This is a genomic window from Devriesea agamarum, assembly GCF_900070355.1.
GTDB lineage: Bacteria > Actinomycetota > Actinomycetes > Actinomycetales > Dermabacteraceae > Devriesea > Devriesea agamarum.
Map to the genome: position 1 here is coordinate 519,044 of NZ_LN849456.1, position 57,671 is coordinate 576,714.

General features: G+C 59.7%; 51 protein-coding genes, 1 tRNA gene, 1 other RNA gene and 1 pseudogene (1 of these 54 cut by a window edge). 21 read left to right on the forward strand and 33 right to left on the reverse strand.

Features of this window, described 5'->3' with window-relative positions; all coding sequences use genetic code 11:
- On the reverse strand, positions 1-247 hold the 5' portion of the coding sequence (locus BN1724_RS02230; protein WP_058234048.1) for a tRNA (cytidine(34)-2'-O)-methyltransferase. The gene continues 218 nt to the left of window position 1, outside the view; only the first 247 of its 465 coding nucleotides appear in the window; it begins with the start codon at positions 245-247; its stop codon lies beyond the left edge, outside the window.
- Between BN1724_RS02230 and BN1724_RS13410 the strand changes: the two genes are divergently transcribed.
- The 3 genes from BN1724_RS13410 to BN1724_RS02240 all read left to right on the forward strand — a co-directional run bounded on the left by BN1724_RS13410 (position 246) and on the right by BN1724_RS02240 (position 1,032).
- A complete protein-coding gene (locus tag BN1724_RS13410; RefSeq protein WP_269447048.1) occupies positions 246-371 on the forward strand; it encodes a hypothetical protein in 126 nt (41 codons plus the stop codon). The genes BN1724_RS02230 and BN1724_RS13410 overlap by 2 nt on opposite strands.
- 92 nt (positions 372-463) lie before the next feature.
- Complete coding sequence (locus tag BN1724_RS02235) at positions 464-892, forward strand: hypothetical protein (protein WP_058234049.1); 429 nt, start codon at positions 464-466, stop codon at positions 890-892.
- 51 nt (positions 893-943) lie between these two features.
- Positions 944-1,032: transfer RNA gene (locus BN1724_RS02240), tRNA-Leu, on the forward strand.
- Between the two features lie 197 nt (positions 1,033-1,229).
- Here the strand turns inward: BN1724_RS02240 and BN1724_RS12805 are convergent.
- The 11 genes from BN1724_RS12805 to BN1724_RS02300 all read right to left on the reverse strand — a co-directional run bounded on the left by BN1724_RS12805 (position 1,230) and on the right by BN1724_RS02300 (position 16,287).
- Positions 1,230-2,066: a hypothetical protein gene (locus tag BN1724_RS12805; protein WP_157085715.1), complete on the reverse strand. Its 837-nt coding sequence runs from the start codon at positions 2,064-2,066 to the stop codon at positions 1,230-1,232.
- A gap of 673 nt (positions 2,067-2,739) precedes the next feature.
- Positions 2,740-5,442 carry a S8 family serine peptidase gene (locus tag BN1724_RS02255; RefSeq protein WP_084252681.1) on the reverse strand — a complete coding sequence of 901 codons (2,703 nt, stop codon included), beginning with the start codon at positions 5,440-5,442 and terminating at the stop codon, positions 2,740-2,742.
- A gap of 152 nt (positions 5,443-5,594) precedes the next feature.
- The gene (locus BN1724_RS02260; protein WP_084253079.1) at positions 5,595-6,548 is read right to left on the reverse strand and encodes a shikimate dehydrogenase family protein; all 954 of its coding nucleotides are present in this window, start codon (positions 6,546-6,548) and stop codon (positions 5,595-5,597) included.
- Positions 6,549-6,665: 117 nt separating this feature from the next.
- Positions 6,666-8,567 (reverse strand): endolytic transglycosylase MltG, encoded by a 1,902-nt coding sequence (gene mltG / locus BN1724_RS02265; RefSeq protein ID WP_058234054.1) that lies wholly within the window; start codon positions 8,565-8,567, stop codon positions 6,666-6,668.
- A complete protein-coding gene (gene ruvX, locus BN1724_RS02270; RefSeq protein ID WP_084252682.1) occupies positions 8,564-9,109 on the reverse strand; it encodes a Holliday junction resolvase RuvX in 546 nt (181 codons plus the stop codon). Before ruvX ends, mltG begins: the two co-directional genes overlap by 4 nt.
- Complete coding sequence (gene alaS / locus BN1724_RS02275) at positions 9,106-11,793, reverse strand: alanine--tRNA ligase (RefSeq protein WP_058234055.1); 2,688 nt, start codon at positions 11,791-11,793, stop codon at positions 9,106-9,108. The genes ruvX and alaS overlap by 4 nt, the downstream gene beginning before the upstream one ends.
- 266 nt (positions 11,794-12,059) lie before the next feature.
- Positions 12,060-12,686 carry a 30S ribosomal protein S4 gene (gene rpsD, locus BN1724_RS02280; protein ID WP_058234056.1) on the reverse strand — a complete coding sequence of 209 codons (627 nt, stop codon included), beginning with the start codon at positions 12,684-12,686 and terminating at the stop codon, positions 12,060-12,062.
- Positions 12,687-12,910: 224 nt separating this feature from the next.
- Complete coding sequence (locus BN1724_RS02285) at positions 12,911-14,302, reverse strand: replication-associated recombination protein A (RefSeq protein ID WP_058234057.1); 1,392 nt, start codon at positions 14,300-14,302, stop codon at positions 12,911-12,913.
- A gap of 4 nt (positions 14,303-14,306) precedes the next feature.
- A complete protein-coding gene (locus tag BN1724_RS02290) occupies positions 14,307-15,422 on the reverse strand; it encodes a quinone-dependent dihydroorotate dehydrogenase (protein ID WP_058235705.1) in 1,116 nt (371 codons plus the stop codon).
- A gap of 23 nt (positions 15,423-15,445) precedes the next feature.
- Positions 15,446-15,919 (reverse strand): hypothetical protein, encoded by a 474-nt coding sequence (locus BN1724_RS02295; RefSeq protein WP_331709442.1) that lies wholly within the window; start codon positions 15,917-15,919, stop codon positions 15,446-15,448.
- Positions 15,919-16,287, reverse strand: coding sequence for a hypothetical protein (locus tag BN1724_RS02300; protein WP_231928131.1), 369 nt, complete (start codon positions 16,285-16,287; stop codon positions 15,919-15,921). Before BN1724_RS02300 ends, BN1724_RS02295 begins: the two co-directional genes overlap by 1 nt.
- A 172-nt stretch (positions 16,288-16,459) precedes the next feature.
- Here BN1724_RS02300 and BN1724_RS02305 point away from each other — a divergent pair, with 172 nt between their 5' ends.
- The 6 genes from BN1724_RS02305 to BN1724_RS02330 all read left to right on the forward strand — a co-directional run bounded on the left by BN1724_RS02305 (position 16,460) and on the right by BN1724_RS02330 (position 24,340).
- Entirely contained in the window at positions 16,460-17,944 is a 1,485-nt protein-coding gene (locus tag BN1724_RS02305; protein ID WP_058234059.1) for a leucyl aminopeptidase, read from the forward strand.
- 264 nt (positions 17,945-18,208) lie between these two features.
- A complete protein-coding gene (gene lpdA, locus BN1724_RS02310) occupies positions 18,209-19,615 on the forward strand; it encodes a dihydrolipoyl dehydrogenase (RefSeq protein WP_058234060.1) in 1,407 nt (468 codons plus the stop codon).
- Positions 19,616-19,644: 29 nt separating this feature from the next.
- Positions 19,645-21,402, forward strand: a complete 1,758-nt coding sequence (sucB, locus tag BN1724_RS02315) for a 2-oxoglutarate dehydrogenase, E2 component, dihydrolipoamide succinyltransferase (RefSeq protein ID WP_058234061.1) — start codon at positions 19,645-19,647, stop codon at positions 21,400-21,402.
- Between the two features lie 392 nt (positions 21,403-21,794).
- On the forward strand, positions 21,795-22,493 hold the full coding sequence (gene lipB, locus BN1724_RS02320; protein WP_058235707.1) for a lipoyl(octanoyl) transferase LipB: 699 nt from the start codon (positions 21,795-21,797) through the stop codon (positions 22,491-22,493).
- A gap of 87 nt (positions 22,494-22,580) precedes the next feature.
- Entirely contained in the window at positions 22,581-23,603 is a 1,023-nt protein-coding gene (gene lipA, locus BN1724_RS02325; protein WP_058234062.1) for a lipoyl synthase, read from the forward strand.
- 8 nt (positions 23,604-23,611) lie between these two features.
- Positions 23,612-24,340: a DUF4191 domain-containing protein gene (locus tag BN1724_RS02330; RefSeq protein WP_058234063.1), complete on the forward strand. Its 729-nt coding sequence runs from the start codon at positions 23,612-23,614 to the stop codon at positions 24,338-24,340.
- Between the two features lie 130 nt (positions 24,341-24,470).
- On the opposite strand, the gene BN1724_RS02335 is transcribed toward BN1724_RS02330, so the two are convergent.
- On the reverse strand, positions 24,471-24,908 hold the full coding sequence (locus BN1724_RS02335; RefSeq protein WP_058234064.1) for an RDD family protein: 438 nt from the start codon (positions 24,906-24,908) through the stop codon (positions 24,471-24,473).
- A gap of 178 nt (positions 24,909-25,086) precedes the next feature.
- Here BN1724_RS02335 and glnA (BN1724_RS02340) point away from each other — a divergent pair, with 178 nt between their 5' ends.
- The 4 genes from glnA (BN1724_RS02340) (at position 25,087) to BN1724_RS02350 (ending at position 29,110) form a co-directional block, all read left to right on the forward strand.
- Positions 25,087-26,511: a type I glutamate--ammonia ligase gene (gene glnA, locus BN1724_RS02340; protein WP_058235708.1), complete on the forward strand. Its 1,425-nt coding sequence runs from the start codon at positions 25,087-25,089 to the stop codon at positions 26,509-26,511.
- A 393-nt stretch (positions 26,512-26,904) separates the two neighbouring features.
- Positions 26,905-27,045 carry a hypothetical protein gene (locus BN1724_RS13045; protein WP_172797065.1) on the forward strand — a complete coding sequence of 47 codons (141 nt, stop codon included), beginning with the start codon at positions 26,905-26,907 and terminating at the stop codon, positions 27,043-27,045.
- 155 nt (positions 27,046-27,200) lie between these two features.
- Positions 27,201-28,469 (forward strand): sensor histidine kinase, encoded by a 1,269-nt coding sequence (locus BN1724_RS02345; RefSeq protein WP_172797066.1) that lies wholly within the window; start codon positions 27,201-27,203, stop codon positions 28,467-28,469.
- Positions 28,466-29,110 (forward strand): response regulator, encoded by a 645-nt coding sequence (locus BN1724_RS02350; protein ID WP_058234066.1) that lies wholly within the window; start codon positions 28,466-28,468, stop codon positions 29,108-29,110. Before BN1724_RS02345 ends, BN1724_RS02350 begins: the two co-directional genes overlap by 4 nt.
- A gap of 230 nt (positions 29,111-29,340) precedes the next feature.
- Here the strand turns inward: BN1724_RS02350 and BN1724_RS02355 are convergent, their stop codons facing one another.
- From BN1724_RS02355 to glnA (BN1724_RS02365), 3 genes are all read right to left on the reverse strand, one after another.
- Positions 29,341-30,252 (reverse strand): hypothetical protein, encoded by a 912-nt coding sequence (locus tag BN1724_RS02355; protein WP_058234067.1) that lies wholly within the window; start codon positions 30,250-30,252, stop codon positions 29,341-29,343.
- 108 nt (positions 30,253-30,360) lie between these two features.
- Complete coding sequence (locus BN1724_RS02360; RefSeq protein WP_231928132.1) at positions 30,361-33,723, reverse strand: bifunctional [glutamine synthetase] adenylyltransferase/[glutamine synthetase]-adenylyl-L-tyrosine phosphorylase; 3,363 nt, start codon at positions 33,721-33,723, stop codon at positions 30,361-30,363.
- Between the two features lie 16 nt (positions 33,724-33,739).
- Positions 33,740-35,077: a type I glutamate--ammonia ligase gene (glnA, locus tag BN1724_RS02365; RefSeq protein WP_058234069.1), complete on the reverse strand. Its 1,338-nt coding sequence runs from the start codon at positions 35,075-35,077 to the stop codon at positions 33,740-33,742.
- Between the two features lie 115 nt (positions 35,078-35,192).
- On the opposite strand from glnA (BN1724_RS02365), the gene panB reads away from it, so the two are divergent.
- Positions 35,193-36,011: a 3-methyl-2-oxobutanoate hydroxymethyltransferase gene (panB, locus tag BN1724_RS02370; RefSeq protein WP_058234070.1), complete on the forward strand. Its 819-nt coding sequence runs from the start codon at positions 35,193-35,195 to the stop codon at positions 36,009-36,011.
- Between the two features lie 84 nt (positions 36,012-36,095).
- Here panB and BN1724_RS02375 read toward each other — a convergent pair whose 3' ends face one another.
- The gene (locus BN1724_RS02375) at positions 36,096-36,275 is read right to left on the reverse strand and encodes a hypothetical protein (protein WP_058234071.1); all 180 of its coding nucleotides are present in this window, start codon (positions 36,273-36,275) and stop codon (positions 36,096-36,098) included.
- A gap of 165 nt (positions 36,276-36,440) precedes the next feature.
- Here BN1724_RS02375 and map point away from each other — a divergent pair, with 165 nt between their 5' ends.
- Both map and ppgK read left to right on the forward strand, forming a co-directional pair.
- The gene (gene map / locus BN1724_RS02380) at positions 36,441-37,328 is read left to right on the forward strand and encodes a type I methionyl aminopeptidase (protein WP_058234072.1); all 888 of its coding nucleotides are present in this window, start codon (positions 36,441-36,443) and stop codon (positions 37,326-37,328) included.
- An 87-nt stretch (positions 37,329-37,415) separates the two neighbouring features.
- Positions 37,416-38,198 (forward strand): polyphosphate--glucose phosphotransferase, encoded by a 783-nt coding sequence (gene ppgK, locus BN1724_RS02385; RefSeq protein ID WP_058234073.1) that lies wholly within the window; start codon positions 37,416-37,418, stop codon positions 38,196-38,198.
- Positions 38,199-38,275: 77 nt separating this feature from the next.
- On the opposite strand, the gene rnpB is transcribed toward ppgK, so the two are convergent.
- Positions 38,276-38,627: RNase P RNA component class A (gene rnpB, locus BN1724_RS02390), an RNA gene on the reverse strand.
- Positions 38,628-38,715: 88 nt separating this feature from the next.
- On the opposite strand from rnpB, the gene BN1724_RS02395 reads away from it, so the two are divergent.
- Both BN1724_RS02395 and BN1724_RS02400 read left to right on the forward strand, forming a co-directional pair.
- Positions 38,716-39,717: a hypothetical protein gene (locus BN1724_RS02395; RefSeq protein WP_058234074.1), complete on the forward strand. Its 1,002-nt coding sequence runs from the start codon at positions 38,716-38,718 to the stop codon at positions 39,715-39,717.
- 93 nt (positions 39,718-39,810) lie between these two features.
- Entirely contained in the window at positions 39,811-40,647 is an 837-nt protein-coding gene (locus BN1724_RS02400) for a YaaA family protein (RefSeq protein ID WP_172797067.1), read from the forward strand.
- A 62-nt stretch (positions 40,648-40,709) separates the two neighbouring features.
- Here the strand turns inward: BN1724_RS02400 and BN1724_RS02405 are convergent, their stop codons facing one another.
- From BN1724_RS02405 to BN1724_RS02415, 3 genes are read right to left on the reverse strand one after another with little or no spacing between them, the layout of a single operon-like run.
- Positions 40,710-41,561: a Nif3-like dinuclear metal center hexameric protein gene (locus BN1724_RS02405; protein ID WP_058234076.1), complete on the reverse strand. Its 852-nt coding sequence runs from the start codon at positions 41,559-41,561 to the stop codon at positions 40,710-40,712.
- Complete coding sequence (sufU, locus tag BN1724_RS02410) at positions 41,561-42,052, reverse strand: Fe-S cluster assembly sulfur transfer protein SufU (protein ID WP_058234077.1); 492 nt, start codon at positions 42,050-42,052, stop codon at positions 41,561-41,563. Before sufU ends, BN1724_RS02405 begins: the two co-directional genes overlap by 1 nt.
- A 2-nt stretch (positions 42,053-42,054) precedes the next feature.
- A complete protein-coding gene (locus tag BN1724_RS02415; RefSeq protein WP_084252685.1) occupies positions 42,055-43,431 on the reverse strand; it encodes an aminotransferase class V-fold PLP-dependent enzyme in 1,377 nt (458 codons plus the stop codon).
- A 199-nt stretch (positions 43,432-43,630) separates the two neighbouring features.
- Here BN1724_RS02415 and BN1724_RS02420 point away from each other — a divergent pair, with 199 nt between their 5' ends.
- A complete protein-coding gene (locus BN1724_RS02420; RefSeq protein WP_231928133.1) occupies positions 43,631-44,836 on the forward strand; it encodes an MFS transporter in 1,206 nt (401 codons plus the stop codon).
- 43 nt (positions 44,837-44,879) lie between these two features.
- On the opposite strand, the gene BN1724_RS02425 is transcribed toward BN1724_RS02420, so the two are convergent.
- From BN1724_RS02425 to BN1724_RS13475, 4 genes are all read right to left on the reverse strand, one after another.
- Positions 44,880-45,866 (reverse strand): EamA family transporter, encoded by a 987-nt coding sequence (locus BN1724_RS02425; RefSeq protein WP_058234078.1) that lies wholly within the window; start codon positions 45,864-45,866, stop codon positions 44,880-44,882.
- A gap of 27 nt (positions 45,867-45,893) precedes the next feature.
- Complete coding sequence (locus BN1724_RS02430) at positions 45,894-47,792, reverse strand: FtsX-like permease family protein (RefSeq protein WP_084252686.1); 1,899 nt, start codon at positions 47,790-47,792, stop codon at positions 45,894-45,896.
- Positions 47,780-48,505 (reverse strand): ABC transporter ATP-binding protein, encoded by a 726-nt coding sequence (locus tag BN1724_RS02435; RefSeq protein WP_058234080.1) that lies wholly within the window; start codon positions 48,503-48,505, stop codon positions 47,780-47,782. Before BN1724_RS02435 ends, BN1724_RS02430 begins: the two co-directional genes overlap by 13 nt.
- Positions 48,506-48,913: 408 nt before the next feature.
- Positions 48,914-49,291, reverse strand: a complete 378-nt coding sequence (locus BN1724_RS13475; RefSeq protein WP_331709443.1) for a hypothetical protein — start codon at positions 49,289-49,291, stop codon at positions 48,914-48,916.
- A 200-nt stretch (positions 49,292-49,491) separates the two neighbouring features.
- Between BN1724_RS13475 and BN1724_RS02445 the strand changes: the two genes are divergently transcribed.
- Complete coding sequence (locus tag BN1724_RS02445; protein ID WP_058234081.1) at positions 49,492-50,100, forward strand: DNA-processing protein DprA; 609 nt, start codon at positions 49,492-49,494, stop codon at positions 50,098-50,100.
- A gap of 98 nt (positions 50,101-50,198) precedes the next feature.
- On the opposite strand, the gene BN1724_RS13160 is transcribed toward BN1724_RS02445, so the two are convergent.
- From BN1724_RS13160 to BN1724_RS02485, 8 genes are all read right to left on the reverse strand, one after another.
- Complete coding sequence (locus BN1724_RS13160) at positions 50,199-50,552, reverse strand: hypothetical protein (RefSeq protein WP_058234082.1); 354 nt, start codon at positions 50,550-50,552, stop codon at positions 50,199-50,201.
- A gap of 69 nt (positions 50,553-50,621) precedes the next feature.
- Complete coding sequence (locus tag BN1724_RS13165) at positions 50,622-51,101, reverse strand: hypothetical protein (RefSeq protein ID WP_197671749.1); 480 nt, start codon at positions 51,099-51,101, stop codon at positions 50,622-50,624.
- Positions 51,102-51,443: 342 nt separating this feature from the next.
- Positions 51,444-51,626, reverse strand: a complete 183-nt coding sequence (locus BN1724_RS13170) for a hypothetical protein (RefSeq protein WP_058234084.1) — start codon at positions 51,624-51,626, stop codon at positions 51,444-51,446.
- Between the two features lie 30 nt (positions 51,627-51,656).
- Complete coding sequence (locus BN1724_RS02465) at positions 51,657-54,227, reverse strand: DEAD/DEAH box helicase family protein (RefSeq protein WP_058234085.1); 2,571 nt, start codon at positions 54,225-54,227, stop codon at positions 51,657-51,659.
- On the reverse strand, positions 54,224-55,891 hold the full coding sequence (locus BN1724_RS02470) for an Eco57I restriction-modification methylase domain-containing protein (RefSeq protein WP_058234086.1): 1,668 nt from the start codon (positions 55,889-55,891) through the stop codon (positions 54,224-54,226). Before BN1724_RS02470 ends, BN1724_RS02465 begins: the two co-directional genes overlap by 4 nt.
- Positions 55,888-56,532, reverse strand: a complete 645-nt coding sequence (locus BN1724_RS02475) for an N-6 DNA methylase (RefSeq protein ID WP_157085717.1) — start codon at positions 56,530-56,532, stop codon at positions 55,888-55,890. Before BN1724_RS02475 ends, BN1724_RS02470 begins: the two co-directional genes overlap by 4 nt.
- A 2-nt stretch (positions 56,533-56,534) precedes the next feature.
- Complete coding sequence (locus tag BN1724_RS02480) at positions 56,535-56,789, reverse strand: helix-turn-helix domain-containing protein (protein ID WP_058234087.1); 255 nt, start codon at positions 56,787-56,789, stop codon at positions 56,535-56,537.
- Positions 56,790-56,916: 127 nt separating this feature from the next.
- On the reverse strand, positions 56,917-57,147 hold the full coding sequence (locus BN1724_RS02485; protein WP_197671750.1) for an alpha/beta hydrolase family protein: 231 nt from the start codon (positions 57,145-57,147) through the stop codon (positions 56,917-56,919).
- Between the two features lie 230 nt (positions 57,148-57,377).
- Here BN1724_RS02485 and BN1724_RS13245 point away from each other — a divergent pair.
- A pseudogene (locus BN1724_RS13245) lies at positions 57,378-57,428 on the forward strand (hypothetical protein); the annotation flags it as partial.
- Positions 57,429-57,671: the final 243 nt, after the last annotated feature.

Sequence of the window (57,671 nt, forward strand, 5' to 3'; positions counted from 1 at the left end):
TCGCCTTCGTGGTAAAAGCGAAGACCCGAGCGTCAGGAAGCGCACGAAAAGCCTCATCCAGGGATGAGTGAACCGTGGTGGTGGCTAAATCGTGATAGTCCAGTCCGGCCCGTCTCAGCTTTGAATCCTCCAGGTCAAAGCACATGGGCTCAATCAGGTGCAGCTGCGATCCCGTGACCGCCGAAAGCCGGATCGCGTTGCCGGTGTTGCCGGCAATCCTCGGCTCGAAAAACACGATATGGAACATGACAAGGATCTTTGCACGTCGGCGAGTCTTCTACGAACCCGGACAGAGCCCGGAGAACTCGGAGAACCCTCGGTACGAACTCGTAGAACTCTTCGCGTTATCCAATGTGAACCCGGAGGACTGAAGTCGTTGTCGGGTGCGTAAAGACCCGGTAAAGTCGAAGCAGGTAGACGGCGGGGTCACGAGCTCCGTCGACTGGGAAGGAAGATCACTGAGATGCCCGACCGTGACGCAACTCCTGAGCTACGCAAGCTCACGCACTTAGCCATGGCCACGCGCACCGAGCTCATCAACCCTGCCTCCGCGCGCTCGCTGAATGACCTGATCTCACTCCTCGACCGCTTCGCTGCCGACAACACCATGCTGCGTGGTGACGAGGTCGATGAAGGTGTACTCAAACTGACGCTCGCCTCACTGGAAGACCTACGCACCCGTTTTGACGGCATCGATACCCTGTCCGTTCCTGAGTCGCTGGACGAGGTGATTGCCCGTCTGCACGTAATGGTGGCCGATTCCCAAAATACTGTGGGTGAGGCGGGGCGGCGCGCTGCAGCGTTCCGATTTCACAGCCCGCAGCTCCCCTCCCGACGCCCTGCCGTGATTCATCACACGAATGGCTCCAAAGTCGCTATTCAGGATGCGTAGCGCTCCGCTCGGATGCTACATTTACGTGGTCACCTCGTGAGGTGGCCACTCGTCCGGGTGGCGGAATAGGTAGACGCGCTAGCTTGAGGTGCTAGTGCCCGCTTTAGGGCGTGGGGGTTCAAGTCCCCCCTCGGACACCACGAGTAACTGACGCGAAAGCGTGAGGCTCATTTTACAAGGAACAATGCAAGGCCGGAGCGCCAAAAGGTGGTCCGGCCTTATTCTTGCCTCAAGGAGCATTTCATAATTCCGCGCAGCGATAAATTGGGGATTAGCATCTAGTTGATGAGGGAAGTCTGCCGTGAGACTTTGGATGCGGATGCGCCCGGTTATGTGGTCATATTATTCCCGCCTTTCCGCTAATACGCTCTATCATGCGATTGAGCCAATCTTTCAGGCGAAGAAAATATCCCTTACGAGTTGGAGGCTCGTTGGAGCTTGCGCCGGGGTAAGCAGGACCGGGGAGAGTTTCCGCGATTGTGCAGGGTTGATGGAGGGGTGCTTCAAGAGTTTCGGGCTCTGGTTCGACGACACGACGTTCTGCCATCTGAAGCTCCGACGCAACTGGTTGATCTATAGTTCCAGGGGTAGCGCGCGCTGGCGGAAATTCTGATGTCTGAATAGAGGGAGTTTTAGCCGTCGGAGCGACTTGATTTCGGTAATCGGCAATTTGTGCGCCCTGCACCTTTACGAGATCTTCTTCAAGTACCCATCCGGCACCACCGCTAATGTAGTGGGCATTTGGCCCGACCCAACGCCGCCTCTGCTCTATCACCTCGCGGAGAAACTTGCGCGCATCGTAGTTTCCACCACTGATGAGCTTTCGGTTGTCCGCTGATGGCTTCATTACCGTTGCTCCGATCCAAAGAAGAACACGCCCGCTATATCCAGGGACCCATGGCCTCGCCTCTTTGCGCCTATTTTCACGTTCTGAAACTCGAATTCGTGCAGCAGGATGGCGAAATAACTGCTGCCCGGCTTCTTTATCGGCATCCTCGGGTATAAGCCAAAGCACTTGAGCACCTAGCTCTTTTCGCTTTTCTTCCCTATCTTTGAAGTTTGTTTTCCATCTTTGGATTTCAATGGCTAACGGCGGGATGCTTTCGACCCAAACATCAGCCCGAGATTCATGGTGTTCTAGAATTGCCCTATATCCAATATCCCGACAGAGCATACTAATTCGCCGTTGGAGCCAGAGATGTTCGTCCGATATTGATCCCCCTCCATGACCAGCTTTAAAGGTATGTCCGCAGTCTGAGGTACCGGAGCGGTTGCGGAGAAATCGGGTGCCATTCTTCCTTTCCACCGTGACCAGTTCGGTACGACATCCGGGCTCTGGGCAGATCAGGGTGCCCGTAGGTAAGCTCCTCATCTGCTGCCAGTCGTCATCGCTCTGCACCCAGAGGGGGCGTGGGAGGTATACATCACGTCGCAGAGCGTATCGCTTAGTCTGATCGCTGTGTTCTTTGTGTCCCATCAAAATATTATGCGCTCTTTGCGTCGTTAAGTTAACTGGTTTGGGTTAAATATTTAGGTCCGTAGCGCAATAACTGGTTCTTCTATTAATGGTGGGATGCCATAGTGGGCAGGCCCGCATAAACGGGCCGGTTTCAAGGGCGAATGAAATGTATGCCGCCGCGACCCTTTTATATGAAGGACCAGAGCAGTCCCAAAGCGCTCCCCCCCCCCCCCCCCCCCCCCCCCCCCCCACCCAAACAAAACCCGGCCCGAGACGGATCTTTGATCTCGCCTCGGGCCGGGCAACTAATTTGTGTGCTGGACTAGCTCAGAGCAGTTCCGAAACTAGCTAGCTTCGAGTTGTACCATCGTGCGGGAAGGTCAGCACTTCACCACTTCACCGTGAAGACCGGGGAATCCCAGGTCTCGTAGTGGGCAGGGTTGCGGGGATCGCCAAGTGCTTTGAGAATCTTCACCTGCATGATGTAGTTGCCGGACGGCACGCGGGTGCCACGCTGGCTGCCAGGAACGCGGAGCACGCCATCCCATCCGGTGACGGTCTGGTCCTTGCTGCGGCCGAGATCCTTGCCGTAGGCAGCGGATGCATTGGTGGGGCCAACCCGCTTACCCTTGGTGCCGTCGCTCTTAGCCTCGTAGATGTCCATCCAAACTTCAGAGACTGGGTAGTCGAGACGGATCACGCTGTACGGAACATCCGCACCCTTCATCGAATAGGTGCGCTTCTCACCCTTCTGGACGAGGGCAAGCTTGTTGTTAGGGCCGGCGAAGCCAAGAGCCGGGAGGCCGATGCCTCCGTCAGTGAGAACCTTCACGGCCTGGTAGTCGCCGGATATACCCGCGAACGGAACCACGTATTCCTCTTTATCGGAGGTGGCGGTGAGCCAGCCACCGTGGATAACGCCGTTACGACCGAAGTTCTCGGTGATGGTGACCTGGACCGTCTTGCTGGAACCGGCTGGCACGCTCACCTTCTGCTCAGAGAACTTCACTCGGGCTTCAGCTTTGAGGAATTCTTGGTTAGCGGTAGGACCGCCGGTGGCCACCGCGAACTTCGCGCCGAGATTATAGGTGCGCTCGGTCTTGCCGCGGTTGGTGATCGTCAGCTTCTTAGTGACCGGTCCCCGCTCTCCCTCACCGAGAGAGATCTGCGGATCAGAGATGGACGTGGTCGAGGTGACCGCGTGTTCAACGTTTAGCAGACCAGCACCTTGGCGCTGAACCGGCTCAAACATTCCCTGATTGGGACGGCGAGACCAGGTCAGCGGAGTGGCATTGTTCTGCATCGCCGTACGAATCTGTTCCGGGGTCAGTTTCGGATTGGCCTGCAGCATCAAAGCGGCCGCACCAGCGACGTGCGGGGTTGCCATTGAGGTACCCGACATGGAGCCGTGTCCGCCCAGCTCCAGAGGAAGAGTAGACCAGATGCTCCCACCCGGTGCTGAAACGCTCGGGTTCAGTTCCAGGTCGGCGGACAGGCCGTACGAGGAGAACGCTGAGACGAGCCCGGCCGTGGGATTTGGCTCGATAATGGTGTCCTTTTCCCAGGTCGCGGTCACTGGCGCTTTAGCGTCAGCAATGGCTTTGTTGAGCAGGAGACCATCGGCTTGGGTGATTCCGATAACGGGAATGTTGATGCGGACCGAACCGGCGACATCTGCGTTGAGGGTTCCCTCGGTGTTGTTGTAGATCACCACGCCGGCGTAGCCCTTTTGCTGGGCGGCAAGCGCCTTGTCGTGGAATCCGCATTCACCGCGCTTGACCAGCAGTGTCTGGCCCTTAGCGGTCGGGGCAGGGATCTTGTCCGCGGAGCATGCGAGCACCGGAGCACCGGACTCGCTCGCATCCGGGCCTGCGCTGACCAGGGTCATTTTCCCTGAGGTCGGAGGCTTCGGAGCATTTCCAGCCACGGCGTAGGCGATCTTTCGTCCGCCGGGGCCGGTGATGTACGAAGTGTGGTAATGGGTGTTATCCACTGAACCAACAGAAATCACCTTGTGTGCGACGGCGGGTGCACCGGCGGAGAAACCACCGTAGAGACCGTCATTGCCTTCGGCGACCACGACAACGACGCCGGAGTCCACGAGATCATTGGCTGCAACCGCGGTCGGGTAGGACGGCCAGGTCATGAAGGACGCGCCCAGAGACATGTTGATGACGTCCATGCCATCGGCGGCTGCACGGTCCATCGCCTGCATGATGATGTCAGTCGACGAGGGTCCGTTGCATCCAAAGATGCGGTAGGCGCCGAACGTGACATCGGGTGCGACCCCGGTCACTTTACCCTTGGCTCCGACAATCCCCGCGACATGGGTTCCGTGACCTCCGCAGTCATCGGGGTAGGCATCGGGGACGGGAGTGGGGCTCCCGTGTTCACCGCTGGAGTCGTACCTATCACCAACGAAGTCGTAGCCGACCTTCACCCGAGTATTCGGGAAATCGGCTTTTTGGTTATTAACCCCTGAACCACCAAGATCAGGGTTGTTGTAGTCGACCCCGGAGTCCACAATGCCTACTTTGATGCCCTTACCGGTCAGACCGAGCTTGTTCCGGGCTATATCAACACCGGTCATGGCATCAGCATGGACATCTTTGGGTGTGGTGCCAGCGACTGGCTTGGGTTGATCAACTTGGTAGACCGGGAAAACGGCGCGTACGCCGGGGACACCTTTAAGCTTGGCGACGTCTTTTTCATCCATCTGCACAGCCATGCCGTTCCACGCATGGCTGTACTTCTTTTCCACGGTGAGGTCGACGCCAGCCTTCTTTGCAGCGGTCTCGACTGACTTTTTACTGGAGTCGGCAGCTTTTTCACTTCCACCGTGGACGGTGGGTGAACCGTCCACCTGGACCAGATAGCGACCGGGTACCTCGGGCTGGGTCACGGTGTGACGGCCAAGATCAGCCTGTTTGATGGGTCCTTGATCGGAGGTTGAATCGAGCGTGGAGGTGTTGTCCGCGCTGGCTGACGGAAGCCCGATTGAGGTGATGAGGCCAGCGGCCAGCGCTGCCGAACAGAGGCTTGCGGCCACGGTGCGCATAGGGCGGGGATGGCTCTTGGGTCTAAACAACATAGATAAAGACTCCTCGAGGAGGGGAATTAGGGTGCGATTCGCACGCGAACCGTATCTCGAATTACAACACGAGATGCCAATCACAAGCACACCAGTTAGCGAACTACGTTATTACAAATAGATAACGAGTTAAATTGTCTCGTTTTTTGCCACTAGGCTTGTCGCCGTTGAAGTTCTTGTGTTAAGGCGCATCGCATCGCATCAAGCGGGGCCTGAAGGATTCCCAGCATGGACTCAATCTGGCGAGCTGCTTGATGCAAAAGCATGTCGGCGCCGCCCGCCACCGGAATCCCCCGCTCCCCGAGTGCCGCCGCAATCGGTGCGGGCCACGGATTGTAAAGACAATCCAAAGCCGCGATGGGTTGACGCTGGATATCGTCGGGCTGATTTGCTGCCAGCCACTCGGACACTACTCGAGCACCTTCGCGCGGGATCGTGGAGATCAAGACGTCGCAATCCAGGGCGCGTCCGATTGTCCACGGTGCAAGCTGTTCAGTCCATGCCTGTATCCCCCATGATGTGCACAAGTCAGCAAGCTGGCGAGCAGCCACCACGTTTCTCGCGACCACTCGCAGATGTGTCACGCCAAGCTCCCAGCATGCCAAAGCAGCCGAGGTTGCCGTCGCACCTGAGCCGATAATGGTGGCGCACCGTTGCGAAAACTCGAATTCAGCAGGAGGTACCTGTAGAAGCCGCGCTTTATCGCTGTCAATCGTGTCGTGATTGTCCGGGAAAAGCATTGGCGATAGCGCGGCAACAATACCGAACACATCGTGGTTCTCACAGTGCCAGCCATCGCCGCGGCGAATCAACGTATTGGCGATGCCGAGCGTATAGCTGACCTCATCGTGCGAATCTGCGAGAGCATACGCTTCTGCTTTCAGCGGCATCGTCACACTGAGCCCCCGCAGCGACGTCGGGGCAGCTGCAAGATAGGCCGCAAGCTCACCCTGGTCGATGCGAGCCCGATCGTATCGGGCATCCTCAACCCCGAGGGCGCGGTATGCAGCGCGGTGTAGCACTGGAGACAGCGAATGCTCAATCGGCGACCCCACAACCAAAAAGTTTCGGGTGTGCTCTGGGACGCGCGCAGCGAAGGCAGTCATCTCCGTTCGACAGGCCATATGGCAATCCCTTCTCGCCGCGAGCCTCACATCTGAGCCGCCGGCCACCCGGTGCCAAAACCTACTGCCCTGGCACCGGGAACCTGCTGGCTTGAAAACCTACCGCCGCTGCTTTGAATTAAACCATTGCTTCCACTGCTCAACGTATTGATCGTGCTCAGCTTTCGTGCTCGCAAACTTGGTTTCCCCGGTGTCGGTATTGACCGTCACCCAGTACAGCCAAGGCCCTGCCGGAGGATTGAGCGCAGCATCAATCGTTTGCTCACCCGGATTTGAAATCGGGCCGATTGGAAGCCCCGGTCGGTTGTAGGTGTTGTAAGGACTCTTACTGGCGCGTTCCGCAGGGGTCGTGCTGACCACCTTTTTCCCGGTAATGTACGCGACCGTTGAATCCATCTGAAGATTCATAGGTCGTCCAGAAGCCTCACCTACACCCGCGAGGCGGTTATCAATCACCCGCACAACCTTGCCGTAGTCCTCAGGTGAACGCGCTTCCTTCTCGGCAATGGAAGCCAATGTGAGAACCCGGTGCCATTCAGACTGCGGAACCTTCTTCTCCGTCAACGTGTCTTTCGTCCGATTGACCATCATCGTCAGGATGTCTTTAGCGGTGGCCTTATCGGGAAGGTCATATGTTGAGGGGAACAGGTAGCCTTCCGCGCTATTTGCCGGGTTGTCTGGGACGCCAATCGACTTATAGTCCTTAGCGGCGGCTTCAAACTCGGCTTCGGGAATGCCTGTCGCTTTGCTAAGACGCGGGAACATTTCCGTCATCCGCAAGCCTTCAGGGATCGTGACCCTGTGGGCGACATTAGCCGGATCCAATAGGGCATCCAACGCCTCTCGGCTGCTCATATGCTGCTTCAGCTTGTAGGTGCCCGGCTGGATCTTCGCGGCTTCTGGGGTCGCAGTAAACAGCGTGACGAACGGCGCCGATGAGGCGATGACTTCCTGTTTCACAAGATTCTTCGCAATATCGGAGCCCGATTCCCCGCGCTTAATTTCAAAGCGAACCTCACCGGTACCCGGCCCCGGATAATCGGTAGGTTCATCGGAGATAGATATCGATCCCTTAAGTGCTTGGTACCCGTAGTACAGGCCAACACCGCCACCCAACAACACGATGATAACCAGCAGTGCCGGAAGGAATGAGCGCAGGCACCCGCTCTCCCGATGCTTCTCTTCGGTCCCAGAACCAAGCTGAAGAATCTCATGCTCATCGTGATGATCCGAATGCTCATCGTCAGCGATATCTATGCGATCAGGGGTCGCAGGTTCCTCTGAAATCGTGTGAGCGCTTACTTCTCTCGGCGCGGTTTCCGCATCGAGACTGTGGCGATGATCCGCCTGCGGATCAACGGGAGGAAAGACTGTTAATGTGTCCGGCTCTGGACTTGAGGGAGATGCCACTGCTGCTGAAGCTCGCTCGCTAGCCGTGGACCTGATCGCGGGATCAGGTGAAGCTGGCGATACTGGCGAGGCGTTGGCAGCGTTAGTCGGCGATGCAAGGCGGCTGGTGGTTCTTGGGAACACGCCCGGTGAGGAATCCGGAGACAGTGCGCTCTGTGGGACCGGTGTCAGGGCCAGGGTGGCGTCATCATCGTGATCGCGACGACCCGCTTCTGTGCGGGTGGGGGCAGAATCAGGTGTGGCAGGTGTGGGATCTGCTGGTTCTGCCGGGGTGGGCGTAAGTGCAACCTGGTCTACGCGCGCGGCATATGCGGCATCGACGCTCTCGTTTGTGGCAGCAGATCTTTGATGTGCGGGCGTCCCATCGTCATCGTGGGGCTGGATTCTCGCATTGCGTCTAGAGGACGGGCGCAATGGGACCTGTTGGTTCTCCTGCTGGTGAGGAGGATCAAGGTGCCCAAGTGAAAGCTCGGCAGAGTGAACCGGACCAGTCCGTGCTGGACCATCAGCACGTCGCCGCCCGTGGCGACGAACACTGCGTCCAGGCTGCTGACGCGTGGGGTCCCCACCGTTTGATGCAATGTCGTTCATCGTGTCGCACCTCCGGATTCACCGGCAGCGACAAATATTTCGCCCGGTGAGGTTCCCGTCGACCGTTCCTGGTCGAGGGCCTGTTGAAGAATCATGACTGCGGCAACCTGGTCGACCACCTCTCGATGCCTCCGGCCCTTTCGACCGGACCGGTGCAACGCCTGATGAGCCGAGGTGGTGGTGAAGCGCTCATCAACCAGCCGGATCTCCGTGTGCAGACCGTGCTGAGTCAACTCGCGCGTCAGTTCCTCGCAAAAAACCTGCACTTTCTGCGCAGCAGGGCCGAGCCCCCCGTCCAGTCGGCGCGGTAGTCCGACCATGATGACACGGACGCTCTCCTCCGCAGCGCACGCTGCGATCTGGGCCGGTGCCTCAGCCCGAGCAAGCGTCTCCACCGGTGTGGCGAGCAGGCCGTCTGGATCGCTGCGGGCAAAACCCACCCGGACATCACCCACATCGACCCCGAGCCGGATATGGCGCGTTCTCGACGTTGCGGTGTGAGCATCCCAAGCGGTGGGATCCGCTGCCTCGCCGCCGGTCATTGGCCCCCCGCCTGGAGGAGCGCACGCACTGACTTCAGCGCTTCGCCGCGGCGCTCGGGATCACCGCCACCGCCCTGGGCCATATCGTCCTTGCCGCCACCGCGTCCACCCATAGCCTGCGCCGCAGATTTCAGCACAACACCTGCTCGCCATGAGGCTTCACGCGCGGACGAGTTTGTTGCCACGACCAAGGCCGCTTTCCCGGCATCGCTTCCCACCACGGCAACGACACCCGGGGTATCGTCACCGAGTCGAGCCCGCAGATCCAAGGTGAGCGTTCGCAGATCGGCTGCTGCAATGCCGTCGCCCGCATCATAGGCAATCAGCCGGACCCCGTTAAGGTCTTCAACGGACTGCGCAATCGAGGCAGCCTGAGCTTGGAGCTGAGCGCTGCGCAACGCCGCCAGTTCCTTCTCGGTCTCTTTAAGACGGGTCGTGAGCGCCTGGATACGCTCAGGGAGATCATCGCTAGAGACCTTGAGCAGGTCCGCTAGTTGGGAGACCAGGGCATGTTCCTTTGCCTGGAACCGACGAGCGGTCAAACCCACCAGCGCATCGACACGACGCACCCCCGATCCGATGGACGACTCGCCCAGCAGCTGAACAGTTCCCAAGTGACCGGTGCTGGCTACGTGGGTGCCACCGCAAAGCTCACGGGACCAGTCTCCACCGATGGAGACGACACGGACGATGTTGCCGTACTTTTCGCCAAACAGGGCCTGTGCGCCCAGTGCCCGTGCCTGGTCGATAGGCATCTGCTGGTCTGTGATGTCGAGGTTTTGGACGAGCAGTGAATTCACTCGGCCCTCGACCTGCTCGAGAGAGCTCTTGGGAACTTGGGCTCCGTACCGGAAGTCAAAGCGCATGCGTCCGGGCGAGTTCTCGCTACCGGCCTGAGTGGCTCCATCTCCCAGCTCCTCACGCAGAGCTTGATGCACCATATGGGTGGCCGTGTGGGCGCGGGCAATTGCGCCGCGACGCTCCACGTCGATGGTGGCTACGCCCGGTGCGCCAGGGGTCAAGGTTCCTTCAACCAAACGTCCGCGGTGCACGCTAAGGCCCTTCACCGGAGCCTGCACATCATCAACCTCAATTAAGGCGCCGTCCGCCAGGGAGATCCTCCCCTGGTCAGCAAGCTGGCCGCCCATTTCGGCGTAGAACGGGGTGCGATCCAGCACGAGTTCCACGGCGGCTGGGGCCTCAACCCGGTCCACCAGGCGCCCATCCACGAGCACAGACTGGACCACCACATCAGCACTGCTATCGGTGTAGCCAAGGAACGTCGTCGGTTGGCCGAGGTCACCCAGGATGCGGTTGTACACGGCGGTATCCGTGTGACCGGATTTCTTCGCCATCGCATCAGCCCGAGCCCGTTCCCGCTGCTGCGACATCGCGGTGCGGAATCCCTCCTCATCCACCGCGAGCCCGACTTCCTGGGCCATTTCCAAGGTCAGGTCGATGGGGAATCCGTAGGTGTCATGCAGTTTGAACGCATCCGAACCAGACAGCACAGTGCCACCGCCCTTGCGCACACTGCCGGAAACCTGGTCGAAAATTGCGGTGCCCGCGGTGAGAGTGCGGCGGAAGGCGTCTTCTTCGCTGTAGACCACGTCTTGAATCCGGTCGAACTCGTGTTCCAACACCGGATACGAGTCGGCCATCACACCCTTAGAGATCGGCAAAAGCTCCGGCATCGAAGGCTGGTCATACCCCAGCAGTCGCATGGAACGCACCGCGCGTCGGATCAACCGACGCAAAACGTAGCCACGCCCCTCGTTGCTGGGACGAACCCCATCCCCTACCAGCATCAATGCGCTGCGCACATGATCAGCCACCACCCGCATGCGGATATCGGTAAGCTCATCGCCCGCGTTGTAACGGTGCCCGGTCAACTGCTGCGCATGCTCGATGACGGGGAACACCTGATCCGTCTCGTACATGTTGTTTTTGCCCTGTAAAAGGAACGCAACTCGCTCAATCCCAAGACCCGTATCAATCGCTTTCTGCTCGAGTTCACCGAGCAGCGGATAGTTTTTACCGGATCCTTCACCGCGCAGAAACTGGTCGAACACGAGATTCCAGATTTCCAGATAGCGGTCACCGCCGGGGTCAACAGTTCCACCCACAGCCTCCGGGCCGAACTCGGGGCCACGGTCGTAGTGCCATTCTGCGCAGCATCCGGCTGGGCCAGGCTGGCCGGTATCCCAGAAGTTCTCTTCTTTAGGCAGTTGGACAATATGTGCCGGGTCGAGGCCGATCACCTTCGTGAGGTGGTGGTAGGACTCCTGATCTTGGTCCCAGAGTGTCACCCACAAACGGTCGCCTTCCAGTCCGAAACCACCGGCATCACGTGAGCCGGTGATCAGCTCCCACGCAAAGTCGATCGCCCCTTCTTTGAAGTAGTCACCGAAGGAGAAGTTCCCTGCCATTTGGAAAAACGTGCCGTGGCGGGTAGTTTTCCCGACATTTTCGATGTCGTTCGTGCGAATGCACTTTTGCACGCTTGCCATGCGGGGTGACGGTGCCTTTTCACGTCCCACGATGTAGGGAATGAACGGAACCATGCCCGCGATGGTGAAAAGGATCGACGGATCGGGTGAGACGAGCGAGACGCTCGGGGCGATCTCGTGCTGCCGAGCCGCAAAGTGATCGAGGAACCTCGTGCGGACCTCAGAGCAGCGCATAGGGGTGTCCTTTCCATCAGCGCACGGACTTCGTGCGCTCGGTCGTGGGCTATGAGCAGTTGGTTATACACGGCTTCGCCGCAAGGCTTATGCCCGGGCGTGTGTTTGCGTGCTGCACCAAAAGCTCATCACATTGTCCAGGGAGATCGTGCCGACGCAAAGACCCCGGCGGGGTACAAGGTACTCCTACCGGGGTCTGCGCCAATGTGAGCCGAACCCGGAATCCTCGGATAAGACTCAAATACGGATGGTCTAAAGTGACCGAATCAGCGAGCGTAGTACTCAACGACCAGCGCAACTTCACAGGTCACGGGGACCTCGGAGCGCTTGGGACGGTTCACCAGCTCAGCCTTGAGCTCATCGAGCTCAACGCGCAGGTACGACGGAAGGGTCGGGAGAACGTCGCGATGCGCACCGGAGGCGGCGATCTGGAACGGCTCCATGGCCTGGCTCTTCGGCTTGATCTGGATCGTCTGACCCGGCTTTACGCGGAACGAGGGACGGTCCACGAGCTTGCCGTCCACCAGCACGTGGCGGTGGGTGACGGCCTGACGCGCCTGGAGCATGGTGCGCGCAAATCCGGCACGCATCACGAGCGAGTCCAAACGCATTTCCAGCAGCTCGACCAGGCTCTCACCGGTCAGGCCAGCTTCCTTACGGGCATCCAGGTAGGCGCGGTGAAGCTGCTTCTCACGCAGGGCGTACTGCGCACGCAGACGCTGCTTCTCACGCAGACGGATGGCGTAGTCAGACTCGGTACGACGACGAGCACGGCCATGCTCACCTGGCGGGTAAGGCCGCTTCTCGAAGTACTTTACAGACTTCGGGGTCAGCGCCAGGCCGAGTGCACGGGAAAGACGCGCCTGACGACGCGCACGGGTGACGTTGGTCACGAATAACCTCTTTTTCGACAGTGTGAATCCTATAAGGCAGCCGCGGATTCAACAGCCAAGAATAGCCGCCACGTAACCGGGCCTCAACTGGGCGAAGGGGCGCGGCCCAGAAAACTCGTGTGCAATCAGTCACCACGGCGCACAATGTCCATGATCGGGCGGGAGATCACGAGGTGCTCATAGCTACTACTGGTCATTGTCGCGGCGCAGTATTCACGACCCTGCTATGTAGAACTGCCCGGTCCTCGAACAATTTTCCGCAGCGCGGGGAGCCTGCGGGAAATATCCCTTTCCTTCCCACGATCACTGGGCTGGTAATAGTCGACCCCGACAAGATCATCTGGGGGATATTGCTGAGTGGCAATGGCATGCGGGCAATCGTGAGCGTAGCGGTAATCCTTGCCGTGGCCGAGATCTTTTGCCCCGCGGTAATGGGCATCGCGCAAGGCAGGCGGCACCGGTCCGCCGCGCCCTGCCCGAACATCCGACACAGCGCGTTCCAAAGCCATATAGGCGGCATTAGATTTGGGGGCGGTCGCAATGTGCACAACTGCTTGAGCCAAGGTGATCCGAGCTTCCGGCATCCCTAGGAACTGGACGGCATGGGCCGCAGCCACAGCCGTTTGCAGCGCTGAGGGGTCCGCCATCGACACCTCTTCACTCGCCGCGATCAAGATCCGTCTGGCAATAAACCGCGGATCCTCCCCCGCCTCAATCATGCGGGCCAGATAGTGCAGGGCAGCATCCACGTCGCTGCCTCGCATTGATTTAATAAAAGCGCTCACCACGTCGTAATGCTGATCGCCATCTCGGTCGTAACGCAGAGCAGCACGATTAATCGCTTGCGCAAGTGTGTCGGTGTCGATCCGACGATCACCCCGATCGATAGCTGCTCCAGCTGCCACTTCCAGCGACGTCAAAATCTTTCGGGCATCTCCTGAGCCGAGCCTCAACAGCTCCTCTCGGGCGTCATCGGTCAGCTCAACCTCCCCAGCAAGACCCCGTTCATCGGACAACGCTCGATCAACGAGAGTCGTGAGGTCCTCCACGCTGAGGGATTCCAGCGTGAGCAGAATCGAGCGGGAGAGCAGAGGAGAAATCACAGAAAAATGCGGGTTTTCGGTGGTGGCCGCAATCAGGGTCACCCACCGGTTCTCCACGCTGGGGAGAAGTGCATCCTGCTGAGATTTGGAAAAGCGATGGACCTCATCAACAAATAACACGGTCTCTCGCCCGGTGGTGCGCAGGCGTGAACGCGCTGAATCCACCACGTCGCGAACTTCTTTCACCCCGGCTAGAACAGCCGATAGCTCCACGAACTCGCGGTCGCTAGACCGGGCGATCACGTACGCCAACGTCGTCTTGCCCGTTCCCGGCGGCCCCCACAAAATTACCGACGAGGGAACAGTCCGGCCATCAACCTCACCGGACGTTACCAGTCGCCGCAACGGCGAGGCCGGGGCGAGAGCCGCCCGTTGACCAACCACTTCCTCCAGGCTGCGAGGTCGCATCCGCACAGCCAGCGGGGGCCGGTGCGCCGTCGAATCCGCAAGGGTATGCACACCGGATGGCAGGCTGGCGTCCCGATCGGCTGCGGTGAAGAGGTCCTCGTCCACGCTGTCAGGCTACTGCGCGCGCAAGCGCCCGGGCGATCCGACCAGGCCACGACGGACCCTCGTAAATCAATCCGGTGTATCCCTGAACCAGATCAGCCCCCGCCTCTAGACGTTTTGTGACCTGCTCAGGAGTTTCAACCCCTCCTACGCTGATCAGAGTGAGGTCCTGCCCAACATGATTGCGCAGCATGGTCAGCAGGTGCTCCGACCGTGAGGCAAGCACCGGACCCGATAAACCACCCGCACCAATCTCTTCAATCCGATGGCGTTCCTCAAGCAGGGACCGCGGACGAGAAATGGTGGTGTTGGCCGCGATTACCCCGGCTAAGCCGAGTTCGCGTGCGAGATCAGCGATCTCCAACACATCTCGGTCATGTAAGTCCGGAGCAATTTTCACGAACACCGGAACATCGCGGCCGGAGGGACCCACCCCACGTGCCTGTTCCATCACCGCGAGCAAAATCTCACGCAACTGGTCAATAGCTTGGAGCTCGCGCAAACCTGGGGTGTTCGGTGAGGACACATTGACAGCGAGATAAGACGCATACGGGGCGAGCAGACGCGCACTGGTTGCGTAGTCTTCGGCGGCGCGATCCAGCGCAGTCACCTTCGACTTGCCGATATTGACTCCGACCACAGCCTCACGACCGCGTGGACTGCGCCGAAGCTCCGCCAAGCGCTTGGCGACAACCCGAGCTCCGTCATTGTTAAAACCCATCCGGTTAATCAGTGCGCGGTCTCCAACCAGACGAAATGCGCGCGGCTTCGGATTGCCTGGCTGAGGTTGTGCGGTGATCGTCCCTACTTCTACATGTCCAAAACCGATCGCCATCAGAGCTGGGATGACCTGAGCATCCTTATCAAACCCTGCACCGAGTCCAAATCGAGATTGCACGGTCATGCCCGCGACTTTCACTGATGGCGGAACTGGTCCCCGTCCAAAGATGCTTCGTAAAACTGCTAGTCCTCCGGGAATGCACTGCACGAGGCGCAGCGCATCAACCGTGAGGTGGTGTGCACGTTCAGGGTCGATCTTGGTGATGGCAACGCGAAATAGCCACGGGTAGAAGGCCGAGGCACGCGATGTGGAACCTGAGGTGCCGGATGGGTTGTGGGACATGTCGCGGGAAGGGGTGCGGGACATTAAGAATCCTCAACGGTTGCGGTGGGGGCTTCGCTATGGCGAGGGTGGTTGCTGGCGTTTCGGCGGCTGAGGTAGACGATGGCGACGACAGGAAGTATCAGCGGAACAAAACCGTAGCCGATGCCGTATAGGGACCAGACTGTGGCGTCGGGAAATAGGTCGGGATCCAGCAGCGTTAGCGTCCCCACCGTCACCACGCCAATCAGTTCGATAATGCACACCAGCCGTGCTGCACGTGAGGGTCCTCGCCGACCTGCCAGTAGCACCGTTGCCGCGATATAGGTCAGGGCCGCCGCGAGAGATAACAGATACGCCACGGGGGCCCGGTCAAAGTCCCTCAGCATTTGAACGGCGGATCGCGCACTGGCCGCAAGAGCGAACACTCCGTAGACCGAAATCAGTAAGGTGGCAAAGCCGCGGCCAGGCTGCCGCACAGAGGTCGCAGGAGTCAGATTGTCGCCCTCGGTCATCATCAGGAAAACCCTCCCGGCCAGATCTGAGGAAGTCTAAGTTCTAAAACAGCGAGCACCAGCGCCGCTACCCCAATGGATGCGCTTCCCCAGCGAGTCCTCTCGATGATTGACAGGTAGCCCGCCCCAAGCGGAAGCGCTAGACCCGTGAGTAAATAGCCGTACAGGGTGATCGGATCGGACATGGGTGTGCCCGTAGCATGCTGAACAGCCAGCACCGCACATTCTGCAAACCAAACCAATTCCATCAGCGTCGCAGCCCCTAAAAGCACTAGGTCGCTGCGCAGGTTCTTCACGGTGTAGAGCACGGCAAGCGCCGCCGTTCCAAGACTAATCACCCACACCGCGACGGTCAGAACGCTCGTCAGCACGGTATGAGTCCTCTCGGTTAAAGTAAGCCAGCGCGCCATCACAATTCCTCGGCAGCGTATGGGCGCAGTGCGCTGCGCGATGCAGGCGGATATCAAGCACACCCTACCTAAAAGCCGGAGCGCTACACGGGGTATCCAGTCAGGTAGGCCAGGCCTCGCCTACGATAAGGGCATGACTCAGCTCACCGTCACTACATCCTCTGTTGCCTCTGTCGCCACCGACGTGCTCATCCTTCCTGTGCTTACCGACCCCAAAGGCAAGACCGGAGGACAGGTGCTTGGCCCCAAAGCAATCCAAGGGGCTGTGAAAGGTCTCGGCGTACGTGGCACGGCCGAAGAAATTCACCGGATTCCTAGCTACGGCATCGTCTCAGCGCCCGCCATTGTGCTGGTGGGTCTCGGCGCATCCGATGTGCACGATGTCAGTGAAGAAGACCTCCGCAGAGCGTTTGGAGCCGCAACCCGGTCCCTGAGTGGTTCCGGCTTCACCTCGGCAGCAGTCGCTGTTCCCGGTGGAACTCCGGAGCAGCATGTTGCCGCGGCTGAGGGTGCAGTCCTCGGTGCTTATGCGTTTACGGTCTACCGCAGCCAGGATGCGGACTCGCAGCAGCCCGTTGGCCGGATTGAGGTTGTGGCTCCGGCAAAGCGCGGCGCTAAAGCTCTCAAGTTGGAGATCGAACGCTCCGCCGTGCTCGCTGATGGAGTCCATCTAGTTCGCAACTTGGTCAACATTCCACCGAATCTGCTCTACCCGGAATCATTTGCCGAACGTGCACGTCAAGAGGCCGGAAAGCTTCCCATTAAGGTGACCGTTCTGGATGAAAACGCTCTGAGCAAGGGCGGCTATGGCGGCATTTTGGGTGTTGGTCAGGGGTCATCGCGTCCCCCTCGCCTGGTTCGACTGGACTATTCGCCGCGTAAAGCGCAGCGCCACGTCGCCATTGTGGGCAAGGGCATCACGTTCGACACCGGTGGTATTTCCATTAAGCCCGCCGCGGGGATGGACGAGATGACCTCGGATATGGCCGGGGCCGCCACCGCCCTGGCGACGGTGGTCACCGCTGCCCGTCTGGCCCTGCCCGTGCATGTCACCGTCTATCTCGCAATTGCAGAGAACATGCCCGACGGCAATGCCCAGCGTCCCGGTGACGTCGTAACAATGCGCAATGGCAAGACTGTAGAGGTTCTCAACACCGATGCTGAAGGCCGCATGGTGATGGCCGACGCACTGTGCGATGCGGTGGCGGATGGTCCCGACCTCGTTCTCGATATCGCCACCCTCACCGGTGCCGCCGTGATCGCGCTCGGCAGCCGAACCGCAGCGGTGATGGGTACCCAGGATGGTCGGGACGCGGTCATGGCCGCCGCCAACCTCAGTGGCGAACCGTTCTGGCCGCTGCCGTTCCCCTCCGAGCTGCGCTCTCAAATCAAGGGCCGGGTTGCCGATCTGTCGAACATCGGCAAGCGCCCCGGAGGCGCTCTCAGCGCCGGGGTGTTCCTGTCTGAATTTGTTGGCGATACGACCTGGGCGCATGTGGACATCGCCGGTCCGGCTTTCGGTGACGCACCCCACGGGTACACCCCCAAGGGGGCAACCGGATTCGCATTGCGGACCCTCATCGCACTCCTGGAAAACGCGGGCGCCGACGCTAAATGACCTGGATCCGGGCTGGGATGCACTACTTGCGTTCCAGCCCGGCTCGGGCGTCTTGGGATGACGGCGCGTTCTCATTTCCGTCGCCATCATCTTCAGCCTTACCACAGGTAGAGTCCCGGGCTGCTTGTTGCGGACGTTAGGATGGGGTAAGTGGCCGAACCGCCTTACCGGCTTGCCGCGCCCGGTTTCCCTTCTGAACCGTCGTGTGCGCACGCCCGGCGCCGGCCACAGCACGATTCGACGAATGCGCTAGGGAGCTCACACGTGGCAGACACATCCACCGACCAGACGTACGACATCGTGATCCTGGGAGGCGGCAGCGGCGGCTATGCAGCGGCTCTGCGTGGCGCCCAGCTGGGAATGTCAGTCGCGCTAGTGGAAAAGGACAAGCTCGGCGGAACCTGCCTCCACCGTGGCTGCGTCCCGACCAAGGCGCTGCTGCACGTAGCTGAAGTTGCCGACTCCGCCCGCGAAGGTTCTTCCGTAGGCGTGAAGTCCTCCTTCGACGGCATTGATATGGACGGTGTAGCGGCATTTAAGAACGGCATTGTCGCCCGCCTGTTCAAGGGATTGCAGGGGCTCGTGAAGTCCCGAAAAGTTACCTATATCCAGGGAACTGGCCGCTTGAGCGGCAAAGACACCATCACGGTTGAAACCGATGAAGGCACCAAAGTTCTCAAAGGTAAGAACATTGTGCTTGCCTCTGGATCGTTTTCAAAGACTCTGCCTGGCCTCGAACTCGGCGGACGAATCATTGACTCCGAGGCAGCCTTGGCCCTTACCGAGGTTCCTAAAAACCCGATCATTCTCGGCGGTGGCGTGATTGGCGTTGAATTCGCCAGTGTATGGAAGTCATTCGGTGCTGAATCCGTGACCATTGTGGAAGGCCTCCCCCACCTGGCCCCCAACGAAGACGAGGCCCTGTCCAAGGCCCTTGAACGCGCTTTTAAGAAGCGTGGCATTAAGTTCTCACTCGGCACCTTCTTTGACAAGGCAGAGCAAACCGATTCCGGTGTCAAAGTGACTCTGGTTGATGGCAGGACGTTTGAAGGTGACGTGTTGCTGGTCGCCGTCGGGCGCGGCCCCAACACTCAGGGCCTGGGCTACGAAGAACAGGGCATCGCGATGGATCGCGGTTTCGTTCTGGCCGATAAGCAGACTCTTCAGACTAATATCCCCGGCATTTACGCGGTTGGCGACATTGTGCCCGGTCTGCAACTTGCGCACCGCGGATTCCAGCAGGGAATTTTCGTTGCCGAGCGCATCGCGGGTATGAACCCGGCCCCAATTGTGGAATCCAATATCCCGCGCGTCACCTACTGCGAACCGGAACTCGGTTCAGTTGGTCTCACCGAGAAGCAGGCGAAAGAATCTCTCGGCGAGGACAAGGTGGAAACCTACGAGTACAACCTCGGCGGCAACGGTAAATCCCAGATCCTCGAAACCACGGGCTTCATCAAGCTCGTGCGTGAAAAGGACGGTCCTGTCGTTGGCATCCACATGGTGGGTAAGCGACTGTCGGAGCAGATCGGTGAAGCTCAGCTCATCGTGAGCTGGGAAGCCTACCCCGAGGACGTCGCTTCCTTGATCCACGCCCACCCCACGCAGAACGAAGCGATGGGTGAGGCACACCTTGCGCTTGCCGGTAAGCCCCTGCACGCTCATTCCTGACCTCGGCTGTAAACGAAGGAGACCATCTCATGTCCGAATCTGTGAAGATGCCGGCACTCGGCGAATCCGTGACCGAGGGCACCGTGACCCGCTGGCTCAAGGAAGTTGGCGACACGGTCGAGGTTGACGAACCGCTGCTGGAAGTCTCGACCGACAAGGTCGACACCGAAATCCCCTCCCCGGTCGCAGGAACGCTTCAGAAGATCCTCGTCCAGGAAGACGAAGACGCTGAGGTCGGCGCTGAACTCGCCATTATTGGCGAGGGTGCGGCACCAGCCGATAGTCCTGCCGATGCGCCCGCGCAGCCTGCTAAGGAGTCCGCTCCTGCCGCTGAAACCCCCGCTGCTCAGGCTGATAACGCCCAGACCCCGGCTGCTGCTGCGCCTAGCGATGGTTCGGCTGGCGGTTCCGGCCAGGACGTCACTATGCCGGCACTCGGCGAATCCGTGACCGAGGGCACCGTGACCCGCTGGCTCAAGGAAGTTGGCGACACTGTCGAGGTTGACGAACCGCTGCTGGAAGTCTCGACCGACAAGGTCGACACCGAAATCCCCTCCCCGGTCGCAGGAACGCTGCTGAAGATCGTGGTGGAGGAAGACACTGAGGCCGAGGTGGGCTCCGTGCTCGCTGTCATCGGGGATGCTTCGCAGGTCGCCTCAGCCCCCGCCGAGCCCGCTCCGGCTGCATCCGCTGCAGCTGAGCCTGCGCCGTCCGCTCCGGCTGAAACTCCGCAGCCAGCACCCCAGACTCCGCAGGCCCCAGCTCAGCTCGAGGCTCCCGCAGCGCCTGCTGCTCCGGCTCCGAAGGCCGCTGAGGCAGTGTCCGGTTCATCCTCGGATGCGCCCGGCTATGTCACCCCCCTCGTGCGCAAGCTGGCCTCCAGCGCAGGCATCGACCTGGCATCTGTGAAGGGCACCGGCATTGGCGGCCGCATTCGCAAGCAAGATGTGCAAGCGGCCATCGACGAGAAGGAGGCCCAGAAGGCCGCCGCCTCGGCATCCGCCGCGACCTCGGCACCCGCCGATACCGGATCGTCCCCGGCGAAAGCACCGGCTATTGCCGAGGTGTCGCCGCTACGCGGAACCGAAGAAAAGATGTCCCGTCTGCGCAAGATCGTGGCGTCGCGCATGGTTGAGTCCCTGCAGACCCAGGCGCAGCTGACCACTGCGGTCGAGGTCGATATGACCAGGATCGCAAATCTGCGGGCGAAGGCGAAAGATGCGTTCGCTGCCCGTGAAGGCGCCAAACTCACCTTCCTGCCGTTCATCATGCAGGCCACGGTGGAGGCGCTGAAGGCTCACCCGAAGCTGAACGCTGAAATCTCCGGAGACATGGTCAAGTACCACGGTTCGGAGAACATTGGCATGGCTGCGGATACTGAGCGTGGCCTGGTGGTTCCCGTCATCAAGAATGCGGGCGATCTGAACCTCGCGGGATTGGCCCGTCAGATTGGTGAGCTGGGCGGCAAGGCGAAGGCTAATAAGCTCGGCCCGGACGACCTGCAGGGTGCAACCTTCACGATTACCAACACCGGTTCCGGCGGCGCGCTGTGGGATACCCCGATTGTTCCGAACCCCCAGGTCGGCATCCTCGGCTGCGGCACCATCGTCAAGCGCCCCGCGGTCATCAAGACTGAGGAAGGCGAAGTCATCGCGATTCGCTCGATGATGTACCTCTTCTTGTCGTATGACCATCGCCTGGTTGACGGTGGCGACGCGGCGCGCTTCTTGACCACTGTCAAGCGCCGCTTGGAAGAAGGACGTTTCGAGGGAGAGCTCGGCCTGTAAACTCGCTGTCACCACACCTCTAGTAGGTGTTGCTAGTGACAGTAGGTATTGCTCGTGACATCGACGGGCCCGGCAAGTGCATCGCGTGCTGCCGGGCCCGTTTCTGCTCGAACCGAGCGCTTCAGCACTCCCGAATGGGCAGCGGATACCCGGGGTTGGTGACCTGAATAGAGCCAGCGCAGGGCGTCTAGAGTCCGGTCGCGTATATCGAGCCTTGATGCTGCGTATCCGGGTACAGGAATGGACTCTTGGCACATGGTGTGCCCGGTCGGAACGTCGTGCCAGGTCACAGGAATCGAGGCTAGGTATACCCATAGTGTCCGGTCCCACAGGTGCGCGGACTCACCCTGTCAGCTGTTATGTCAACGGCACAGCAGTTCTACGATGGAACCATGCTCGATATCGTCCGACTCGGATTCAGTTCACCGCTACCCGGTGGTGACCGCCATGAGGAGTACGGGCTTGCGCCAGGCCCGGTGCCCTATGAGGTGGCCTGGGATATCCAACGGCGCGTGCACGATGAGGTTGTCGCTGGGGATCGACCCAACACGCTTATTCTTCTTGAGCACGAACCGGTATTTACCGCGGGCCGTCGCACTGAGCCTCATGAACGGCCCTTCGATGGCACCCCGGTAGTGGATGTTGATCGCGGTGGCAAAATCACCTGGCACGGACCACGTCAACTGGTCGGCTATCCGATTGTTCGCCTCCCCGCACCGATTGACGTGGTTGGTTTCGTGCGCGGAATCGAACAGGCACTCATCCGCACCTGTGGGCGTTTAGGACTTGAAACCGAACGGGTAGATGGCCGCAGTGGCGTGTGGGTGTGTCGCCCAGGTGAGACAGACCGGAAGATCGCCGCCATCGGTTTGCGGGTCTCGCGCCGCGTTGTGACTCATGGATTCGCTTTAAACTGTGCGAATGACCTCAGCTGGGCACAGCAAATTATTCCGTGCGGCATCACCGATGCAGGCGTTACCAGCTTGAGCGCCGAGTGCGCAAAGACGATTGATGTTCCCGATGTCATCGATATTGCCGAAGAAGAAATGCGCGAGATGATTGTGCGGTACACGGCTCCTCGTGACCAGTAGATCATCGCCCATATCTTCTAGAACATCCGCCGTATCCGCGACAGCGGTAGACTGACCCAGCCGCAGCAACGTGAAGGAGACCAGGCAGTGACCATCGCCCCGGAGGGCCGTAAGCTCCTACGTGTCGAGGCACGCAATGCTGAGGTTCCCATCGAACGTAAGCCCGACTGGATTAAAACCCGGGCCGTGATGGGTCCTGAGTACTCGGACATGAAAAAACGGGTCCATGGACGTGGCCTGCACACCGTGTGCGAGGAAGCCGGATGCCCCAACATTTTTGAATGCTGGGAGGATCGCGAAGCGACCTTCTTGATTGGCGGGGACACGTGCACCCGTCGCTGCGACTTCTGCGATATTGCGACCGGTAAGCCGCAGGTATTGGATCGGGCCGAACCGCTTAAGGTGGCCGGATCCATCCGAGAGATGGGGCTTCGCTACGCCACGGTCACCGGTGTTGCCCGCGACGATCTTCCCGACGGAGCAGCTTGGCTATTTGCTGAAACCTGCCGACAGATTCGCGCCGTCAGTCCCGGAACCGGTGTTGAGCTTCTGGTCGACGACATCAAAGGTAATGTCGATGCGCTTCAGCAAATATTCGACGCGGCACCCGAAGTGTTCGCCCACAACCTCGAAACTGTTCCGCGTATCTTCAAACGCATCCGGCCAGCCTTCCGGTTCGAGCGTTCGTTGGGCGTGATCCGCACTGCGAAGGATTCGGGCATGGTGACGAAGTCGAATCTGATTCTCGGGATGGGCGAGGAATACGACGAGATTATTGAGACCATGCGTGCTCTGCACGAGTCGGGATGCGACATTCTCACCATCACTCAGTATCTTCGCCCGTCAAAGTTGCACCACCCGATCGATCGATGGGTCAAGCCCGAAGAATTCCTCGAGCTGTCCCGCATCGCGAAAGACGAGATCGGCTTCTTAGGCGTGATGGCTGGCCCGATGGTCCGCTCCTCCTATCGCGCGGGCCGACTCTGGGCACAGGCTATGACCGCGCTTGGCAGGCCCATCCCCGACCATCTCGCCCATTTAAACCAATCCACTCCAGCCCACCAGGAAGCAGCGAGCGTTATTGCTCGTCGCACCAAAAATCCCCGTTGAGGACACCGATGGCCGCTAAAAAGACCGACAAGACCTCCTCTTCCGCAGATCAGAAGAAGCCTAAGAAAAAGGGCCGTCTGAAGCAGATCGTGGAAGTACTTCGCTTTACCCAGAAAGCGGATCGTTCCACGGTGCCGATTATGATCGCCGTGCTGCTCGGCGCCATCATCATCGGGGTCATCATCGGCCTGATCATCAACCACCCCTACTACGTGGGCTTTGTGGGACTGCTCTTTGGCATTCTCGGCGCCATGTTTGTTTTGGCGCGCAAAGCAGAAGCTGCTGCCTACGCTCAGATCAAGGGCCAAAAGGGGGCGGCCCTGGCGGCCATGCAATCCATCCGGCGGGGCTGGAACATTGAGGATGAGCCATGCCAGATTGACCCGCGCAGCCAAGACATGATCTTCCGTGCGAGCGGCCGCGCAGGCATTGCGTTGGTGGGTGAAGGCTCGTCCAACCGGGTGAAGCGTCTGATGGATAAGGAAGAAACCCGGCTTAGTCGGCTGCTTCCAAATGTGCCTATTCATCGGATCACCATGGGTGACGGCGACGGCGAGATTCCGCTGCACAAAATTGCTAGTCGGCTTCAGCGCAAGCGGGGCGTGCTCACGAAACAGGAAGCCGCTGAGGTTGCCCGCCGTCTGCACGCCATGCCGGGCCCGATCCGCCAGGCTATCCCTAAGGGTGTTGATCCCATGCGGGTCCGCCCCAACCGCAAAGCGCTTCGCGGTCGCTGATCGACCTCGGTTGGGCGTGATTCGCGTCGGCCAGGCAGCCCAGTATCCGCTGACCCGCTTTGGCCAGCCCGAACGCACTCTCCCCAGCACACGCTGTTTCGAGCGCGCCACCGCAGTAGCGATGGCGCGCTCATTGCGCTTTAATCACCGCGGTTCCCGCCACGAAGTCGTGCCCAGCTTGGCGATCGCGAGTCCAGATCAAGAGCGGGACTACCAGCATGAGCAAAGCGGTGCGCACTAGAGCACGCATAATCATCGGCCAGCGCTTGCGGACAGGAAGCACCCTGAGCCCTAAGACGAACTGACCGATGGTCGCGCCAAACAAGGTCAGCATCACAATATTGATGCTCACAAACAGAACCCAGATAGACAGCGCCGAATAACCGAAGAACAGATATGAGGTCACGGCCGCCAGAGCGTAATCAATGATGAGACTGAGCGCTCGACGCCCTCGCCCCGCCACCGAGCCTGGACCAGCAGCGGGTAAACCGAATGCGCTGCCGGGCACATAGGTTTCATCGCGAGGCGGCCCTTCGAGCCATGAACCGAGATCTTTGCGTTCCACCACGAGCGCACACTATGTGGAACGGCCGACATCCGCAACGTGAGAGCACTAGGATCAGTAGCATCCGGACCATTGGCCCGGTGACATGACGGGCGCTATGCCCTGACACAGTGGATCACTTTATTCACCGCCCTAGAGGATCAAGAGTCGCGCGCCCATAGCCGCGCGGATGGAGGTATTTGTGTTCAGCAATCCTAGTGAGGCAGTGAAATTTATCGAAGAAGAGGGCGTCGAGTTCGTCGACATCCGTTTCTGCGACCTGCCGGGTGTCATGCAGCACTTCAATGTGCCCGCGGCGACCTTCGATGAGGAAGCCATGGCGACGGGCCAGCTTTTTGATGGCTCGTCAATTCGAGGTTTTCAGGCCATCCACGAGTCCGATATGAAGCTCGTACCCGACTTGAAAACCGCTTACGTTGATCCGTTCCGCGAACGTAAGACGCTGATCATCAACTTCTCGATTGTCGATCCCTTCACCGACGAGCCCTACAGCCGCGACCCTCGCACCGTGGCTAAGAAGGCCGAGGAATACCTCGCGTCAACGGGTATCGCGGATACCGCAAATTTTGCTGCTGAGGCCGAGTTCTACATCTTCGATGATGTGCGGTTTAAGACCGACATTAACCACGGCTTCTACTCCATTGACTCAGACGAAGCAGTCTGGAACACGGGCCGCGAAGAAGACTTCGGAAACCAGGGATACAAGACCCGCCTCAAGGGTGGGTATTTCCCGGTGCCGCCGAATGATCAGATGGCCGATCTACGCGACGAAATGGTCACCACCCTGGGCCAGGTCGGCCTTGAGGTAGAACGTGCCCACCACGAGGTGGGAACCGCGGGTCAGCAGGAGATCAACTACCGCTTCAACACGCTCCTGCAGGGCGCCGATGACGTGATGAAGTTCAAGTACGTCATCAAGAATGTGGCCTGGCTAGCTGGTAAAACCGCCACCTTCATGCCGAAGCCGCTGTTCGGCGACAACGGTTCGGGGATGCATACCCACCAGTCGCTGTGGAAGAACGGTGAACCCCTGTTCTACGATGAGCGTGGATACGGCGGCTTGTCTGATATTGCTCGCTGGTACATTGGCGGACTCATCGAGCATGCGGAGTCGCTGGTCGCGTTCACCAACCCGACCGTGAACTCGTACAAGCGTCTCGTCCCCGGCTTTGAGGCACCTGTCAACATGGTGTATTCGGCTCGCAACCGCTCAGCCTGCATCCGTATCCCGGTGACGGGTTCCTCCCCCAAGGCCAAGCGCATTGAATTCCGCGCCCCTGACCCGTCGGCAAACCCGTACCTGTCCTTCGCCGCTCAGTTGATGGCGGGAATCGACGGTATCCGTAACCGCATCGAGCCGCCCGAGCCGATTGATAAGGATCTCTACGAGCTCCCGCCGGATGAGCACGCGCAGATCAAGCAGCTTCCCGCTTCGCTCGGAGAAGCGTTGGATGCTCTGGAGAAGGATCACGACTACCTCACCGAGGGCGATGTATTCCCCGAGGATCTGATCCAGACCTGGATCGACTACAAGCGGAAGAATGAGATTGATCCGTTCCGCTTCCGTCCGCATCCGCACGAGTTTGAGCTGTACTACGACATCTAAAACTGGCCGCTGCGCCGATGTTCTTGGATGTCGGCGCAGCTTCGTCGGTTTTCGTAGCTGAGGTTTGCTGTGGTGAGCACTTCCGTGTCAACCAGAGCACACCGGTAGGTTAATTACCGATTTAAGCATAGGGCCCGGTTCGACGCCATCGCCAAAGATGGGCTTCGGACCGGGCCTTTATCTATACGGTATGCATGCGGAATATGTACCTTATATATACGGTTCCGACCAATGCGCGCGAGGTACCGCTAATACGCGCCGGGATTCACCTCAGGGGAGTCAGGTACCTCGGCATTTGCCTCAGACTTCTTCTATACATTCCCACATACTCATCCCGTGATAACAGTGTCGTCGCCGCACTGTGCGAGGGGTGACGGTTGCTACGCTTGGCCTATGTCACGAATAGCCGGCCTCGTCGCAGACAACGTCGAGCTATTCGTCGCAGACAATGTCGAGCTATTCACGGTGCCTGTGCCATGGACGACACATGCCCGTGCGTTGCGTGCCGTCAAGCAGCCGATTCCAATCCGATGAAACTCGTATCGCGTTTGGGCCTGCGAGGCCGACCTGCCCCCTTGAATCCGCCCGGCTCGCCGGCCCACTCCATACAGCCACATTCTGATGTACACGACGTAGAATTCCTTGGCCATGATCGCAGCCCGATCGTGTTAGATCGAATGCTGCGGTGGATGGTGCACATGCTTTTTTATGTGCTGTGCGTTGTCGTGCTGGTGCTATCTAGCGTGCGGGGACATATCCAGGGCGATGGCGGCTGGTTTGTATCCGCCATGCTCTGCCTGATCGCCGTGTACTCCATCGGGGCCCGACGATATCTCCGGCAATCACGGTCTGGTCAGCACCGTTGGAAAGCGGCACCGTACATTGCGCTCACCATCGGCTTGTGGACCCTGACGTTTTGCTTCACCCCCAATGCGGCCTGGTTAGCCTTCGCCCTGGACTTTGTAGTCATGTACGCTTTACCGCTGGTCGGCGGCGTTATTGCGCTAGCCTTAGTGAGCTGTATTGGCATTGGTGGCTACGCTATTCATTTCGGTGAGCTACACGCTGGTGAGGTGATTGGGCCGGTCATCGGCGCCCTCGTTGCCGCCGCGGTGGTGCTGTCGTACCAGACACTTCAGCGCGAAATAGCTCAGCGCACTGCCCTGGCGAGGGAGCTGCTCGCAACCCAACATGAACTGGCTGCACAACAGCGTGCGGCCGGCATCGCTGAAGAACGCGACCGAATCGCCCGGGAACTGCATGACACCGTGGCTCAATCCGCCATCAGCATCCATATGCTGCTCGACACTGCTCACGCGGACCTATTGCGGGGAGATACGTCTCAGGCGCTCGAACGCGTGGAATCTGCACGGGAAGCCGCTCGGCAAACCAGTGCACAGACTCGAAGTTTTGTCGATGCGACGGCGGCGCCACCGCTGAGAGGATGCGATCTTCCCGGTGAATTGCGCTCTCTTGCCGCATCAGCTCAAGCCGTCAATCATCTCGACACTGAGGTGCGTATCGACGCTGGTGTCACCGCACGGCTTACCACTCTCCCCCAGCATTTCGTGCTCACAGTTTTACGAATCGCTCAGTCCTCTATGGCGAATGTGGTGCGGCATGCCGACGCCCGCAGAGCCGTTCTGACCCTGTCTATCGAAGATGACCATCTCCTGCTCGATATTGTCGACAACGGAATTGGAATACCGCCCGGTACCCAAGACGGTTACGGACTAAAGTCCGCTAAAGCGCGAGCTCGTGCCCTTGGCGGAACTTTGCTGGTGGAGTCCGAGCCCGACGGCGGAACCGCAGTGCAGCTGAGTCTTCCGCTCACCATCGAATCCTCCGGTGTTCCCTCCGCTGGTAGCACCAGGCCCACTGTTCGTGAGGATTCTCCGTCCGGTCACACACCATCTGTTGCGCATGATGCCCCCTGTCGGCGAGGAGACACGCCATGACATCAACCCAGACCACCGTTCTCATTGCCGATGACCACGCCATTGTCCGAATGGGTTTGCGCGGAGTTCTAGACGCGGCGCCAGACCTCACGGTTGTTGCCGAGGCCGCCACAGCTGCGGAGGCTCTCAGCCAGGCACGGCTGCATCGTGCAGATGTGGTGTTGCTGGACTTGCAGTATCACGGCCACACAGAGCGGGGAACGGATGTCATACCGGCGCTGCTCGCTTTGGAACCAACGCCCGTCGTGATTGTGCTAACCACCTACGACAACGACCAAGACGTGCTCGAAGCCCTGGACGCAGGGGCCCGATCCTATCTGCTGAAGGATCTTCCACCGCAGGAGCTGCTCAGCGCTATTCGGCAAGCGGCGGCTGGTCGGGATGCTGTGGATCGTCGGGTGGCTAAAAGGCTAGCTGCGCGGGGTACCGCACCCGCATCGGAGCTATCGCGTCGAGAGCTCGACGTTCTGCATCTCGTGGCCCAGGGCCACACGAATGCAGATATCGCCAAGACTCTGTTTTTGTCGCAGGCGACGGTCAAGACCCACCTGGTCCACATCTTTAGCAAGCTTCACGTGTCATCCCGGACCGGTGCCGTCGCCGCCGCTCGTGAACGAGGGCTGCTGCGCCCAGGGACGTAGACGGGCAGAGACGGGCAGGGCCGATAATCTGGGGTGGCGCGTGCTTGTCAGAGTTCGCTGTCAGACATCGCGTTGGACCAGTGCCGTGCCTGGGTACCGATATCAAGGTGTCCAGTTCTCGGGCCACCCGAAAATCAGCTATTTAGCGTGATGGCGGCCCGACCCTCTGGTTCCCAGGTCTATTGGGCAACAGAACCAAAGTAGGCGGAGGTCACCAAGGTCACGCACTTTCACACTGTCCCGAGGCCACCTTTAGCGCGCAGCATCGTCACCAGGAGTTCTTTTGGAGAGGACACCTCCTGCAAGGCACAGGCCTCCGGATCAAAAGCCCAGGCCGCCCGCAACGCACAAAACACCGCGAACTCCTTTTCTGTGGTGGCTAAGGGAACAACGCGATATCCCCCAGCTTCTGGAAGATGGATGATGAAAGCCCCGGTCAGTTCAGGCATGTCTCGCAGGGTTCCATCGTTATCGAGCAAGTTCTCCGCATGAACAACCGCAACCCCTTGCAGCGCATAGTCACCGTGCACCCGCTTGGAGGTTTTAATGTCACCACTGAGCATGGCACCGCCAATCCGCACCAGACAGTCAGTTGTTCCCGCATACCCAACGGTCTGGTTAACGACCGTCTGTTCAATTTCCACAAATTCCGGCTGGTAATCGTCGAGAAAACCCGCGAAGCCATCGAGCCTGGTCCCTACCCGGCGAAGTAGATCGGGTAAATCTCGTTCAGTGCTAAAAGCACCCTCAGTGCGCATGGCGGTCGCTCGAGCCACGATTGAATCATGATCTGGCCTCGCGCCACTGCGCTCCCAGTCCTCACATAGAGCGTGAACCAGAGTGCCAAAATCAGCGGCCGCTTTGGAATGATCCTCAGCAGCAGCAGCAATTTTTTTACGGGTCCCCCAATGGTTGGCGCAGACGCGGCGGATCTCCGCTCCCGCACGGTCGGGATTGCGATTGAGATATGCAAACATGTCCACGGCGCGTTTGCCCGCCATCGAGGCATACCACCCCTGAAGGTACTCTTTGTGCCGCATCCCAGCGACCGTCGTGATCGAGGGATAAACCAGCGGTCCGTCCGGCTCCATCCGGTACATACGTCCGCGTGGGGTGCTCGCGCTCAATGATGGGGTGGTCATAAGTCCTTCAGGTCAACATGAGGTGGCGTCTACGAAATAGGCCGAGTCCACTGTACGCGGTGGCACCGGGCGTTGAGTTTACGCGCTGCGGTTTCCTGCCGCCGCTCACTACGGAGTCTCGTCAAAGAAAAGGCGCTCCACGGTGGTTCGGGCATGGCGGGCGACACGCAGAAAATCTTCCTCTACACCGGCTGCGCTCGCATCGGGGCCCGAGAGCAGCCGAGCCAGGGCAAGCAAATCATTGCGGTCCGTGGGAAGCACATCGCTGATACGCCCTTTCCACAGGAAGTGTGCGCGCCTCAACGACCAGGATGTGACCCATGCCTCATATAAAACAGTTAGATCATCCGCGGATATGAGGCCTGCCTCCTGAGCCGCACGCAAAGCATGCAACGTCCCGGTCACGCGCAGCGCGGGGATCTGATCGGCGTGACGCATCTGTATCAGCTGCGCAACCCATTCCACGTCGGTCATCGTTCCGCGCCCCAGTTTGAGATGGCGCTGCGGCGACATCCCTCGGGGCAGACGCTCGGACTCGACCCGTGCCTTCATACGGCGAATGCTGCGGATATCTGTTTTGCTCAGGCCGCCGCATGGATATCGAACCGAGTCAAGCACGGGATCAAGATCCTCACACAGCGAGGAATCCCCCGCAATTGGTGTGGCACGTAATAACGCTTGGCGTTCCCATATCTCCGCATGGTGCTCGTAGTATTCCGTGAATGACGTGAATGTGCGTGCAAGTACCCCGTTCTTTCCTTCGGGGCGAAGATCGGCACTGACCTTCATGTCGGCGCCGTACGTGGGGGCATTCAGAAGCCGTTGGAGCTGGGTGGCCACGGCAATACCCAGTGCACTCGTCCGTTCACCTGCACCGACATCCCGGATAACGAACTGGACATCAGCGTCGGAAGCATACCCCATCTCACCAGCGCCAAAACTTCCCATGGCAAGCACCGCAAACTCAATCCCTAAACTGGGGTTGATAGCGTTTGTGGACGGTGAGCCTGTATCTGTGTTCCCGTCGGCGTTATGGCCTCGATCAATCTCAGAGGGGCTGTCGGCGCTAGGGCCCTGCTGGCCAGGCCCGTTGTTGCCTCCGGGATGCCGAGCAGTCTGATCAGAGTCAGCCGGCATGGCGTCCTCGCGCCCGGTGTGACCGTCAGGGATCTGCTCGCACGCGACCGCATATCGTGCAACGTAGACACCGGCATTTAGTACCGCCCCGGCGAGGTCGGTTAATGCCGCAGCAACCTGGGCCGGAGTAAGCCGGCCCAAAAGATGAGCCATCGCAACCCGCAGCAACTCCCGGTTGCGGGTACGGCGAAGTAGGTCAGCGGCTTCATCCACGGTATCCAGCCGCCGGATGACCGCGGTGAACTCGGCCTGCAATGCCTCTCGATTAAGGGGAACCAGATCATCAGCTCGGGCCAACCACCGGACCCCGTCGGGGATCTTCTCCAGCTGTCCGGCAACGAAACGGGATGACGACAAAATCCGGGTGAGATGCCGGGCTGCGCTTCCCGAGTCTCGAAGCAGCGCAAGGTACCAGTGCGCGGAACCAATTTCATCGGATAGTTTGCGAAAAGACAGCAGGCCGAGATCTGGGTCTATGCCTTCGGCAAACCACTCTAGGAATGACGGGAGTAACTGCCGCTGAATCGCAGCCCGTCGCGAAATACCTTTGGTCAGAGACTGGATGTGCTGAACTGCTTTAGCCGGGTCGCGGTAGCCGATGGCCGCTAACCGATCCCTAGCAGCCTGGGGGCTTAAACGCACCTGGTCATCGCTGAGGTTTGACGCGGTCAGCAGCAGGGGCCGATAAAAAATTTCTTCGTGCAGATGCCGCACCCGGCGTCGAATGCGATCATAGGCGGTTAGGAAGTCGAGCTGATCAAGTCCGACCCCTCGTGAAAGACGGCGGATATCGTTCTCGGCGGTGGGCAGAACTTGGGTGCGTCGCATGCGCGCTAATTGCAGTCGGTGTTCGACTGTGCGCAGAAAGCGGTAGGACTCATCGAGTTCACTGGCATGATGCCGAGCGATATATCCGCCGTCGCATAACTGGCGCAATGCCGTCAGCGTTCCACGCGCACGTACCGTGTCATCGCCCCGTCCGTGCACCATTTGCAACAACTGCACGGTGAACTCAACGTCGCGAAGACCTCCGGGGCCGAGTTTTACATTCCGGTCAACTTCTCGACGCGGAATATGATCGACCACTCGCCGTCGCATTGCACGAGTATCTTCGACGAATCCTTCTCTGAAGGATGCCTGCCACACCATCGGCCTGGTGAGATCTTCAAGACCTTGGCCGAGTTCTCTATCCCCTGCCACGCACCGTGCTTTTAAGAGCGCCTGAAATTCCCAGGACTCGGCCCACCGACGGTAGTACCGAGCGTAGGAGTCGAGTGTGCGCACCAGCGGACCGTCTTTACCTTCGGGGCGTAGGTTCGCATCCACCTGCCAGAGTGCCCCTTCAGCGGTGCGCTCCGAACAGATCCGAGCGACCTGTCGGGCTAGTGCGCCGGCAATTTCCAACACCTCGTCATCGCTACTCAGCGGACTGTCTTGTGAGGATAACGAGGTGGTACGGGATGGTTCAGCACCGCAGGAGTGAGCGTCAGCCTGCCCAGGGCCCGTTTCCGTGACCGCATCTGAAGGTGAGCACAGCTCTGATGCGGGGGCGGGCGCCGCAACATACAGAACGTCAACGTCAGAGATGTAATTGAGTTCGCGCGCCCCTGTCTTACCCATTGCGAGAATTGCCAGACGAACTCGTTCATGCTGCGGTGTTTGCGCGCGGGCAATCGCAAGGGCTGCTTCCAGCGAGGCCCCTGCCAGATCCGCGAGTGCTTCAGAGACCGACGGTTGCATCGCCACCGGGTCATCACTGCTGAGATCCCACGCAGCGATGGTGATGAGTCTGCGGTAGTAGGCAATCCTTAAGGCATCGCATCCCTGTCGACCAGACAATGTAGCGACCGGAATGCGTTCATCGGGATCAGCCCCTACTGCTGTCAGGATGTCCCGGCGAATGTCGTCAGCCGACACCTCGAACGGAGATTCATCGGACGCTAAAAGCATCAAAATAGACGGATGCCGGGCGAGGACGTCACCGAGCGCGACGGAACCCCCAAGAATCCGCATCATTCTGATGCATGCATCCTGCTCCGGCGCATTATTCTCAGCGCGCAACAGTGCTCGAAATACCTTGTGATAATCCGGGTCACGATGTGACTGCGCCCCCGAGGATTGCGGCGTGGTTTCTGTCTGGGTGCGGTTGGCTGATTCGGCAAGCCGCAGCAGAGCAATTAAGGCTTGGTCAGGGTCGATGCTGTCTGCCAGACGACGCAGCGACGCCTCTGACATTGTCGCGAGCAGAGGATCAGCGAGGAACCGCTGGGCCCGGGTCGTATCGGAAAAACCTAGGCGAGCTAATGCTCCATGAGAAAGTGTGCTTTGCTCCATCGACAACCCTCAGCACTTACAGATGAGGGAATGCTGACGCCAGCTCATATGGGGTCACCTGCCTGCGGTATCGGGCCCATTCCTCCCGCTTATTGCGCACAAAGAAATCAAAAACCTGTTCGCCGAGGGTCTGGGCCATCAGCTCAGAGGATTCAAACTCTTCAAGGGCACGGAATAAATCCGTGGGAAGAGCCTCATAGCCGAGCGACTGTCGTTCCCGGTCACTGAGATCCCAGACATTATCTTCGGCACCGTCCGGCAGTTCGTATTCTTCTTCGATTCCCTGCAAGCCCGCGGCTAGCAGCACCGCGAATGCAAGATAGGGGTTAGCAGCCGAGTCAAGCCCACGGAATTCAACCCGCGACGAATTGCCTTTGGTTGGTTTGTGGAAAGGAACTCGCACCAGCGCACTGCGATTATTGTGGCCCCAGCACACGTAGCTGGGGGCTTCTTGCGCACCCCAAAGGCGTTTATACGAATTGACGTACTGGTTAGTCACTGCGCAGTACTCCGGGGCGTGGCGCAGCAAACCAGCTATGAACTGTCGGCCTATTCGAGATAGGCCGTACTCGGCTCCCGGCTCATGGAAGGCATTTTTACCGTTCTGAAACAGTGACAGGTGCGTGTGCATACCTGAGCCCGGATGCTCGATCATCGGCTTGGGCATAAACGATGCAACATGCCCCATGGTCAGTGCGATCTCCTTGACCACGGTCCTGAACGTCACGATGTTGTCCGCCGTGGTGAGCGCATCGGCGTACCGCAGGTCTATCTCGTTTTGACCGGGGCCATTTTCGTGATGAGAAAACTCAACTTGAATCCCCATCGACTCCAGGTGGGTAATCACCTGCCGTCGAAAATCGTGCCCCTCCGCACGGGCTACATGGTCGAAATAACCGCCGGTATCCACCGGACGCAGCGGGTGACCTTCGCGGTAGGACTCCTCGAACAGATAAAACTCGATCTCAGGGTGGGTGAAGAACTCAAGCCCCTTCTTTTCTGCTTTATCCAGGGCGTCCTTAAGGACTCTGCGGGGATCAGATGCGGCGGGTTCCCCGTCGGGGGTCAGCACATCGCACATCATCCGGGCCGTCCCCTGGATTTCACCGCGCCACGGCAAAAGCTGGAAGGTTGCCGGATCGGGGCGAAGGATCATATCGGACTCATAGGCCCGCGTCAGTCCCTCAATGGTGGATCCGTCGAACCCAATACCCTCGTCGAAGGCTTCTTCGAGATCGGCCGGGGAAATGGCGATGGACTTTAAAACCCCTTGCACATCGCAAAACCACAGCCTGATGAAGCGGATATCGCGATCTTCGACCGCGCGGAGCACCGAATCCTGATGACGTTCCATACCCCCAGTCTGCCCTACCCCAGTGACATAGGTGATCGACGTTCGGGGACACGGAGCAGACAATCCCAGCGCCGTCCAGTCTAGGCTTATGCCCAACCTGACGAAGGAGAACCCGATGAACGTCGAACCTGGCCGGGATATTCCCCGCATCCGTATCCGCCATCTTCACGATTTCCGTCGGCAAGGCCGACGGTTTTCCATGCTGACGTCATACGATCAGCTATCTGCCGCCGCCTTTGAACGGGCGGGGATCGAAGTTCTCCTAGTCGGAGATTCCGTGGGCACCGTAGTGCTGGGGCATCCCTCAACGGTGCATACCCGCCATGAGGACATCGTGCTGTTCACAGGGGCTGTAGCCCGCTCGGTGACCCGTCCGTTAATTGTCTCGGATCTCGCGTTCGGTTCGTACCAGGCGAGCGTTGAGGACGCTTTACGTCATGGGACGGAGCTCCTTCGCGCGGGTGCTCACGCGGTCAAGCTTGAGGGTGGCCAGCGCGTAGTCCCACAGGTTTCAGCACTGGTCGAAGCCGGTATCCCGGTGATGGGACACCTCGGATTTACCCCGCAGTCAGAGCACGCGCTGGGCGGGTTCAGGGTTCAAGGGCGTGAACAGTCCGAGGCGGACCGGCTGGCCGAAGATGCTTTGGCGCTGCAGGACGCAGGAGCCTTCGCCATCGTTCTGGAATTGGTACCCGCATCGGTAGCGGCTCGTGTCACCGAAGTCGTGGATATTCCCACGATCGGGATCGGCGCCGGACCGGACTGCAACGGCCAGGTGCTGGTCTGGCAAGACATGGCCGGGATGTCAGGGTTCTCTGGTCGCTTCGTCAAGCAGTTCGCACAGCTCGGACACGACTTAGAGCGGGCAGCAGCCGAATACCACCGGGAAGTTGCTCAGGGAGAATTCCCCACCGCCGAGCACTCGTTCGAGTGACAGGCGGGCGCCTTCTCGTCTCTCACCAGCCGTCGCTGGGGTTGCCGGCTCATCGCGCGACCCCAGCGTTGCGGGCGTGAAAGATCAGTCTTTATCGCCCCAAGCTCGATCGTCATCCTCCCACGCCTCATTGCGGCGCTTAGCGATCTCGAACGCATGCGCAGCATCTTCACGCGTTGCGTACGGTCCCATAAGCTGATGCACCGGTGATTGCTGTCCCTCTTCGACCTGGCCCGTGACAGTGTTGTAAAAGAACTCAGCCATTGCGTTCCCTTTCTTATGACCAGCTACTGTCGTGACCAGTCTGACCGCTACCGCTCTCACCAGGTGTCGATCAGCAGATCACAATCCTGTTTCACGTCCAGACTATGCCTACACACCGGGCACCTTTGGCACAGACATGACGTTTGGTGGTTCACACTGGATGTCATGACTGTAAACCAGACCTGGCTGCGTCCGGTCGACAGGGCGGTGCTCATACCCGGCACCCTCTCCTCTCGCCGCAGCGTTCCTCAGAACATCGCACGACCCGAATATGTCGGTAAAGACGAGGCCGTCAGCGACAGCGGGCCGTACGTGCAAGATACCGAAACCATTGAAGCCATGCGCACGGCCGGAAAGATCGCAGCTTTGGCACTCGCCGAGGCGGGGAAAGCAGCCGCACCCGGAGTGAGCACCGACGAAATTGATCGCGTAGTTCACGAGGTGCTGTGCGATCATGGCGCGTATCCGTCCACGCTCGGGTACCTTCACTTCCCCAAATCTTGCTGCACGAGCTTGAACGAAGTGATCTGTCACGGGATTCCCGATTCCACCGTGATGGTGGAGGGTGACATCCTGAATGTCGATGTCACCGCCTTTATCGGCGGGGTGCACGGTGATACCAACGCGACCTTCCCCATCGGTGACATCGCCGAGGAAGCTCGACTGCTGATCGAGCGGACGAAGGAAGCCATGATGCGAGGACTTCGGGCCGCCCGGCCGGGGCGCGAGGTCAATGTGATTGGAAGGGTCATCGAAAATTATGTCGGGCGTTTCGGCTACGAATCGGTGCGCGATTACACCGGACACGGGATCGGCACGGGCTTCCATAACGGCCTGGTGATCCCCCACTACGACTCGGCGCCTGCCTTTGACGACGTGATCATGCCGGGCATGACCTTAACGGTAGAGCCCATGGTTACGGTCGGGTCTCAGGATTGGGAAAGCTGGGACGATGGTTGGACAATCGTCACCAAAGACCGTTCTTACACGGCGCAGTTTGAACACACGGTCTTGATTACCGACGACGGTTTCGAGATCCTGACGGCACTTTGAGAGACTAGAGGTGGCACCTGATCTGCTGGACATGGAGCCACATTCCAGACACACCCCTTCACCACGGACCGACCCGACGAGGACGACATGAGTAAAACAGCTTTCGGCATCGACATTGGCGGCAGCGGTATCAAAGGCGCCCCCGTCGATGTCAAAAAAGGTGAGCTTCTGGCTGAGAGGCTTCGGATCCCGACCCCTCAGCCTTCTGTTCCCGAAGCGGTCGCCGACACCGTCGCCGAACTGCTCTCGGCCTTCGATGTCGCCGACGATCTCGCGGTGGGGGTCACCTTTCCAGCCGTCATCCAACACGGAGTAGCCCGCACCGCCTCCAACGTGGACAAGTCCTGGATTGGCACCGATGTTGATGCCCTATTGACTGAGCGAACCGGACACGATGTGTTCGTCGTCAATGACGCGGATGCTGCCGGCATCGCAGAAATGGAATTCGGCGCCGGAAAAGGACACAACGGGGTCGTGCTAGTCACCACGCTTGGGACGGGCGTGGGCACCGCCCTGTTCATCGATGGAAAGCTAGTTCCCAACACCGAGTTCGGGCACGTTCTTCTCCACGACGATGCCGCCGAACGGTACATGGCGGTCTCGGTGCGCGAGCGCGAAGAACTCGATTGGGAGACCTGGGCCGCGCGGTTGCAGGAGTACTACTCCCACATCGAGTTTATTCTCAACCCCGATCTGATTATCGTCGGCGGTGGAATTTCCAAAAAGCACGCACGCTTCCTTCCGCTTCTCGATTTGAAGACTCCAATTGTGCCTGCGAAGTTGCGTAACGAAGCGGGTATTGTCGGCGCTGCGGCGCTCGGACGCCACGAAGCGAAAGCTGTGCGCAAAAAGAAGAAGCGTGTGAAGTAACGCTTAGCTCTGCGGAGTTCGCATCATCACAAACGCGCTTCGGCTATGCATCAGGTGTGCATAGCCGAAGCGCGTTTGTGATCAGTTGGCCTGTAAGCCGGGTTCTGTCGAGGACGGTCATCCATCTTCGATCGCCGTTGCCGACGACCTCTAGCGGCCTACCCGGGGACTCAGGCTGGCACCCTCAATCATCCCCTGTCTGACCTTGCTCCCGGTGGGGTTTACCGTGCCGGTCCCGTCACCGAAACCGCGGTGGTCTCTTACACCACCCTTTCACCCTTACCGCCGTCACCGGCGGCGGTTTACTTTCTGTGGCACTGTCCCGCGGATCACTCCGGGTGGGCGTTACCCACCACCGTGCCAGATGGAGCCCGGACTTTCCTCGGTGCGCCATTGAAAACAGCACACCGCAACCGTCCGGCCAACTGATCACTATGCAGTGTAGAGCTTTAGCCACGAACGGTGCACCTGCTGGGATTCACATCCACGCCTGGGACCGGGAATCTACACTGACGTTATGACGATCCCTGTTCCCTTTCTCGACAACCGGTATGACGATTGGCCAGACGATCATCATGAATGGGGCAGTCTCGAGGAATTCGTAGAGGCAAACGCTTGGCCCGATGGGATTCACACCATCCCTCTTGGCGACGGCCCCGCGCTGGATCTGCTGTTTAAAGACCAGCCGCTTAACGCTCCGGTCACCCCCGTGTTCTTCAATGGCGCTATCACGGGACGGGAGACCAAACATGGGCCATTCTTCTCGGGGCGAGGTTTAGCCGCGACTGGTCAGTTCGGCTTCATCGGGGTATCTGACCCCTCCGTGAACTTGCATGAGTCACTCGGTTTGGCCTGGTATGCGGGCAATAAATACGGTCCCTTCCAGGACCAGCTCACCCGCATTTTCCAGCGCCTCGCAGATGTCTCCGGATCTGAACTGCTTTTCATCGGCGGATCCGGTGGCGGGTTTGCGTCCCTCTACTACGGACATCGCCTCGCAGAGAAGGCATCCGTGCTGGTGTGGAATCCTCAAACTGATGTTCTGCGCTATAACCCGCAGTTCGTGAAAAATTATCTGAGCCGGGCGTTCGATCTTGACCTCCCGCAGCATGGCTGGGAACCGGCGGCGCTGGCGGGCACGCAAGGGGTTGACCTATCCATTGCACAATCCAGACCCCGCAGATTGCTTTATATGCAAAATGCCTCCGACTGGCATGTGCAAAGCCACACTGCGCCGTTCCTCGCCAGCGGATATGAACACTGCGGGCGAGGGGTCTTCGAGTCAGACCCTCATCACGTGGTTCAGATCGCTGATTACGGAGAAGGACACGCAGCCCTTCCCGACACGGTGCTGCTGAGCGCCATAGAGTGCTTCAAAGACACAGCGGTCACAGCCTCGGCAGTCTCAGATCGACTCGTGGCCCGCCGTGGGCAGGGCTGGCATGAGCCCAGTGATCCCTCCCCCGCATTATGCAACCTGCTTGGCCCTGATCGAACCATATGCAGTTTCAGGTCTTAGACTGCGTCGCCTCAAAAATATCCGAACCGATACCCGCGATATCACCGGGCGCGACCTCTATGGCGCGTGCCCTCATAAGTTCGCTACCTCATTGTGAAAGACCGATCGTTGATCATCCTGCTTCCACCCTCTGAAACTAAACGCCGTCCTGCCACCAGCAGTTCACTAGGACAGTCCCCCGATGTCTCCCGGCCCCAGCTCGCTGAGGCCAGAGCCAAAATCAGGGCCGCTGTGAGCAGGACCTTAGAAGACGTTGATGCACCCGAGCGGATCGGCATCCCAGCCACCCGGATCGATCTGTTAGACGCCATGCATTTTCTCGACGATGAGCCCGTGGCGCCTGCGCTGGAGGTGTACACGGGGGTTTTGTATGACGCCCTCGACGTTCCCACGCTCCCGCCCGGTGCTTTGGGAAGCGGGGGACGGGATGGTCATCCAGACGGTCAGCCTGGGGTGAGGGTGCTGATTGCATCGGCTCTGTTTGGAGTGCTCTCTCACGACGATCTGATCCCGGCCTACCGTCTGTCCTGTTCCAGCAAATTGGCTGGAATCGGAACGGTGGGGATCTGGTGGAAAAAACATCTCGCCTCGGAAACGGAGGCACTGCGCGATGAGTTCGTCCTCGATTGCCGTTCAGGTGGCTACCAGGGAATGCCTCCGCTTCGCCACGCTATCGGGGTGCGAGCCGAACGCGATGTGCGGGGTCGTCGCAAGGTCATTAGCCACGCTGCCAAGCGTTACCGCGGGTTGGTCACTCGGATTCTGCTCGCCTCGGGTGCCAGGCCGACGGATCTCGAGGATGTAGCCCAGATCGTCGTCGACGGTATTGATGCGGGTGCGTTTACTGCAACTGGAGCGAGCGCGGATACCCCTCTCGACCTAGCGGTGGAGACCAACGGAGGCGTCCTGACCATCGTGGATCGTAGTTAGCGAGCGGACTAACTTTCTGGCTAGCCCGAACCAGCGCTTTATCCGAATTTCGCACCGGTTTTCTAGCCGAGTTCGGCGCCCGTCCACGGGTCGGTCAACAGCTCGCTGACCTCCACGGGGCAGCTCAACCCGCGCTCAGCCATGAATGCCGCCAGGGATGCCTTGGCACCCGGTAGCCACATCCACTCACTTGCGAAGTGCGGAACGTCGATCAGGGCAGGAACCTTACCCCCACCGCAGCTTTCCAAATGTTCAAGCGCGGGGTGATGCCGCAGGTCAGAAGTAATATAAACGTCGCAACCGGTGTGAGTTGCGGTCTCAAGCAGCGAGTCACCCGCACCGGAACATAGGGCAACCCGTCGGGCAATGCGGTGAGGATCGCCCGTATATTTAGCACCTTGGACCGTGCGTGGCAGCGCTTCGGCGAGCCGGGCTGCCAGAGACTGGACGGACTGTGCAACCCTGAGATCGCCGACGAGTCCGAGGCCCACGAGTCCTGTGTCCTCAGACCGGGGAGGCTGCAGTGGCGAGGTGTTGTGCAGGTCGAGCAGATCGCCGAGCGCGGCATTAGTTCCCTGCGCGCTGCGATCAACATTGGTGTGCCCGCACCACAGGGCGCACTGCGCAGACAGCAACCGCGTAATCACCGCTCCTTTGCCGGTCAGCGGAGTCACCGCGTGAATACCGCGCAGAAGCAACGGGTGATGGGTAATGAGCAGGGTCCCGGGAACACTAGCGGCCTGCTCGGCGACGGCAATCGTCGGGTCAACGGCGAGCAGAACCCTTTGAACCTGCGCGTGCGGATCACCAACCGCCAGTCCCACCTGATCCCAGTCTTCGGCCCAGGCCAAGGGGTGGGTCCCTTCTAAAAACTCGATGACGTCAGCGACCGTTAGCTCGCCTGGGCCGTTCATCACGAAACCTGATTCTGGTCGCGCTCTGACCGTGCTAAAACCGCCTGGGCCTCAACCTGAAGGGCCTCAAAAGCTTTCCACGCGAGCAAGACGCACTTCACCCGGCCGGGAAACTTTGATGCCCCCACCAGCGCGATACCGTCACCGATCATGTCCTCATCTCCCGGATCTTGCCCTCGGGAGGCCATCGCGGTGGCGAAACTGTCGTAAATTTTTTGCGCTTGTTCCAGGGTTTGCCCGATCAGAAGATCACTCATAATCGACGCGGAGGCTCGCGACATAGAGCAGCCCACGGCGTCGTAACTAATATCTTCGATGATGGCCTGCGGCCCCTCCCCTGACAGGTGCAAACGCATGGTGAGCTCGTCACCGCAGGTCGGGTTCACATGGTGAACCTCCGACTCGTACGGTTCGCGCAGTCCCGCGTTTTGCGGTCTGCGATCGTGTTCAAAAACGATCGAGGAGTACAGGGAGTTCAGATTCGCCGACACGCTCAGAACCTCGCAAAGAAGTCGATGGTGTAGCGGACGGCGTCGATCAGCGCATCGACATCATCCGCGGTGGAATAGACAGAAAAGGATGCCCGGGTGGTGCCGTTCAGACCATAGCGCCGGTGCAGTGGCCACGCGCAGTGATGCCCGACCCTGACCTCAACCCCCCGGGAATCCAGAAGTTGGCCGACGTCGTGCGGATGCCGCCCAGCCAGGTCAAAGGAGACAGCACCCGCTCGGTTCGCTTCTGCCCCGGGCCCAATGATCCGGATACCAGGGATCTCTTCGAGCCCCGTGAGCGCACGCTGGGTCAATGCCCGGCCATGAGCGGCCACGTTATCCATCCCGAGACGGCTGAGATAGTCAGCAGCTGCTGCCAACCCCACCGCTTGCGAAACCATCGGGGTGCCCGCCTCGAACCGGGCTGGCGGGGCAGCATAGGTGGAATGATCCATGTGGACCACTTCGATCATGGATCCACCGGTCAAAAATGGCGGCATCTCGGCCAGGAGATCATACCGACCCCATAGAGCGCCGATCCCGGTTGGCCCCAGCATTTTATGTCCCGAAAACGCGGCGAAGTCCACTCCCAGCGCGGCCAGATCCACTGGCATATGCGGAACGGACTGGCAAGCATCCAGAACAACCAGCGCTCCGACGTCGTGGGCAGCCCTGGCCAGATCTGCCACCGGATTAACGGTGCCAAGCACATTGGACTGATGAGTCAGCGCCAACACCTTGGTCCGCTCTGTCAAGAGGGAACCCAGATCACTGAGGTCAAGTTGGAAGTCATCTGTCAACGGGATCCAGCGAAGCCTCGCCCCGGTGCGTCGGCACGCCTCTTGCCAGGGCACAAGATTGGCGTGATGCTCCATTTCCGTGACCAGCACCTCGTCGCCCTCGCGCAGAGTGAGTGCGTCCGGGATGTTCGGGCCACTGTTGCTCAAGGAGTACGCCACAAGATTCAAGGATTCTGTCGCGTTTTTGGTGAAGATCAGCTCATCCGGATTCGCCACACCCACAAACCGCGCAAGCGTACCCCGGGCAGTTTCATAGGCATCTGTGGAGGCTTCAGCCATGCGGTGGGCACCCCGTTTTACCGCGGCATTCGCCGTACGCAGGTACTCCATCTCGGCGGCAAGGACCTGCTCTGGATGCTGGGCAGTGGCTCCCGAATCCAAATAGACCAGGCGACGTTCCTGCCCGTCTTCATAATCCGTCAACGTTTGGTTCAGAATCGGGAAATCAGCGCGCAATGCCGCGACATCCAGCCCTGCGCCACTCGCTGTTTTCGGGGGCTCAGAGGCAGCTTGCTGGGTAGCGTCAGCTGCGATCTTGGCCTGGTCACCGGCATTATCCCGGGCATATTCGCCACTCATCGCAACCTCCTGTTAGCGCACGTCACGGCGCCACCCAGTATAGGGACGCCATACCGATTGCCCGAGAAGGTCGTGAGACACACGACACGAAAGACGCTTGCTCCTCGCCGGTCGTGAAAATTTTGTCCGCGCCTACGTGCTCTGCCTCTCCCAGAGACGGCACTATTCCAGCTACCTTTGAAACCCACGACGTATTAGCGTGGTTCCATCCCTGTCCCTGCGTTCGTTCGAGGTCCATGTGCGTTCCTGGATGCGAGTCCAGTTTTTCGTTTTCTACTTCAGCTGGGTGACCTTCCTGTCCTATTGGGGTATTTACCTCAACGCCCGAGGTTTCAATCCCACTGAAATCGGCATGTCCATCACTGCTTCGCTCGTGACCCGAGGGTTAGCAGTCGCCGTACTGTTCCCTCTCGTCAACCGGCACGTCGGCATTTTGCGGTTAACGCGCGCGCTCGGATGGTTGAGCCTTGCCTGCGGAATTCTGTTCGTCCCCGATATGGGGTATGTATCGCTGATCGTGGTCTCCTCCGCCTTCGGCATTTTGTATCCGACCATGATGCCTGTGCTTGAGACCATCGGGACGCTCGGCGCCCAGCGTGGCCATTTTGCGTACGGCCCGACTCGTCTGTTCGGTTCAGCAGGGTTTGTGATCGGCACAATTGTCAACGCATTGGTGTCCGAATACTTCGGCAATGAAAGTCTGATCTGGCTGTTTTTATTCGGGTGCGCCGCGATGTCTGTGCTGGCGCTGCGCCCGCTGCGTGATGAGGTGCTCGCGCAGCAAACGTCTGGGCCACTCGGTTCGTGGGGTGAACTCGTCGGCAGGCGCCTTTTCTGGGTGGTTTTGATCATCGTGATCGTGACCCAAAGCGCGCACGGCGCGTATTACGCCTTCGGCGCCTTGCGGCTTCAGGATCTTGGGATTAGTGACCAGCTCATCGGCATCACGCTCATTGTGGCGCCGATTAGCGAAATGGTGGTCTTTCAGTTATCGGGTCGAAAAGCCGATTCCATGTCCATCCCCTGGCTGCTGGGCGTTGCCGCGGCCGCAGGTGTTCTGAGGTGGCTAGTGTGGGCCTTCAGCACCAATGCTGGTCTGCTTCTGGCTTCCCAGACGCTCCACGGGCTCACATTCGCTCTCATGCAAATTGGGTTCCTTCAGTTCCTGCGTCGCCATGTTCCGCCACATTTGGTCACGCCCGCTCAAAGTGCCTACGCCGCACTAGGCACCGGTATAGGAACCGCCGCAGCCACCGCTCTGGCCGGAGTATTTTTCCAAACTTCCCCCACGCTGACCTTCGTACTCATGGCCGGGATCTCCGCCCTTGGAGTTATTGCGTCCCCGTTCCTTATCTCTCCGCTGCGCACCGCCACGCATCAGGAGCTGTCTTTACCCGAAAGGTAGGGGCGGTCAGTCCCATCACTAGGGTCTTTTACACTAAGGTCTTTTAGTTATTGGATGGTTCGTCCTTTGACGGTTTTCGCGAACGTTTAAGTAGTAAAGATCGTCCACGCGCGGGCGAACCCGTTCCGCGCATACCCGCGGCGACCGCTACGACGTTAGCAACGCTAATGAGGGCAAGTCCCGTCAGATCGGCGGGTGTGAGCTTTTCCCCCAAGATGATGGCACCGGCCAGGGCCGCGCAGGCGGGGTGCAGGCTCATTAAGGTTGATGCGATGCCGAGCGGTAATCTGCGCAACGCCAGTACATCCGCTGCGTACGGAATCGCCGAGGACAGTAACCCCGCGAGCAGTGCTAGCGCCATGATGGGCACGGTAACCGCTCCAAAATCCATGGTGGCTAACGCGATCGGACCGAATAGCGCGGTGGTGCAGACCGCGGCGATGGCAGACGGGGCAAGACCCTCTAAGCGCCGGCCGGCAGACCGTGCTGCCGCCAGATAGAGTGCCCAGCACAGCGCTGCCAGCAAGGCGAAGAACGCTCCGGCGGGCGTCGCGGACCCCTGGGGCCCGGTGACCAGAATCATTCCGGCAAAACCTGCGCCGGCGCATAGAACGCCGATCAGATTGCGGGTGGCGATCACCGCTAAAATAAGCGGTCCCAAAAACTCCAGCGTCACCGCAAGACCCACTCCGATCTCAGCGATGGCGGCATATATCGCCGTGTTCATGCCTGCGAGTGGCAAAGCCACCAGCACTCCCCAGGCCAAGTCGCGAGATCTTGCCCTGCGGAGATACCTCCATGCAAGCGGCACATGCATCAGAGACATCACGAGCTGCCGGATAGCGACGACCGCGGGAATACCCAGCGGCGCTATCACCATGGCGGCGCAGGCTGCCCCGATCTGCGTCGACGCAGCTCCGGTGGTCAACAGAGCCACCCCAGCGCCCGGACGGTACTGCGGGCCGTGTGAGCTGGATGGCGCCGGGCCGACCGGGGTGGTTTCCGCCGAGTGGGAGGGGCGAGAAGACATCACCCTGGCGAGCCTACGACATATGCGCTACGAAGCTCGGGTATCTCCATGTCGCGATATCTGCGACAGCGTGAGCGAGGCCCCCGAGATGTGTGAGATCAAGGCGATTACGCCCACCAAGACGAATGCTAAAGCCGTCACCGGAGCCGCTGAGGCAAGCGCTGTGAGAACCGAGGTTCCGTTGGCAGTTGCGAATCTAGATCCCAGGGCGATGAGCACCGTAGCGATCAGAAGACCTGCGGTGACCTGGATTATTAGCACTTCCGTTCCCATCGTGACAAGAATCCGTCGCCCACCGACGCCGAGGCTTTTCAGCACGGAAAACTCGCGGCGCCGCGCCAGGTTCCCGCTGATTGCTGACTGAATCAAGCTGAGCACGCTCATCACATAAATCGTGCCAAATATTCCGATATTAGAACGATAGGTATTGGCAGAACGCGTCTGTTCTAGCTGCTGAATATATTCAGATTTATTCATGACGTCGGCTTGAATATGTGCAGCGTGTAGCGTGTTGAGGGCCCGTTGAGGAGTGATCGGGGCTGCAAATACTGTCACGGGCAGCGTAGCCGGGTTAGGGACGAACCTGGATACTTGGGACCAGTCCATAAAGACCCCTTCCAGCCACGAGTCGTTCATCACCGCAACTACCCGCAGGGTGACCGTCCCACCTTCGTTATTACGGATCGTAAGAGAGTCACCAATTTTGGCGCCACTCACACTGGTAGCCACATTGGTTCCACCGACGGCTCCCAGATCGCCCGCGACCACCTGCTGCTTTTGCAGTGTTGCCACATGGGTAGGGTCGGCAAAGTACACCCTTCTAGTTTTTCCGGAGACATCGCGCTGCACAGACGCTAACCGAGCAATGCGGTCACTTTTCGATTTTAGGGCTTGAAATGCTCGATCAGCCTGAGGTGCCCCCATCACCGATGTGATGGCGCTCGAACTTATCCTCTGCCGATAGATATCTTCTCGAATCTGCTGGTCAGGAGCATTCGCGACCAGAAAACCGCCAAAGATACCCACGGCAACGATGACCGGAGTTGCCATGCGGGCAAAACGGATTCGATCTTTGCTCGCTCGTTGCGCAGCAAGGAGGCCAGGACCGGGCGCCACCGCTCCAACGCATCGCCCAATAATCCACGCACCCACCGGGATGATGAGCGGAGCAATAGCGAACAACGGCACAACTGCTAAAAGTGGCAGAGCGATGATCAGCGACGAACCAAAAGCGTCCGCGCTCCCGAGCACTACGCAAAGCAATCCGGCAACGACGATGACGATCCGGATGGATACGCCCCACCAGGATGGGCGCGGAGCTAGCGCATTCATCGAGCCAAGAAGATCTCCGCGAGTCATGCTGCGAACAGCAACCAGCCCGGCTATTCCTGTCGTCAGCGTCGCAGCCACCGTCACAATCAGCGCCGCCGCAAGAGAAAAACCAAACTGTACCTGCACCCCAGAGCCGAAGAATCCAATGGCTTGAAGCCCTGCAAAGAGCGGACCGGCTAGCAAAACTCCGACAACCGATGATGGCAGTGCTACCGCGAAGCCCATGACCAGGCATTCCAAAAACACCATCCGCGATAAGCGCCAACGGTTCGCCCCAACCAGGCGCATCAGAGCGAACTCGCGTTGCCGGAACCCCACCACCTGTTTCACAGCAGAGCACATGAGGAATCCACTAATCACGATGACCAAACCACTTAAAACTGAGAGAAGTCCCCTAAATGAGGTCAGCTGAATCGCAACATCTTGCGGCGACACGCCCGCAACGTGAACGTTATGAGGGTGGGAGAAGGCATCAACGAGGCCCGCTTGAGCCGACGCGATGAGGACCGTGAAGCAGAGAGTGACGATGCATCCCGTATACAACGCAATGTGTTTGCGAAGGAGCCTAATAGATAGCCGCATTATTTCGAGCATGACCGCGCCTCCAGATCTGCGAGGCGTTCCGAAATATCGCGCGATGAGAGCCCAGATTCGTCAGCAGCGACGGCTCCGTCGTACAGAAACAGTACCCTGGATGCCTGGGCAGCGACCGTGGGGTCGTGAGTTACGAGGATGACCGTGCTGCCACTTTCGGGCAGAGTCCCGAGATTATTCATCACCTCACGGCGTGACTCGCTATCCAATGCGCCCGTCGGTTCATCAGCAAAAACGATGTCTCGCTGGCTGGCTAAGGCGCGAGCAATCGCAACCCTTTGCCGCTGACCACCGGATAGTTGATCGGGGTATCGCTTTTCGAGCCCTGCGAGCCCAACTCGACGTAACGCCTGTTTCGCCGACTCATCCGACATGCGCTTACCGTCAAATAGCGCGGGCAGCTTCACATTTTGGATCGCCGTCAGCGCATCGATTAAGTTGTACGACTGGAAAATAAAACCCCAAGCTATCCTCCGCAATTTATCGAGCTTAGCGGCGCTCAGGGTAGCTAGATCAGAATTGCGATACAGGATCCGCCCTTGAGTAGGTCTCAGCAAACCTGCCACACAGTTTAGAAACGTGGACTTACCAGAACCGGACGGCCCCATCACCGCCGTCATCGTCGCCGGCTCAAAATCAACTGTGATTCCACACAGTACATCTGGGGACTTTCCATAGCGGTGATGCAAGTTATCGACACTCAGAACAGGCATGATATTTCTTTCTGTGAGCGGTCTGACGTGGGAAATATTGGGCCGTCGATGGCATAGTTTTTCGATAACACCGAGGGGTATTTTGATAATACTCGGGTTTCTTTTACTGACTCTAAACGGTCTGCTCTATGCAACGAAAAATAGTTATTTCTTAATGTCATTGTGAATCAGCCTGTAAATCCTATATATCGAGATACCTTTAATACTGCTCTTGCCGTGCTGCCGCAAAGACCTCGCAGAACAGACATCAGCTAGGAATACGATACGCCTGATCGACCACGAATCTGACAAAAACTGGGGGCAGGCCCGTCGCTACCATGTCTCTGCCGCGACGTAGACGCGATATCACCCAGGTTCACAGCCCAACTGCTGATCGACGACCGGTAAAAACCTAAGCAACCAAGCCTTCTACCGGCACGCCCTCATCGCCGACGATGAAAAGCGACGATCCCTCACCACGCTTACACCCAACGATTTCAGGTGTTCTAGCGCTTCTAATTGAGTGGACCTCCGTAGAGGTTTGAGAACCCCTGCCCACCGCTGAAAACCTGTCTTTGCGTCGGCGCGTTCCAGCAGGCCACAGCACGATGAGGTGGAGCCAGCCGGGGCCACCGAGCCAGAGCAGATGCTGGTGATCAGGAAGTACGGAGGCGCGATCAGCATCGCGGATATCCCCCACTTGAGTCCGCGCCGGGTGCGGATATCCGCGAGCAGTCGATTGCTCGGCATGTAGCGGTGCAGGTAGTCGCGGACGCGAACGCTGAGCGTCGAGATAAGGCGGAACATGACGGGCCCCTCGTCACACGTGTTACTCCGTCGAGGAGACAGAACGTGTGTGAGCGCCCGAAGGCCGTCCCGGAGGACCCGCAATATAAGGAGAACCCGCCTAACTATCCACTGTACGCCGGGGTCGGCGTTCATAGAACCCGCGCTCGCCGTCGCTTCGCCGCGCGCACCTTTCCGTGTAGGAGTGAGAGGACCCGACGATGACGAACCTGAGCCAGGCAGTCCAGGACGAGCGCACGGCGCGAATGGTGCTGTCGATGGTCGTCGAACCATACGACGCCGTGACCAGTCGTCTACTGGCCAAGCTCGGTGTGCTTGAACTGTTTCGGCTCGCCGAGAGTAGTGAGTCGATGCCGGACCTCAGAACCGTCGATACTCAGGTCTGGCGTTCCCAGTTCGAGCGCTCAGACGCTCGGACGCTTGAGCAGAACGTCGTCAAAGCCCTGTGCGCTGGTATCGGCGCGAGGGCCTCGACCTCCTACAGCGAGCATGTGGCCGCGGAGTTGGCCTCTGACCTCGTCAACGCGGACCGGGTAGTCTTGGCCGGTGGCACGTATGGAATCGAAGGTGCTGCTCATCGAGCGACCTTGGCGTCTGGTGCCGACATGATCGCGGTCATGGCCAACGGCGTTGATCGGCTCTGCCCGATGGGTCACCGTGAGCTACTTGAGCGGATGGCCGACCTCGGCCTCCTTGTCAGTGAGGTCCCGCCAGGCGCGGTAGCAACGCGCCATCGCTTCATCGCTCGGACGCGGCTGATGGCCGCGCTCTCCGCAGCGACCGCCGTTGTCGAGGCTGGCGTTCGCTGAGGAACTGACGCAGAACCAGCAGATCACCGCGCTCGGCAACGGAGTGCTAACTCTCCGGGCCGCGTTAGCACTATCGCTGCTCGTCGCCTGAACGTGAGCTACGAGAGAGTCGCGTCCTCCAGTGCGCGCGGCGTTGTTCCCAGAGCGGAGAGTAGGCGGGCCCTGATTCGCTGCTTGCGCTCCTCGAAGAACGACGCGAAGTCCGCCAAATCAAGCGGAAGGCCGTCGAGCTCGTTCTCGACAAGGTACGTGGCTCGCTTGTCCTCGCTCGGGAAGGCGGTGTCGGTCCACTCCGCGGGCAGGCCGTCCTGCTTCTCGATGTTGGCGGTTCCGGCACGCAGCTGAAGGTTGTTTGCTAGGAGGTTCACGGCTGCCAGGTAGTCGTCGATGCTGTCGAGCGGGACGCCGGCGTCGAGTAGCTTCTTCGTGGTGAACCGGGACTTGGGGAACATGTGGTCTTCATGCAACTTCTTGCTCAGGTCCGGCCCCGAGTACAGGATCGAGAGAACGGAGAACGTCCGCTAGCCGGCGTACTTGAGGTTGAGCAGCTCGTCGATCTCGGCGGCGTCGAACGCGAGACTCTTGCCAACGGCCGCCATCGCCTCCTCGACCGCCGCGACCGGGAAGCCGTTCGTCGAGTTGGTGCGGAGGACATCGCGGATGCGGGTGAGGAGAGTGTCGAGGCCCGACCCCCAGATGCCGCGCTTGACCAGAGAGCGGACCTCCTCGCGGGCATCCAGCTCTTGCCGCTGGTTCGTCGCCATCGACAGCAGCAGGTCGGAGTAGGAGAGGGTGGTGCCGCCGCTATTGACGGGGACGAAGACTTCGAGCACCTTGTCGGCGTCCTGATCGGTGACCAGGAAGTAGTTCATCAGCTTGAGAACCCGCACCGCCTCGTATAGGTCGTAGAGTCGCTGGAACGCGTCGGCCGATCCGGCGATGCCCCGTTGCTCCAACTCGCGCACGATCGCAGGGCCGGCGTTGGCGAGATCGAGGACCACACATACCCAGAACCACTTGTCTGCCTTGCCGTCTGCCGGGAAGCTTCCCGGTTGGGGAGGAACCACATGTCGTACTTGGTGCCGAGTTCCTCGTCGTCGGGCTCGTAGACGAGGTTGAGATAGAGGCGCTTGACGGCGAACGCATCCGCGCTGTTCCACCGCGCGTACTTCTTCTCCGCGATGCTGCCGTACAGCGCGATGTTCAACGAGGTGAGGCGCTGCTGCCCGTCAAGGACCGCCGTGGTGCCACTCCCGGAGGGAACCGCTGCCTTGTCCGTATAGGGGTTGTCGCACTCATGATGTTTCGTTAGGAACCCGTAGAACGTGTACGACTACACCGTTTCAGGCTTGACGTCCCAAAGCAGTAAGGACCCGACTGGTATCCGCGCATGAGAGACTGCCGACGAGCTTGATGATCTGGTCGGCGCCCCAGACGAACTCGCGCTGGATCGCCAGCATCAGGTACTCGCGCTTGAGGAAAGCGGTCAGCATCTCCTCGATGCTGCGCGGAGTCTGGACCGACATGCGAATTCTCTCGGTAGGGTTGGCAAGTGGTCAGGCGATGGCGTCGTCATATACGGCCACCACGGTGTCGTAGAGGCCGTAGTGACGCAGCCCCTTGTGGGACTCGATGCCGGTGTAGGACAGGGAGGAGTCCTCGTAGCGCCGGAAGGCGAAGACGGCCTGGTTCATATGGGTGGCGTTGAAGACGCCGAGGTTCACGAGAAGGTGGAAGTCCTCTACGGCCAGTCCAGTGACGGTGCGGAACAGGCCCGGTTCGAGTTTGGTGATGACATCCTGGAGGGTGTTCTCGCGGAAGTCGGTGAGGTACATGAACGCCGGGATTCGGGTAGCGAACTTGACCAGCTTCTCCTGAATCTGCTTCCGCTTGGACTTGTACTCCTTCTCTTCCGCTGTGAGCTCCTTCTTCTCCGCTGGCGTGATGTCCTCGCCCTTCTCCTTCTTCGCCTTCTTCACGGCGTCGCTCTTGTTCACGACGGTCTCGAAGATGTCGTTGCCGAGTGCGCGGAAGCCTTCGATGTTCATGACAGCGTTGAGGGCGTCAGGGTTGTTCATGATCTTGCGCAGGGTGTCGTTGTCAACGTTGACGAGGATCGCGGACTCCCACTTGCGGGCCAGGAGGGTCGCAGAGGTGCCCGACATCGCGATGTCGAGGATGCCGCCGGCATCGACCTGGGTCATGTTCGACCCGTCATACGCCAACACGGGTAGGAACTTCACGAGCTCCCCGACGGCCTGCTCGGGGTTGGGCGTTTCCGGCGAGAGACCGGCACCGTAGTCGGCGATCTGGCGCAGCGCGCGGGTGGGCGCGAAGTCGAACACGAAGCTCACCGGCTTGAGAACGGCTTCGGCGCTCGGGTCGTCCCCATCGGGGTTCTTGATCGACCACGGTGACTGCACGCGGAACGCTGCCTGGAAGTAGGTCTCGGGCGAGTTGAGGTTTCGCAGCATCAGGATCGAGGACCACTGCTTGACGGTGACGCCCGTCGTGAGCTTCCCGCAAGACAGCGTGATCGTCTTCGTATCGTGGCCGTCGCCGATCACCGCGCGCACCGGTGGGAGGGCATCCAGTCCGATACCTGCGCCGGGGCCCGCGACGACGAGGACCTGGTAGTCGTGCCAGAACACGTTCTGCTTCTCCGCGAGTAGGTTCGCCATTGCCTGGCATGCAGCGACATTGGGTAGGAACCAGAACGAGTGCTGTAAATAGGGCAAGAGCCGGACATCGGAGTATGGGAATGGAGGGCGGCTGCCCATCCGCATGACGTCGACTTGCGTGGGCAGGTGAGCGCCACGGATGAGGTCAAGCCACTTCTGAACGTCGGACTTGTGCGTGAACTCCGCGTCGTTACCGAAACCCTTCGCCTCGAAGAACTCGTTGAGGTCGAACTCGTCGAACTCGCCTTGGTTCGCGACAGCAATGAGTTCGTCAGGCATCTGGTAGGTGAACAGGCGCATCTCCGGGAGCGCCCCGTACGGGTTCCATGCATTCGGGTGCGCGACGGCGTACTCGGCCTTGGCGCGCTGCTCGTCTGTGTAGGTCCAGTTGAAGATTTGCTCCTCGATGAACTCACCGGTTGCCAGTGCCTTGAACGGCGTGCCGGACAGGTACAGGTAGGCGCGGGTGGTTATCGGCAGGAAGTCGTCCTCGTCGTTGCCGAGCTCGTCAAGCTCCTCGTCGAAGGCGACGAGGCCGTCGTTGTATTCCGCTTCCATTTCCTTCTGCTTGACCTTCTCGTCCTCGCCCTCGAACAGCTCCTTGGCGGACTCTCGCCAGGCACCGAAGTGGTATTCGTCGAAGATGACCAGGTCCCAGTTGGTGGTGTGGACCCACTCGTTCTTCGCTTTGATGAGTCCGGTCTTCCGGTCGCGCCCGAGTAGGTCCTGGAACGAGCCGAAGTAGACCAGCGGTCTCGTCTTATCGGCGTCGTCTGGGCTACCTCCGGTCGCTGAGGAAAGGTACTGCCAGCCGTCGAAGTCGGCGTGAGACTCCAGGTCGGTCTGCCAGGCGTCCTCCACTGCGGGCTTGAAGGTGACCACGAGGATGCGTTTGGCGCCGAGCCGTTTGGCGAGTTGGTAGGATGCGAAGGTCTTTCCGAAGCGCATCTTGGCGTTCCAAAGGAACCGCGGCACCGCCTGAGAATCCTCAGCCCAGATGGACTCGAAGTAGCCCTCGGCCTTATCCACGGCGCTGGCTTGCTCCGGGCGCATCGGGAACGTCTCGTGGTGGGTACCGCTAAGTTTCACGCCGGTGCGAAGCTCAGTAATCGCCGTGCGCACATCGTCCGGGGTACAACGCATCCACTCCCGCGCTGAGCCGAAGATCGGGTTCTCGAAGCCCTTGTCGATCAACCGTTGGCGCACATCTGAATCGCGAAACACCGACCCGTCGTCACGCTCGGCGAGTTCATCAACATGCAACGTATAGACCTGCTGCATCTGCCCCTGAGACTCGCGGATGCGCGCGTTCACGTCGGCCTTCGTCGTCTGTCCCACCTTGAGGAGTCCCGCGTATCCGGCCGGCGGATCGTTGGGCGACCACGCGTAGATGCGCAGCCGAGCCTCCGGCTTCTTAGGGAGGAGCTCGTCGATCTCCTGCTTCACTCGTCCGCCTCCATCGGTCGAACGATCCGCTCGACGAAAGCGATCTCGTCTTCCGAAAGGCCGTACTTCTCGTAGAGGTCGCTATCATTCCAATCCCGCGTCCAGGCCTGCGTTGGAACAAAGGTGTAGACCTTCCGGGTGGTGTCCTGCGAGGGTTTGTGAAGGAGGATGAGAAAACGCGTCAGTCGGCAGCGGAGGTACGACAGCGCGCTCTCCGCCTCTTCTCGTGTGTCGAAGGTTCCGATGCAGAGATACGTCTCGGAGGAGATGCTCCCGCTCTCACCAAGGAAGGGCGTGCTGATGATCCGATGGGGATAGGTGTCCTTGTTTCCTGTGCCGGGAGCGGCGCGCCCAACATAGATCTTCCAGCCATCGATTAGGTGAGCGCCCGAGGGGATCGATTCTCGAGCCACATACCCAGTCCCACCGTTTTGATAGATGAGAACGTCGCCAGGTGCCTTTGACGTCCTGCCTTTGAACGTGGTCTCTAGACCAAAAGGCTTACGAGAGCTGACCAGCCTTTCGAAGCGTTTTCCTTCGGGCAGTGCCAGCGAGTGCTCTTGCCCGGTCTCGATGGCAATTACCTTACGCAAGATTGACAGAGCCTCGTTGAACCGGATGAAGACGTCCGCACCTGGTTCGAGCAAGAGGCGAGAGGCCGTGGTCTTCGGCCAATCCTTGAAGTGGGTGGTGACCTCGCAGAGTCCGGGATGGTCGCGTTCCCAGAGGAAGTAGCACACACCGCCCTTGAGTCCCACCCCTGGGAACACATCCGAAGCGCTCAGGTAATCGTTGATTGCCCGCACACGGCTGTCGGTCAGCATTGACTCCCTGAACTCATCGAGGCCTTTTCCTCCCGCGAACCAGCGGGAGGGAACGATCATGGATAAAAAGCGCGGGCCGAGCTTCTTAGCCTGCTCTACGAAGAGTTGATAGATCGGGGCGGCACTGGTCCCATGCCCGCCATCGCTGAGCTGATAGGGCGGATTGCCGATGATGACGTCGAACTGCATGTTGTCTCCAAACAGCTCCGCGATGCGAGCTTTGATGTCGTCGGTATGGATGAAGGCGTAGGCGTGAGTCTCAAGTTCGTCGCCCCGTGCGTAGTCGTCCTCGCCCGCCCCGCAGTAGAGGCACTTGCGGTTGGTATAGACCGCAATCTCCTCACCCGTGAGGGGATCGAAGCGGAACTCGCGCTTACCGCCGCCCCAGGTGTGCTCAGTGCGCTCGAACCAAATGTTGCCGTCCTCGGTGGCGAAGGACTTGGCGATGGAGTGCGGGCCGTTGGCGAACTTCGAGCAGTAGACGCTCCGGCGCGCCAGCAGCGCAGTGAGCTGGGTGATCCCGATGCCGAACACCTGACGGGTCAGGATGTGATCGACGCGCTCGGAGAGATCGGGGATCGCCAGGATCAGTCCGTCGGTGAGCCGACGCACGATCTCACGTAGGAACACCCCGGACTTGGTGAACGGGTCGAGGAACGTGACATCGGCGTTGGCCCACATGTCCGCGCCGTCGTTGGCGTCCGCCCACGCGGTCGCGAGCGTGTCGAGCATCTGGTTCGCGAACTCTGGCGGGGTGAAGACCTCATCGTTGGAGAGGTTCGCGATGCAGGTCAAGACATCCGGGTTGTGCCCTCGGAGAGTAAAAGGTGCAAGGGTCACGCGGCGGCCTCGGCGATCTGATGGACCGTCATCGTCGGGTAGGTCTTGGCGGGGACGAAGAGATCGTCGTCGTCGAGTTCGCCGAACAGGGTTCCCTCGTACGAGGCGCGCTGGGTGAGGTCGTCATAGCGGAAGTCGCGGCGCTGGAACTTTCCTTTGCCGAGGTAGCCCCATTCAGGGAAGGTGATCGGCTGGCCGCTTGGCACGGCCATGGTCAAGGCATCGCCCTGGACGATGTTCACGGATAGGACTACGCGCGCCGCTTGTGCCCACTGGTCATCGTTACTGATGCCCAGGAAGGTATTGAAAACCTCGGCGAGATTGTCGCGGCACTCTTCGGCGTTGTCGCCGAGGAGCTCGATCCCGTAAGTACACATCAGTGCGAACAGTGCGTAGTGGCGCTTCTCGAACTCGCTCTTGCCGTGGCGACGCTGAACGGTGACGAGCTTGCGGGCCAAGACGGGGACAAGGAAATTGCCGGAGCCACAAGCCGGTTCGAGCACACGAGAGTCGATCCGCTCGGACTCGTGCTTAACGAGATCGAGCATGTCCTCGACCATCCACGCGGGCGTGAACACCTCACCGTGTTCCGAAACGCGTTGCTTGGACTTCACCAAGCGTTGGGCGTCCTTCAGGTTCACCTTTAGCCTTCCCCGTGCTCGTCGTTGTCATGAGCGTAGGAGCGACCACTGACACCGGGATGGGCTACGGGGAGCTCTTGGTCACTGGCCGCTGCACCCGCGCGCACCCAGTCGTCGATCTCGCTGGCTTGGAACTTCCAGAGGCGAACGACCCTGTGGGCGGGCATGGTCTTCTCGGCGATCCAGGTGTAGACGGTGTCTTTGGTGACCCCGAGGTGGACGGCAATATCGTCTGCGGACAGCCATGGCTCAGCCACGTTGGTCCTCCCTCGCTCAACGGCCCAGTCGGGCCAACACCCACAATGATACCGGCGGAGGGATGAGGACGGGTGAGTCGAGGACGAGCGCGGTGATCAGCCCCTCGTGTCGCGAGTGGTCGGCGAGTTAGAGGTCGATGGCGGCTCCCATCGACCAGCCGAAGAGCACGATCCGCTGGGCCCCTCGTCGGATGGCGTATCCGATGGCTTCGTCAACGTCGGTGGTCTCGGTGTGGCCGAGGGTCGTTCGGCCGGTCCCGACGCGTGGCCCTTCTGCGGTGTTGCGGTAGCTGAGGATCAGGGAGGCGTAGCCGAGCTCGGTTGCGGTAAGGACTCCGCGGAGAGTGCCGGCGCCCATCGGATATCTGAACGTCCGCAAGCGCGACGAACTCGGCCGCGAGGTTCGCACCATCGAGCTCGATCCTGAACGAGCACCGATGATCGAGTGGGCGTTCAAGGCCTACGCCTCGGGCAACTGGAGCATCAGTCAACTCCATGACGAACTCACCTACATAGCGCGGGCTGCGCAGCCTGCACACGCCGAAGAGGCCAGCGAAGCCGCTGGCGGCATCCACCATCCACCGGCTCCTGACCAACCCGTACTACAAGGGCAATGTCATCTACCGAGGCATCCGCTACAAGGGCAACCACCCGGCGCTCGTTCCTGCCGAGGTCTGGTACCAGCTCCAGCCCGAGCTCACCGCGCACCAGTGCGCCGTCGAGGCAACCCAAGTCCACGGCCACTACCTCAAAGGCACCATTCACTGTGGCCAGTGCGGATCCCGGCTCATCGTCTCCAATGCGAAGAACCACCAGGACAACGAGCTGCGCGTCGAGCACAACCGGCCCTTCGAGATGCTCCTCGATCCGCAGGTCAATGCC

Bases quoted from the DNA above. Each gene is read 5' to 3' on its own strand.
- BN1724_RS13410 (WP_269447048.1), top strand. From the start codon at position 246: ATGACAAGGATCTTTGCACGTCGGCGAGTCTTCTACGAACCCGGACAG.
- BN1724_RS02415 (WP_084252685.1), bottom strand. From the start codon at position 43,431: ATGAGTGGCGAATATGCCCGGGATAATGCCGGTGACCAGGCCAAGATC.
- BN1724_RS02260 (WP_084253079.1), bottom strand. From the start codon at position 6,548: ATGACTGCCTTCGCTGCGCGCGTCCCAGAGCACACCCGAAACTTTTTG.
- map (WP_058234072.1), top strand. From the start codon at position 36,441: ATGACTGTAAACCAGACCTGGCTGCGTCCGGTCGACAGGGCGGTGCTC.
- BN1724_RS02445 (WP_058234081.1), top strand. From the start codon at position 49,492: ATGACGAACCTGAGCCAGGCAGTCCAGGACGAGCGCACGGCGCGAATG.
- BN1724_RS02255 (WP_084252681.1), bottom strand. From the start codon at position 5,442: ATGTTGTTTAGACCCAAGAGCCATCCCCGCCCTATGCGCACCGTGGCC.
- BN1724_RS02485 (WP_197671750.1), bottom strand. From the start codon at position 57,147: ATGGGCGCCGGCACTCTCCGCGGAGTCCTTACCGCAACCGAGCTCGGC.
- BN1724_RS13045 (WP_172797065.1), top strand. From the start codon at position 26,905: ATGTCACGAATAGCCGGCCTCGTCGCAGACAACGTCGAGCTATTCGTC.
- BN1724_RS02295 (WP_331709442.1), bottom strand. From the start codon at position 15,919: ATGATGACCGAGGGCGACAATCTGACTCCTGCGACCTCTGTGCGGCAG.
- BN1724_RS13170 (WP_058234084.1), bottom strand. From the start codon at position 51,626: ATGTCGGTCCAGACTCCGCGCAGCATCGAGGAGATGCTGACCGCTTTC.
- BN1724_RS02425 (WP_058234078.1), bottom strand. From the start codon at position 45,866: ATGTCTTCTCGCCCCTCCCACTCGGCGGAAACCACCCCGGTCGGCCCG.
- BN1724_RS02350 (WP_058234066.1), top strand. From the start codon at position 28,466: ATGACATCAACCCAGACCACCGTTCTCATTGCCGATGACCACGCCATT.
- BN1724_RS02330 (WP_058234063.1), top strand. From the start codon at position 23,612: ATGGCCGCTAAAAAGACCGACAAGACCTCCTCTTCCGCAGATCAGAAG.
- sucB (WP_058234061.1), top strand. From the start codon at position 19,645: ATGTCCGAATCTGTGAAGATGCCGGCACTCGGCGAATCCGTGACCGAG.
- BN1724_RS02290 (WP_058235705.1), bottom strand. From the start codon at position 15,422: ATGTCCCACAACCCATCCGGCACCTCAGGTTCCACATCGCGTGCCTCG.
- BN1724_RS13160 (WP_058234082.1), bottom strand. From the start codon at position 50,552: ATGTTCCCCAAGTCCCGGTTCACCACGAAGAAGCTACTCGACGCCGGC.
- mltG (WP_058234054.1), bottom strand. From the start codon at position 8,567: ATGAACGACATTGCATCAAACGGTGGGGACCCCACGCGTCAGCAGCCT.
- lipB (WP_058235707.1), top strand. From the start codon at position 21,795: ATGCTCGATATCGTCCGACTCGGATTCAGTTCACCGCTACCCGGTGGT.
- BN1724_RS02405 (WP_058234076.1), bottom strand. From the start codon at position 41,561: ATGAACGGCCCAGGCGAGCTAACGGTCGCTGACGTCATCGAGTTTTTA.
- BN1724_RS13475 (WP_331709443.1), bottom strand. From the start codon at position 49,291: ATGTTCCGCCTTATCTCGACGCTCAGCGTTCGCGTCCGCGACTACCTG.
- glnA (WP_058234069.1), bottom strand. From the start codon at position 35,077: ATGGAACGTCATCAGGATTCGGTGCTCCGCGCGGTCGAAGATCGCGAT.
- BN1724_RS12805 (WP_157085715.1), bottom strand. From the start codon at position 2,066: ATGCTCTGTCGGGATATTGGATATAGGGCAATTCTAGAACACCATGAA.
- BN1724_RS02435 (WP_058234080.1), bottom strand. From the start codon at position 48,505: ATGCCTGTTCTGAGTGTCGATAACTTGCATCACCGCTATGGAAAGTCC.
- BN1724_RS02305 (WP_058234059.1), top strand. From the start codon at position 16,460: ATGACTCAGCTCACCGTCACTACATCCTCTGTTGCCTCTGTCGCCACC.
- BN1724_RS02360 (WP_231928132.1), bottom strand. From the start codon at position 33,723: ATGGAGCAAAGCACACTTTCTCATGGAGCATTAGCTCGCCTAGGTTTT.
- BN1724_RS02355 (WP_058234067.1), bottom strand. From the start codon at position 30,252: ATGACCACCCCATCATTGAGCGCGAGCACCCCACGCGGACGTATGTAC.
- BN1724_RS02345 (WP_172797066.1), top strand. From the start codon at position 27,201: ATGGTGCACATGCTTTTTTATGTGCTGTGCGTTGTCGTGCTGGTGCTA.
- panB (WP_058234070.1), top strand. From the start codon at position 35,193: ATGAACGTCGAACCTGGCCGGGATATTCCCCGCATCCGTATCCGCCAT.
- BN1724_RS02430 (WP_084252686.1), bottom strand. From the start codon at position 47,792: ATGCTCGAAATAATGCGGCTATCTATTAGGCTCCTTCGCAAACACATT.
- BN1724_RS02395 (WP_058234074.1), top strand. From the start codon at position 38,716: ATGACGATCCCTGTTCCCTTTCTCGACAACCGGTATGACGATTGGCCA.
- ppgK (WP_058234073.1), top strand. From the start codon at position 37,416: ATGAGTAAAACAGCTTTCGGCATCGACATTGGCGGCAGCGGTATCAAA.
- BN1724_RS02235 (WP_058234049.1), top strand. From the start codon at position 464: ATGCCCGACCGTGACGCAACTCCTGAGCTACGCAAGCTCACGCACTTA.
- BN1724_RS02375 (WP_058234071.1), bottom strand. From the start codon at position 36,275: ATGGCTGAGTTCTTTTACAACACTGTCACGGGCCAGGTCGAAGAGGGA.
- ruvX (WP_084252682.1), bottom strand. From the start codon at position 9,109: ATGACCGGCGGCGAGGCAGCGGATCCCACCGCTTGGGATGCTCACACC.
- alaS (WP_058234055.1), bottom strand. From the start codon at position 11,793: ATGCGCTGCTCTGAGGTCCGCACGAGGTTCCTCGATCACTTTGCGGCT.